Source organism: Paenibacillus artemisiicola, from assembly GCF_017652985.1.
In the GTDB taxonomy this organism is placed as follows: Bacteria; Bacillota; Bacilli; order Paenibacillales; family Paenibacillaceae; genus Paenibacillus_Z; species Paenibacillus_Z artemisiicola.
On sequence record NZ_JAGGDJ010000010.1, the window covers coordinates 115343 to 156671 of the forward strand.

Genomic DNA, 41329 nt, shown 5'->3' on the forward strand with positions numbered 1-41329 from the left:
ATCGCGGCGATCATCGTCGCGGATCCGGTCATCGTCGAAACCGCGCAGCGCGTGGCGCCGAAGCTCGAAGTGCATCTGAGCACGCAGCAGTCGACGATGAATTGGCAGGCCGTGCAGTTTTGGAAGGAAGAGGGGCTGCCGCGCGTCGTGCTTGCCCGCGAAGCGAGCCTCGAAGAAATCGAGCAAATCAAAGCGAATGTCGACATCGAAATCGAAGCGTTCATTCACGGCGCCATGTGTTCGTCGTATTCCGGACGCTGCGTGCTGTCGAACCATTTCACGGACCGCGACTCCAATCGCGGCGGCTGCTGCCAATCATGCCGGTGGAAATACGACATCTACGAGGACGATCTGCCGATGGTCGGCATGGACGCCGATAAATTCACGATGGGCTCCAAAGACCTCGGCATGCTGGAGCATATTCCGGATTTGATCGACGTGGGCGTCGACAGCTTCAAAATCGAAGGCCGGATGAAGAGCCTGCATTACGTTGCGACCGTCGTGAATGCCTATCGTCAAGCCATCGATTCGTATATGGCGGATCCGGAAGGTTACGAGCTGAAGCAGGAGTGGCTCGACGATATCCGGAAAGCCGCCAACCGTCCGCTCAATACCGGGTTCTTCTATGATACGCCGGGCGCGGAGGACCATATCTACGAGCCGGAAGAAAAAGCCGCGCCGTACGATTTCGCCGGGGTCGTCGTCTCGTACGACGATGCGACGGGAACGGCCGTCGTGCAGCAGCGCAACCATTTCAAGCCGGGCCAGGAAGTGGAGTTTTTCGGCCCGAACGGCACGTTCTTCAAGCAAACGGTCGGCGAGATCGCCGATACGGAAGGCCATCCGCTGGATGCTGCCAGACACCCGCTGCAGCATATCGTCATGCGCACCGATTCGCCGGTGAAGCCGATGGACATGATGCGCAAGCGAATTCGTTGAATGCCAATAGACCTACCTAACATCCTTGCCGCTTGCGGCAGGATGTTTTTTTTGTGAACGAATTTCCATTTCGGCTAACAAAACGAATTCCCCGGACCGATAAATTGGGTATTGCAACATCTTGCGAGAACGGTTTCTGCCAATCGGCACGGGAGTTTCGATCTAGATCGGCCCGCCGGCGACGCCAGCCCGCAAACGTACGCAACCAACTCGAATCGGAAATCTATCACTAGACCAGGCGGTGTCAAGCAATGGGGATCAAATGGAAGAGGGACAAGCAGGCAAAGGAAGCGGCCGATAACGGCTTGAACGGCAGCGTGAAATCGATGTACGCGTCTTCCGTCAACGGACTGAAGAACGTCAAGTTTTCGAATCCGATTAAATCCGTCGGCCTGATGCTGTTCATGATTATTTTTAGCGCGATCGTGGTATGCGTGCTCGTCGTCGGGCTATTCTCCTATTCCACGTCCAAATCGATCATCAAGGAGAAAGTCGCGGAATCCAGCTCCGTCGCGATCGCGCAATCGAACGGCAAGCTAGACCTGATGTTCAAGAACTACGAAGCGCTGTCCATGCAAATTCTGCTCGACAAGAACGTCCAGGATTACCTGACGCAGTACAAGCAGGCGACGGACGACTACGATAAATTCGATCTGATGAAAAAGCTGAGCGATACCGTCCAATCGTATATCCTCGGCAATCAGTCGATCATCGGCGCGGCGATCGTCCCGATGTCCGGCGACTCGTCCTCCGTCACGATGGGCGGCACGAATATTACGACGGCGGACGCGCAGAAGTCCGACTGGATGAAGAGCGTGACGGAAGGCGCGGGCCGCCTGGTATGGCTGCCGACCAAGGTGAAGGGCTACAGCTCATCGGCGGCGACCGATCCGACGTTCGCGATGGGCCGCGTCATGAAGAACACGATCAGCAACGAGGGCAGCTTCGTGCTGCTGATCGAGATCCGCCTAAAGGAAGTCGGCGATCAACTGAAAGACTTGAAGCTCGGAAGCGGCAGCGAAGTACTGATCCAAGACGGCAAAGGCAAGATCGTGTACAGCGCCGACGAAGCTCAGCTGGAGCAGGCCTCCCCGGTCGCGGTGCCGTCCGACGGCAAAACGGCGGAAGAGGGCTCGAGGACGACGACCGATTCCGACGGCGATCAAGTGCTGGCCATGTACAATAAGTTCGAAAGCACGGGCTGGGAGCTCGTCGGCACGGTACCGGTATCCGAGCTCTTCAAGGACGCGAAGCAGATCCGCAACGCGACGTATATCATTGCGGGCATCGCCGCGCTGCTCGCCATCGGGATCGGGCTCCTCGTCATTCGCATGGTCGCGATGCCGCTCGTCAGCCTGCGCAACCTGATGAACGAAGGCGAGCGCGGCAACCTGACGGTGCGCTCCACGATCAGCAAGAAGGACGAGATCGGCCAGCTGGCGCAAAGCTTCAACCAAATGATGACGCAAATCACGGTACTCGTGAACCAGACCAACCAGTCGGCGCAGGACGTCTTGGCGACCGCGGGCGAACTATCCGACGCGTCCAAGAAAACCGCCATCTCCGCCAAGGAAATCGCCGTCGCGACGGAAGAAATCGCGAACGGGGCGACAAGCCTCGCCGTCGAAGCGGAGAAGGGCAGCGATCTGACGAGCGACATCGGCGGACAGATGGCGAAGGTTACGGACGCGAACCAGGAGATGGGCGCAGCCGCGGCCGAAGTCGAGAAGGCGAGCCGTCAAGGCACCGCGTACATGAATACGCTGATCGAAAAAACCGGCATGACCGAAGAAATGACGCGCTCCATGGTGGAGAAGGTCGACCGTCTGAAGGAATCGACGCGTTCGATCCGCAAAATTTTGGATGTTCTGAACAACATGACGAAGCAAACGAATATTTTGTCGTTGAACGCGACCATCGAAGCGGCTCGCGCGGGTACCGCCGGCAAAGGCTTCATGGTCGTCGCGGACGAAATCCGCAAGCTGGCCGACCAATCCCGTCAGTCGATCGACGTCGTCGGCCAAATCACGGAGACGATTCAGCGGGAGATCGACGAGACGGTCAGCGTGCTTTCCGATGCGTATCCGATCTTCCAAGAGCAGATTCAGGCCGTCAAGGAAGCGAATCAAATCTTCTTGACCGTTCAGGGGCAGATGGGCGATTTCGTCGGCAGGCTCGGCACGGTGACGGATGCCATCGGCATGCTCGAAAGCTCGCAGGTCGTGCTGTCCGAGGCGATGAGCAACGTCAGCGCCGTGGCCGAAGAATCGTCGGCGACCTCCGAAGAAGTCGCTTCGCTCAGCAGCGAGCAGACGAACATCAGCGAGGGGCTCGTCCGGCTGTCGGATCAGCTGGAAACCGTCTCGACCGGCTTGAAGGAAACGTTGAGCCGTTTCCGGACGTAACACGCGCAAGTCAATTGAGGACCGGCACCGTAACGGGTTGCCGGTCCTTTCTTTGTGCATCCCGCCCCGAGACGCGGGAAACGGCTGCGCGACGAACGACAAAAAAAGGCGGGCAGCTGGGCTGCCCGCCTTTGGCTTTTGACGTTGCGAATTAATCGCGTTCCTGATTGAAGATCATGATGTACTTGATCAGCTCGAGGAGCGAGATCAACGCCGCGGCTACGTAAGTGAGTGCCGCCGCATTCAGGACTTTCCCGACGCCGCGTTCTTCTTCATTGGTGATGAAGCCCTCGGCGACCATGATGTCGCGCGCACGGTTGCTGGCGTTGAATTCGACCGGCAGCGTGACGAGCTGGAAGGCGACCGCGCAGGAGAAGAAAATGATGCCAAGCCCGATCAGCCCCGTTGCGTGGAACAGGAAGCCCGCGATGAGAAGCAGGGGCGCGAATCCGGAAGCGAAATTAACGACCGGAAAGATGCGGTGGCGCAGCGCGAGCATCGGATAGTGTACTTTATGCTGGATTGCGTGTCCGACCTCATGGCAGGCCACGGAGACGGCCGAAATCGAGTTTTCGTAGTACACGTGCTCCGACAGGCGCACGACGCGGTGAATCGGGTCGTAGTGGTCGGAGAGCGTGCCCGGAACCGGTTCGACCGGGATGTCATGGAGGCCGTTCCGGTCAAGCATCATCCGAGCGGCTTGATAACCCGTCAGCCCGCTGGCCGTCGGTACTTCCGCCCAACGGTTAAACGTGCCGCGAACGCGAAATTGCGCCCAAACCGACAAAATGAAGGCAATGATGATCAGAAAGTCCATGGGATGAAAAAACATGACTGATTCCCTCCGTTTTCATGAGATGCTACATGAATCCGCCTTTGTTCAGCAGCAGCATCAATGCCTCGACGCAAGCGGCCGTCTGGGGAATAAGCCGTTTGAATACCTGTTTCGCCTGTCCGGGCTTCAATTGGCTGATGACGGGTTCGATCGCCATGACCTCGCGCTGCAGCTGCTCCAGATGAATCTCCAGCTCGATCAGCTGGCCGGAGACTTCCTCTTTCGAGGATAGCTTGCCCCAGCCGGACAGACTTGCCTTGATTTCATCCAGCGAATATTTATCTTTCTTCATCTCTACGATACGTTTCAGTCGCGCTAAGGTTTCATCGCTGTACAATCGATAATTTTTGGCCGAGCGGCGTTCCGGCTCGATCAGTCCCGAAGAAGTATAGAAATCGATCGTGCGCGGGCTGACGCCGGCGAGCTTGGCTAATTCGCCGATCCGGTACAACATAGGTTCGGTCATCGAAATCACCTCTTTCATTATAAAGCGGGTATGTACAAAAAGATCCTCTGTCACTATGATACAAAGCCTTAACCATACAGTCAAACGTAATGCTTTGACAATTGTTGCTTGAATAAAACCTGACATGGAAATTCGAATCACGGGGAAAAGGATGGACGAGAGCAGGCGATTTCCCGGATCCGGCTTGGAGGCGGCTGGAAAAACGCGAAGGATAGAAGGCGGAAAAGGCCGATTTCTCAGCCTAACTGTGAAAAAACTTAACATTCCGTTATTAAACGAATACGAATGTTAGATTTTTTTCGGCATTTTGAAAAATCCATATTGTCAAAACAGGCACTTCTGACTATAATGACATTAAGTCTTTCCTACCGTGTTATGAAACATTACATTAGGGAGTGGTCATTGTGGTCAAAAAACTGATTGTCTCATTAGGCGCTTTATCGCTGTTATTCCCGGCAATGGCTTTCGCGGACGACCCGTCCGCGGCAACGCTGAACATGGGATTGAACTCGATTTGGGTGCTCGTCGCGGCCATTCTGGTCATCCTCATGCAGGGCGGCTTCATTCTGCTGGAGTCGGGCTCGACCCGGATGAAGAACGCCGGCCATATTGCCGGCAAGACGATCTTCACGCTGGGTCTTTGTACCCTCATCTACTGGGCGATCGGCTACGCGTTCGCGTTTGGCGCCGACAATACCGGCACCGCGATCAGCAACTTGATCGGTTCGGGCGATTTCTTCTTCTCGCCGGACAAAGCGGCGGGCGACGGCGTAGGCCTTCCTCCGGCGATTTTCTTCACCTTCCAATTGGCGTTCGCGGCCGTATCGCTCTCCATCGCTTGGGGCGGCTTCGCGGAACGCGCCAAGCTTTCCGCTTACCTGGTCTTTACGGTGCTCTTCACGGCGCTGATTTATCCGGTCATCGCGCACTGGATCTGGAGCGCGGACGGCTGGCTGTTCACCAAAGGCGCGCAGGACTATGCAGGTTCGACGGTCGTTCACTTGACGGGCGCCATCGCGGCGTTCGCGGCTACGGTGCTCTTGAAGCCGCGGATCGGACGCTTCAATAAGGATGGCTCCGCCAACGAAATTCTCGGTCACAACCAAGTGTTCGGCGCCCTGTCCGTTCTCATTTTGTGGGTCGGCTGGTTCGGCTTCAACGCGGGCAGCGCGCTCGGCGTAGGCGACGGCTTCTTCGGTTACGTCGCGTTCAACACCCAGCTCGGCGCGGCGGGCGGCGCGGTGGCGGCGCTTCTGATCTCCTGGCTCATGAACGGCAAAGCCGACATCACGACCACCCTGAACGGCGCTCTTGCGGGTCTCGTCGCCATCACCGCGACTTGCGCGTTCGTCGAGCCTTGGGCGGCGGTCGTCATCGGGTTGCTCGCTGGTGTTCTCGTCTACTTCAGCGCGAAATTCTTCGAAAAAATCAAAGTCGACGATCCGATCTTCGCGCTCTCCGTGCACGGCGCGGCGGGCATCTGGGGCACGCTCGCGAACGGCATTTTCGCCACCGACGCGCTGGCCAAGAAACTGAACGTAGGCCAAGGCGGCCTTATCGACACGGGCAGCTGGCATCAGCTGTGGGTACAGCTGGAATCCGTCGTCGTCTGCGGCGCGTACGTTCTGATCGTTTCCTTCCTGCTGCTCGGCATCATGAAAGTGGTCATGGGCCTGCGCGTCACGGAAGAACAAGAAATCATCGGTCTCGATCTGTCCGAGCACGGCACGTTCGGCTATCCGGAACAAATGAAAAAAGCGCAGCAAACGATGTAAAATAGAAGCATCGCACGTTCGCACCGCCGACGACAGCCGGCGGTGCGCGCGTTATTCCGGATATCCACAAATCGAGGTGAACGCAGCATGAACGACCCGGTCCGTGCGAAGCTGCTCGCGCGCATCGAGGCGACGAACGAAGCGGCGGCGCTGCGCAGCTTGCGGGATCAGATCCACGCGCATATGGAGAAGCTGCTGTCCGAGCAACCGATCGAAACCTTCAACGCGGAGCTGAACGAGGTTCACGACGCCTTCATTCGGCGCGCGGTCGCGCTCTCGGAAGCGCGGATGGTCCGGAAGGGGCACGGTCCTCCTCCCGTGCCATACGCTTATTTATTATTCGGCAGCGGAGGCAGAGGGGAACAAACGTTGACGAGCGATCAGGACAGCGGGCTCGTTTACGAGGATCCGCCCGACGAATCGCGGTTGGAGGCAGCGGCGGACTATTTCGGCGAATTAGCCCGGTCGGTCGTCGCGATGCTGCAGGAGCTGGGATACCCGCCCTGCGAAGGCGAGGTTGTCAGCGCTAATCCGCTATGGTGTCAGTCCTTGTCGGCTTGGAAGGCCAAACTGGATCTCTGGATCGGGGAACCGGACTGGGAGCGCGTGCGCTATTTGCTCATTGTCGCCGACAGCCGGATCGTTGCCGGCGCGGCGGGACCGGGGGAGGCGCTGAAGGCCCATTTCTACGCGAACAAGGCGCTTCATCCCGAAATCGTCGAACGCATGCTGAACAACACGATGCGGCATAAAGCGCTCGTCGGCGTCTTCGGGCAGCTGTTCAAGGAGCATTACGGGGAAGATGCGGGCAGTCTGGACCTGAAATACGGCGCGTATATACCGATGGTGAACGCCGTTCGGCTGCTCGCGATTCAGGCCGACGTGGAGCGCGCGTCGACGCTGGCCCGCATCGGCGAGCTGACGCGCGCCGGCGTGTTCTCGGACGAAGACGGCGGCGCGTACGCCGAGGCGTTCCGCTTGTTTTTGCGCCTGCGGCTCATGACGACGTCCAAGCTCGAGGGCGGCTTCTATACGAATAACGGCAAGCTTTCCGGCGCGCTTCTGACCAAAGAACTCATCGAGGAACTGAAGACGGGGCTTCGCGTCGTCAAGAAGCTGCAGAAATACGTGCGGAGGCGGGCGTCCGGCAGGTTCTGAGCATTCCGGAGGGGAGTAGCATGAAGGAGCAAAAAGGCGTAGGCCGAATGTGGCATCTGTACAAAATGGGCGGACTCACGCCGGCATTGGCTTCGATGATGGGCGCGCAAAACGCGCAGCAGATGGCGTTTATCCGCTCCATGTCCAAGGAGCAACGGAAGGATTCCATCATGGATCAGCTCCTGGACGAGATGGAGGTCGTGGTGTTCGACTTGGAGACGACCGGATTTTACCCGACGAACGGGGACGAGATCCTATCGTTCGGCGCGGTGCTGCTGCGGGGAAATCGGATCGTGGAGGAGCAGTCGTTTTACAGCCTGGTCAATCCGAAGCGGAGAGTGCCGAAGCATATCACGGAATTGACCGGCATTACGAACGACATGGCGTCGGACGCCCCCGACCTGATGCAGGTGCTGCACGATTTCATGGAATTCGTCGGCAAACGGCTGCTCATCGCGCACGCGAGCGGGCATGACAAACAGTTTTTGAACAGCGCGCTCTGGCGGACGTCCAAGGTGAATCTGACGCATCGGGTGCTCGATACGATTATGGTCGCGAAATGGCTGGAGCCCGAGCTTGCCGGCTACGGCCTGGACGACCTGCTGGAGCAGAACGGCATCGAAATCACGCGCCGTCATCACGCGCTCGAGGATTCCCGCATGACGGCCCAACTCTGGCTGCATTATTTGCGCCGGATGCTGGACCGGAACGTCGCGACGCTAGGGGACTTATACGCGTATTTGAGCAAGCATTAAGGGCAGGAACGATTCGCCGCGCACCCAATACGTCCGGATGGCCAGCGTCCGGCCGAGCGCGTCCGGCGACAGAATCCAATACGACGTTCCGCTCCCGTGTTCGACGGCGGCGAACGGAAATCCGGCATGATCGGCCTTGCTGGGCACGGGCGGGGAACCGGGATGGGAATGAAAGAAACCGACAAGCGATTGTCGGTTTTTTTGCATGTCGTAGACCGCGCGGACCCAGTCATGCGGATCGAACGCGAATTGCGTCTCCGGGCGAGCGGCCGCGTTCTTGACGGGCAGGACGCCGGTGACGCGAAGAACGTCCGCCGCAGCCTGCGCGGGAGCGGGACTGCCGATCTCGGCCAAGCGATGTCCGGCCAGTCCATGTCCAGGCTGTCGATGCCCGGTTAGTACGCCGCAAGCTTCATGGGGCAGCGCGTCCATGGTCAGCGCGAATAAGGCCTGATAGGCTTCAGACGTCAATTCCGCCTTCAACGGTATGTCATTCATGTTTGTTCTCCTTCTGCGCTTCTAGTCCGCAGGCATGTCGAATGCCATCAGTATAGCGCAGAAAGCGGGAAACGACCATCGACGTTGTTAGGAACAAGCGGACAGATGCCGTGTCGCCGTGTCCGGCAAGCGCCGTCTCCGATTGGGCGGAAGGAGCGTTTACTTGGCCGTCGCCGCGTCTCCGGCCTGCTTCGGCGGATGGACGAGGAAGACGATGAGCAGCAGCGCGCAGACGGATAAGCCCGCGACGATGCCGTACAGCAGCGCGTCCGAATAGCCGGCGATCCAGCCGAACAAGGGCGGCCCGAAGGCGACGCCGAGGAAGCGGAGGCTGCTGTAAAGCGACGTGACCATGCCGCGGTGCTGCCGGTCGACGGCGCCGGTAATGAGCGTGTTCAGGCACGGCAGCAGCAGGCCGGTTCCCAAGCTGCTGAGCGAGGCGAACCCGATCAGCAGGTAAATATTGCGATGCCACAGCGCGGCGGCCGCGAGGGACGCGCTCATGACGGCCAAGCCGATGAGCATAAGGGCGCGCATCAGCTTGCCGTTGTTCTTGATCTTGCGTCCCGTTACGTAGGCGGTGATGACCAGGAACAGGAGCGGGATCGCCAGCACGCCGCCTTTGGCGACGCCGTCGACGCGATAAGGCGCCTTCTCGAGCAGGTCGGAGAGGCGGAAGAGCACGCCGAACAGGATGAACAGGCCGAGGGAGCCCGAGACGAAGGCGCCGATCAGCCAGCGGCCCTTCTCCTTGAAGAGCTTGCCGATGTCCTTGACGTATTGCCCGAGCGGCAGCGGTTCGGACTTTCCGTCCTTCGGCGCTTCCTGAATGAGGAACATCATGGCGAAGAACGAACCGGCGCAGAAGACCGGGAACGCGAACAGCGGCATATACCACATAATCAAGGCGAGCAGCGATCCGATGATCGGACTGACGACCTTGCCGGCGCCGTTGGAGGCTTCGATCAGCCCGAGCGCCTCGCTCTCCGCGCCGTCCTTGTATTTGTCGCCGACGAGCGCCATCGCGATCGGCGACGTGCCGGCGGCTCCGATGCCTTGAAGCGCCCGGGCGGCGATCAGGAAGCCGTATGAATTCATGACCGCGGCGATGCCCGCCCCGATTCCCGCGATGCCGTACACGGCCAGCGATATCAGAATGACGGCTTTGCGCGAGTAGCGGTCGGACAAGTAACCGGAAAGCGGTATAATGAGACCGGCGGCGACGGAAAATAACGTAATGACGAGGCTGGCCTGAAACGTCGAGATGTGCATGTGCTTCTCCATGTCGGGCAAAATCGGCACGAGCATGGAATTGCCAAGCACGAGCACGAGCGGTACCGTGGCGAGCGCGGCGTATTCCAGCCATTTGCCGCCGCCTTTGCCCTTGCTTTGACCTTTCGCGGACGAAGCCGAGCCGCTGTCCGAAGACGCCGTGCGCAGTTTGCCGGGCTTGCTTCCCGCCCCGCGCGATTTCGTTGAACCGTTCATGCGATGAATGCCTCCAAGCGCTAGAGGATGACCTTGCGGTCTCGACGGTTAATGTGCCCCCGAACTTGAGCTTCCATTCCTGAACATGGTAACATGGAGGGAGCGTGCCCAGGCATCGCAATCGACAAATTTGGTGAAAGAAGGCGCATCATGAAACGATCGATCGTATTGCTCGTCATCGTGCTGGTTTTGGCAGGTGCCGCAGTCTATCAAAATAAAGGCAAGCACGACGACGCGCTTGCCGCTTCGTCCGACATGCTTCCGAAGCCGGGGTACACGGCGCCGACGCTCAGCCTCCCCGACCTGAAGGAGGAGCCGGTCGCCATCGGCGGGAAGAAGGAGCAGCTGACGCTCGTCAATTTCTGGGCGTCCTGGTGCTATCCGTGCGAGATGGAAGCGCCCGATCTGCAGGCGTTGTCGAAGAAATACGCGGGCAAGCTGCAAATTCTCGGCATTAACGCCACGAGCGTCGACAAGGAACGCCAAGCCCGCGAATTCGTCGACCAGCAGAAGCTGTCCTTCCCGATCCTGATGGACCGCGACGGCGACGCCCAGAAGCTGTATAAAGTCAATTCCTTCCCGATCAGCCTGCTGATCGACAGCAACGGCATCGTCCGGGAGCGGGTCGAAGGCGTCATTACGAAGGCGAAGTGGCAGGGCTTCATCGACAAATGGCTGGATGCCGAAAGCGGGCAGAAAGCCGGTTCGAGCACGTGACCAGACCGGGACATAAAAAAGCCGGAGCCCAAGGGCTCCGGCTTTTTGCGTCCGGTGCGGTTAATGATTAATGAGCCCGAGCTCTTCCCGGGGTTCGTCTAGCATTTCGATTTTGTTCTTGGTGAGCAAGGCGTAACGGATGCTGTCCACGAGCGCTTCCCAGCTCGCTTCGATGACGTTGCTCGAGACGCCGACCGTGCTCCACGTGCTCTTGAAATCGGTCGTCTCCATCAGCACGCGAACCTTGGCGGCCGTCGCGTCCTTCTCGTCGATCACGCGGACCTTATAATCGGACAAGTGGAAATCGTTGATGCTCGGGTAGAATTGCTCCAACGCCTTGCGCAGGGCGTTGTTAAGCGCGTTGACCGGACCGTTGCCTTCGGCCGCCATGTAGACGGGTTGTCCGTCGACGTTCACTTTGACGATGGCTTCGGCGTTCATCGCGTGGCCGTTCGTCTTCTCGACGAGCATCTTGAGCGATTCCAGCTTGAAGATTTCCTTCATTTCGCCGAACGCGTCGCGAAGCAGCAGCTCGAGGGACGCATCGGCGCCTTCGAATTGATAGCCTTGATGCTCGAGATCCTTGATCCGCTCCATGATGCGCTTCGTCTTCTCGTTGTTCGCGTTGATGTCGAGGCCGAGCTCCTGCGCCTTGGAGATGATGTTGCTTTGTCCCGCGAGCTCGGAGACGAGCACCCGCTGCTTGTTGCCGACCAGCTCCGGCCGGATATGCTCGTACGTCTTGGAATCCTTCAAGATCGCGGACACGTGAATGCCGCCCTTGTGGGCGAACGCGGCGTTCCCGACGTACGGCTGGGCGACCGGCATGTGCACGTTCGCGATTTCGCTGATGTACCGCGCCGTCTGGGTCAGCGAATGAAGCTGCTCGTCGCTGACGCAGCGGTAATCCATCTTTAATTGAAGCGTCGGGATGATCGAGCAGAGATTGGCGTTGCCGCACCGTTCGCCGTAGCCATTGATCGTGCCCTGCACCTGCCGCGCGCCCGCTTGCACGGCGGCCAGCGTGTTGGCGACGGCGAGCTCGCAGTCGTTATGGGTATGGATGCCGATCGGAGAGCCGATCTCCGCCGCGACGCGGGAGACGATCGCATGAACCTCCGAAGGCAGCGTGCCGCCGTTCGTATCGCACAGGACGATCCAGTCGGCGCCGGCTTCATGGGCTTTGCGCAGCACGGCCAGCGCGTAGTCCGGATTGTGCTTGTACCCGTCGAAGAAATGCTCCGCGTCGAAGATCGCTTCCACGCCCTTCTGCTTCAGGTACGCGAAAGAGTCGTAGATCATCGCCAGGTTCTCTTCGAGCGTCGTCTGCAGCGCCGTATGTACGTGAAAGTCCCACGACTTGCCGACGAGCGTGGCGGCCGGAACGCCGGATTCCACGATGCGCACCAGGCTGCTGTCCTGTTCGGCGGTGCTGTTCTTGCGCCGCGTGCTGCCGAAGGCGGTCAGCTTGGCGTTCAGCCGCAAGCCTTTCGCCCGCTGGAAGAATTCGATGTCCTTGCTGTTGCTGCCCGGATTTCCGCCTTCAATATAATGAACGCCTAACAAATCGAGCTTTTGGGCGATTTTGATTTTATCTTCTGCGGAAAGACTGATGCCCTCTCCCTGCGTACCGTCACGAAGCGTCGTGTCGAATATGGAGATCGTGTTTCCCATGAATGTAGAAGCCCCCTTCCTTTATCCCTTTAAAGCAATCATAATTTTATTATTATACCATTAGAAGAAGGGCGCGTAAACGTTCGCAGGAGAGGCTTGCGGGCAGGCAGGTTGACGTTCCGGCGGGACGATTGGTATGCTGGACGTACGATCATATGATCGCCTTATTCCAACCGGGAAGGATGAATGCCGCGATGACGAAGGAGCGGGAAACGGCGCCTCCCAAACGCCGGGTCATTCTTCATTTGGACATGAACGCCTTCTATTGCTCCGTCCATGAAGCGGAGGAGCCGCACTTATATAAAGGAAAGGCGACGGCGGTCGCCGGCAGCGTGGAGCAGCGGCGGGGAATCATCGTGACGTCGTCGTACGCGGCGCGCGCGCAAGGCGTCAAGACGGGCATGACGGTGCGCGAAGGACAGCGGCGCTGCCCGGATCTGATCCTGATCAAGCCCGATTTCAACCTGTACCGGACGTACTCCCGCGGCTTCATGTCGATCGCGAGGCAGTACACGCCGCTCGTGGAGGCCGTGTCGATCGACGAATGCTACCTCGATATTACGGGCTCGTCGGCCTTCGGCGAGCCGCTGCAGATCGCGCGGGACATTCAGCAGCGAATCCGAACGGAATGGAACTTGCCCTGTTCGATCGGCGTCGCCCCGAACAAGCTGCTGGCCAAGATGGCGTCCGACATGCAGAAGCCGAACGGCTTCACCGTGCTGCGCATCCGCGACGTGCCGGAGCTGCTCTGGAGCAAGCCGTGCGACACGCTCTTCGGCATCGGGCGCAAGACGGCGGACAAGCTGACGAAGCTGAACATCCGCACGATCGGGCAGCTCGCCGCGGCCGAAGAGGCGATGCTCGTCAAGCATTTCGGCGTCGTCGGCTCCTGGATGAAGGCGGCGTCGCACGGCTACGATTACGCGCCGGTCAACGCGGAGCGCGAGCGGAACAAGTCGATCGGCCATACGACGACGCTGCCGAGGGACGTGACGGATCCCGACGAGGCCCACCGCATCCTGCTCAATCTGGCGGACCAAACCGGCCGGCGGATGCGCCAACAGAAAATGATGGCGTCGACCATTCAAATCGTCATCCGGCGGCCGGACATGACGACGATCAACCGCTCGGTCACGCTGACGGCCCCGACGGACGCCGCTTCCGACATCCACCGCGAGGCGTGCAAGCTGTTCGATAAGCATTGGAAGCGCGGAGAGCCGGCGCGCCTGCTCGGCATCACGCTTCAGAATCTATCGCTGCAAGCGGAAACGGCCGTGCAGCTGGACTTGTTCAGCTATGGGGAACAGCCGAAGAAGGAGGCGCTGACGCGCGCGATGGACAAGCTGCGGGACAAATTCGGAGAGGATGCGGTGCTCACCGCGGGCATGCTCGGAGACGATCCGTCCGCGTTAATTCGCAATAAACGAATTCGCGGGACATCCTTGCAAAGGGACGAGCATATGTTATATAGTGATGATTGAAGGTTGTATACTTGGGAAATGAAAGCACTTCCGTAAGTTTTTGAAACTTACCATTAATAGGAGGGAACCACGATGTCGAAGTTTACTTGGGTTGAGAAAGATACGTGCATTGCTTGCGGAGCATGCGGGGCAACGGCACCGGACATTTACGACTACGACGACGAAGGCTTGGCAGAGGTTATTTTCGGCAACGACGGTAACCACGGCAATACCGAAATTCCGGAAGACTTGTACGACGATCTGCAAGATGCGGCGGACGGTTGCCCGACGGACTCCATCAAAATCGCAGACACGGCTTTCAATAACTAATAGAGCATGAACCGCATAGAGCGGCCGGAGATCCCGTTTCCTGTTACGACAGGGGATGGGATCTTTCTCGTTTGAGGGGGGAGATCGTTCTACTGATGTGATATTGGCATTTACCGATTCTTGTGCAGCTCCGCTAGAATAAGCGGGAGTTTTCAATGCGCGAGGAATGGGGGGTCATATGCGAAGGCGGTTGCGCTCGGCGTCGTGCCGGCGGAGCCGGGCCGGCGAGATGGAGACGGAATCCGACGCGCACAAGGCGCCTATTTCGGTGGAAAGAACCGTGCGGATATTATCCGGGCGGCTCTTTTGCCGATATAGAAGCTGATGAACCCCAAGCAGGAGGGCCGCGAATGGATATCCACGACGATATGAATTACCTGAAGCGCTACGTGCAAAACCATCCAAATAACCGCATGGCCTGGTATTTGCTGGGCAAGCAGTACATGCAAGAGGGCAAGGAAGCGAAGGCGAACTACTGCTTCCTGCAGTCCGGCAGCATCTACGACGCGTACGAGCGCAAGCAGCATCCGCTCGCGAACGAGCCGAAACAAATGATCGCCGCCTGGAACCGCAAGCGCGGCCGCCGCTTCCTGGCGCTGCGGACGGGCGGGGCGGCCGCGATTCTGCTGGCGCTGATGCTGGCCATCTCGCCGGGCGGCCCGAAGGACGAGGCCGATCCCGCGGACGTGGCCGCGGAAGCGGGGACGCTCGCCGCGGGATCGGCGCCGGGGCCGGGTCAAGCCGCCGCTCCGGCCGGCCCGGAGGTCGTCGTCGTCAAGCCGGCCGCCGGCGAGGGCGGCTTGCTCGGCCAGGCGCTCGGCGCGCTGCTCGGCGGAGCCGCGCCGCGGGAGGGCTTGGGCGTCGCGCTTGAGCCGGCCGGCGCTTGGCGCCTGTGGACGGGGAAGACGCGCCTGCTGGCGCAGACGGCGCGGCAGAGCCGCGGCGACGCAGAGGTCGCGATGCTCGACGCGAAAGCGTGCGCCTGCGAGCCGGCTGACGCTTCGGCCGCGCGGGCGATCTACGCGCGGTGGAGCGCGCGGCAGGAATTGACCTGGACGCTCGCGAGCGCGATCTCGCATTACCGGGAGCGAACGAAGCGTTGGCCGGCATCGCTCGCCGACCTGGTCCAGCCGTATCCGGACAATACGCTGTCGGGGACTACGAAGGAAATGCAAGCCATGTTCGCGCCGCTGATTCGGGCAATGAAGGAGGAAGCCGCGGCGAGCGCGGACCCGGCTAACGGGGAGGCGAACGCCGCTTCAGACGCGCCTGAAGGCGGCGACGCCGCGAAGAGCGCAGCCCCCGCCGCCGGCGCGGCGCCGTCTCCGGCGCCGCTGCCGGCCGGACCGCTCGCGATCATCGTCGACAAGGACGCGCACCGGCTCGCCGTCGTCAGCGGCGACGTCATCGTCCGCAGCTATCCCGTCGGGCTCGGCGGGGCGAAGACGCCGGAAGGCGGTTTCGTCATTAGCGAGAAGGTGCGCAGTCCGAGAGGGCGGACCCCCGGCGAGTTCGGCACCCGCGGCATGGCGCTGTCGGATACGGCATACGCGATTCACGGCACGAACGACGGGGACAGCATCGGCAAGGACGAGTCGCACGGCTGCATCCGGATGGCGCGGCAGGATATCGAGGAATTGTACGACCTCGTGCCCTTGGGGACGAGGGTCGCGATAAAAAGCGGCGTACTTCCCGCTGCCTCCGCGCCGGCCGCGGGGCGTTTCCGCCTGCGGCCGGCCGAGGACGAGACGAACCCCGCCGTCGTGTACGTATGGCTTGATTAACCGGACCGCTTACTGGTCCACAATAAGAAGAACGGCCATGACGGCGACGGTGACGACGAAGACCGATCCGATCCAGATGAGCGCTTTCTTGTTGACCTCTTCCTTTTGTTTCGTTTTCATGACGGGCGGTTTCTTTCTGGCGTGGCTCATGCGGATCAACCTTTCTCGGGAAATAGGAATATGCCCTTATTGTAATCGTTTTCCGGCGCCGAAACAACCGCTTCGCGCGGCGCGAAAGGCGCGGCGGCAGGGCGCAAAGCGGGCGTTACTCTTTCTTTTTCGCCCCCGACTTGATAAACTGTTCGATAGAGCTTAAGACGCAGAACGGAGTGACTTCGACTTGTTGTACACGAAAATTGCCAAGCCTTATTTCTTCCGCATGGACGCCGAGAAAGCCCATCACATGGTGATCGACGGGCTGCATACGGCGCGGCGGGTGCCCGGCGTTCCCGCGGTGATGCGCGCGATGTACGGGGTAGCCGAAGCGAAGGAGCTGGAGACGAGCCTGTTCGGGCTGCGCTTCCCGCATCCGGTCGGCCTCGCGGCGGGACTGGACAAGAACGCGAAGGCCGTCGACATGTTCGCCAACATCGGCTTCGGGTTCGCGGAGGTCGGCACGGTGACCCCGAAGGGACAAGCTGGCAACGAGCAGCCGCGGCTGTTCCGCCTGCCGAGCGACGAAGCGCTCGTCAACCGGATGGGCTTCAACAACGACGGCGCCGCCGCGATGGCGGAGCGGCTCGGCCGGTTGGGCCGGCACCGCATTCCGATCGCCGTCAATATCGGCAAGAACAAAACGACGCCGAACGAGCTCGCCCACGAGGATTACCGGGCCTGCTTGAGGCAGCTTTATACATACGGCGACTTTTTCGTCGTCAACATCAGCTCGCCGAACACGCCGGACCTGCGAGCGCTCCAGCACGGGGACGAGCTCAAGCTGCTCTTGTCGGCGGTCATGGAGGAGAGCGGCGCGCAGGCGGCGAAGAGCGGGGCGGCCCGCAAGCCGGTGCTGGTCAAGATCGCGCCGGACATGAGCGCGGATCAGCTCGGGTATACCGCGGAGACGATCGTCGCGAGCGGCGTGGACGGCATCATCGCCACCAACACGACGATCGGCCGCGACGGTCTCCGCCATCCGAACGCCAAAGAAACCGGCGGCCTGAGCGGCAAGCCGCTTCGCGAGCGTTCGACGGAAATCGTGCGCGAGGTGTACCGGCTGACGGGCGGACGGCTGCCCATTATTGGCTCCGGCGGCATCTTTACGGCATCGGATGCATACGATAAAATTCGCGCGGGTGCAAGTCTTGTAGAAATTTATACGGCGCTCATCTACAGAGGGCCGGAGCTGCTCCGCGAACTGACGGAAGGACTCAAGGCTTTATTGAAGAAAGACGGTTATACATCGATCGTGGAGGCCATTGGAGCAGATCATCGGTCTTAGACAGGAGGCGGCCGGATGGACGGAAGAGACTGGGGACTATTTTTGCAGCCATATGAACAGGCAGTGGAAGAATTGAAGGTCAAATTGAAGACGCTCCGGACCGAACTGAAGAATCGGGAAGCGTACGCGCCGATCGAGTTCGTCACGGGGCGGGTCAAGAAAATTTCGAGTATTTTGGAGAAGGCCAAGCGGCTGTCGGTGCCGATGGAAAAGATCGATACCGGCATCGAGGATATCGCGGGCATCCGCATCATGTGCCAATTCGTCGACGACATTCACCGGGTCGCGGCGCTCATTCGTTCGCGCAAGGATCTGAAGCTGGTTTATGAGAAAGACTATATTACGAATTTCAAGGACAGCGGGTACCGCAGCTATCATATGATCGTCGAATATCCCGTTCAGACGGCCATCGGGCTCAAAAACGTGCTGGCGGAAATCCAAATCCGGACGCTGGCGATGAATTTTTGGGCGACGATCGAGCACTCGCTGAACTATAAGTATAAAGAAAGCCTGCCGGAGGACGTGCGCGACCGGCTGAAGAAAGCGGCGGAGGCGGCTTCGCAGCTCGATACCGAGATGTCGAGCATCCGCAACGAGATCTTGGACGCGCAGCGGGATTTCGAAGAGAAATCCAACATGTACTCGAGCGTGCTGAGCGACATTCAGGAGCTGTACTTCTTCCGGCGCGTCCGCGAGGCGGTTCAGTTCCAGCTGAAGTTCAACGAAGTGTGGGAGAAGGAAGACGCGTTCGCGATCCGCATGCTGTCCGACGAGATCAAGTCGGCGATCCAGCGCGCGAAGAAGGGCGGGTCGAACTGAATGGCTTCGGCGCCTCCGTACGACGAGAAATTCGTCCGCTTCGTCGTGCTGTTCAACGTCGACGAGGATTATTTCGAATGCCACGAAGTCATGGAAGAGCTGTGGCTGGAGGAAGGCCGGAGCACGCTGTACCAAGGGCTGCTGCAAGCCGCGGTGGGTCTCCATCATTGGCGCAACGACAACTTCTCCGGCGCGGCGAAGCTGTTCGCCCAGGCGGAGAACAAGCTCGCGGCTTATCCGGACGAGACGTCGGGCCTCGACCTGGGGCGGCTGCGCGCCGACATCGCGGACAGCCTGGCGAGGCTGAGGCCGTACGTGGAAGGCGCCGGTAGTTCCGCGGCGCCGGCGCCGGCATTCCGGCCGTTCCGCCTGCGCGTGACGGACGGGTCGCTTCGGACGCTGGCGGACGCGCTCGCCGCGCTGCCGCCTTCGGAACGGCTCGGCCGCGACGAGTAGCGGACAGCCGCCTGGCCCGGGCGGGACCGCGACGGCCGCCGATGGATTCGGAACCCCGCGACGGGACCGGATGCGTCGGCGGTTTTTTGTCATCGCGGACGCGCTTGAGGTTCTCGCCGCAGAGGCCCGCAGGGTTGGTCTGGCCGCGGCTTTAAGGTACAATGAACGAGGGAGTTGAACGACGGATGGCGAAACGGATGCGGCTGGACAAGCTGCTGGCGAATATGGGCTTCGGCACGCGCAGCGAAGTGAAGCGCGCGGTGAAGCAAGGCCGCGTGACGGTGGACGGCAAGACGGCGAAGGACTTCGGCATGACGCTGGATCCGGAGGCGGCGGACGTTAAGTTCGACGGCGAGGCGGTCGTGTACCGCGAGACGATCTACGTCATGCTGAACAAGCCGCAGGGGGTCGTCTCGGCGACGGAAGACGCGCGGGACCGCACGGTGATCGATTTGCTCGATCCCGATGACCGGATCCTGGAGCCGTTCCCGGTCGGCCGGCTCGACAAGGACACGGAGGGGCTGCTGCTGCTGACGAACGACGGCAAGCTGGCGCACGAACTGCTGTCGCCGCGCAAGCATGTCCCGAAGACGTACGAGGCGGTCGTGCGCGGCGACGTGGATGCCGACGATCAAGCGGCGTTCAAGCGAGGCGTGACGCTCGACGACGGCTACGAGACGATGCCCGCCGAATTGACGATCGGGGACAAGGAATCGCGGCCGGACGGAATTCACAGCCGGATCCGGCTCACGATCCGCGAAGGCAAGTTTCATCAAGTGAAACGGATGTTCGAAGCGGTCGGCAAGCAGGTCGTCTACTTGAAGCGGGTCTCCATGGGACCGCTCCGGTTGGACGAGTCCCTGAAGCTCGGCGACTACCGCCCGCTTACGGAGGCGGAGCTGGACGAACTCTTGACCGCGCACGCCGGAGCCGGCCGCAACGCGCAACCTACATAGATAACCATCAGAGAGACAGAGACAGAGACCAACCAGGAGACGGGAGAGACCTACTGCCATGGGAAACATCAACTTTGATTTGATCGCGCTCGACATCGACGGGACGCTGCTCAACGACAGCCACATCCTGACCGCGGCCGTGCGGGACGCCGTGCGCGAAGCGCATCGGCGCGGGGCCGAAATCGTGCTCTGCACGGGAAGAGGGCCGGTCAACGCGATGCCCGTTCTGGAGGAGCTGGGCCTCGCGGGCACGATGATCACGCATAACGGCGCCGCCACGGTCGACTCGGCCAGCCGCCGCGTGCTGCACCAATTCAGCATCGATCCCGCGGAGGTGGCGCGTTTCCGGGATTACTGCCTGCAGGGCAAGCTGCATTTCGATCTGAACACGCCGTTCGAAATGTGGATCGAGGACTTGACGCCGGACGCGGAGAAAATGTACGGCCTCTACGGCGCCCGTCCCGTCCTGCGCGATCCGAACGCGCCGCTGCCGGAAGGGCTCGTCAAGTTTACGCTGTTCGGCGCCATCGCGCAGCTCGATGCCGTCGAGGCGGAGTGGAACGCGTGGACGCACGGGCTGCAGCATATCCGCAGCGGCGATTATTTCATCGACGTGCAGCATAAGGACGCGAGCAAGGGCCACGCCTTGCGGCAGCTTGCGAGCTTGAGAGGGATCGACCAGAGCCGCGTCATGGCGATCGGCAACTATTTCAACGATGTGGGCATGCTGACGTTCGCGGGCATGGGCGTGGCGGTCGCCAACTCGCCGGAAGCGGTCAAGGCGGCGGCGAACGCGCTGACCCGTTCGAACGAAGAAGACGGCGTCGCGCACGCGCTGCGCGAATTCGCGCTCGCTTGAGACCGCGGGACGCGCATCCCGCGGGTCGCCGCGCGCGGAATCTCGGTCCGGTTGCCGGGCCGCGGCAACATGAAAAACCGTCGAAGGAAACCCTCGACGGTTTTATCATTATCGGCTAGAGGATCGTGTGAGTTAGACCAGAACTCCGCGGGATACGATGACCAGCAGAATGAACAGTACCAGAATCACGCCTACGAAACTTCCTCCGAATCCCAATGCACCGGACATGCGAATGCCTCCCTTGAAAGGTATTTCCGGCGCCGGCTTCATATATGTCGTGTTGTTCTCGGCACCCGGTATACTGTATTGTATGAAAAAAGGTAAAAGCGGATTGGACATCCGCCCGCGTCGCGGAGATTTGGGCATTCGCTACCGGGGAAACGACCCGGGAACGGGATGTCCGTACGCGAGGCAAGCATGGGGGAAATCCGGCCCGGCGGCGCATGCCCGCGCAACGGCCGAGAAGCGGGGATTGGATAGATGATAATCGCAGCGAAAGGCATGCTGATCGGCTTATCGATCGCGGCCCCCGTAGGGCCGATCGGCCTCTTATGCATGAAGCGCGCCTTGAACCAGGGCCGGCGTTACGGGCTGGCGTCCGGACTGGGCGCGGCGACGGCCGACGGACTTTACGGGCTCGCTGCCGCGTTCGGCTTCGACGCGGCGACGGCATGGCTGCTGGCCGCGCAGGACGCCGTGTCGGCCGCCGGCGGCTTGTTTCTTTGTTACCTCGGCTGGCGAACGTTCCGCTCCGGCGCGGACGGCGCCGGGGCAGCGGGAAGGAGCGGCAGTCTGGCCGGCGCCTATTGGACGACGTTCGCGCTGACGATCGCGAACCCGGCGACGATCCTGTCGTTTTTGGGCATTTTCGCCGGGCTCAACGTCGTGGATGCTTCCGCCTTCCGGCTGCTGACGCTCGTGGGCGGCATCTTCGCGGGTTCGGCGTGCTGGTGGCTCGGGCTCAGCCTGACCGTCGGTGCCTTGCGCCGGACGCTCAAGCCCGCCGCCATGCGGCAGATTAACCGGCTGTCGGGGCTGCTGCTCGCCGGCTTCGGGCTATACGCGCTATCGCGCTTGCTGTAACGCGGCATCCGCCGCGATCGGAGAAGCGCGAACTTACAAACGAACGGAGAACGAACCATGATGCCAATCCATGAAATGCATCGTCTGAAGCTGCGGACGAAGCGCCTCGTCATGCAAGTCGTCGACGAATCGTATGCCGCGCGGGTACTGGCGTTCGTGAAACGCAACCGGGAAGCGCTGGCCGAATGGGAGCCCGACCGCGACGAGACGTATTACACGCAGGAGACGCAGCGGCAGCTGATCCGGCAGGAACTGCAGAGCATGGACGGCGGGCACAGCGTACGGTTTTGGCTGACGACCGCCGAAGACCCGGACGGGGACATCGTCGGCACGGTGTCGCTCTCCAATATCGTGCGCGGGGCCTTCCAGTCCTGCCATCTCGGGTACCGGATGGATTTGCTGCACCGCAACAAGGGCTATATGACCGAGGCCGTCTCGCATGCCGCGGCGTTCGCGTTCGAGCGGCTCAACCTGCACCGGATCGAAGCCAACGTCATGCCCCGGAACGCGGCTTCCTTGAAGGTGGTCGAACGGCTCGGCTTTCGCAGCGAGGGCGTGGCGAGCGAGTATCTGCGCATCCACGGCGCGTGGGAGGATCACGTCCATATGGTGCTGCTGAATCCGTCCTGGTCGGAGCGGTAGCCGGCGCCGCGGCGAACATTAACCTTTTCTCAGGCATTTATGCGGGTTCGGGTTTCATGGTAAGATAAAAGGCGTAAAATAGAAGGCGTAAAAGGCGTAAAGTAAAAGACGCACCTTTGGATCCGGCATTCGAAAGGAAGCGTGCAGCCATGGAGCTATCCTTCAGACGCGCGTCGCGCGGGCTGATCGCGGCGGAGCTGGCGATTTTGAACGCCAATCCGTATTTTAACCGCTTGTCCAAGGATAAAGAGCGGCTGACGGCCGCGGACGTTGAAGCGGAACATCGGGATGCCGAGGCCGCCGGCGCGGAGCGGTACGTCCTTTTCGCGGACGGAGAGCCCGTCGGCGTCCTTGAATTTCTGATGATCAATCCGAACGATGCCTGCGCGTGGATCGGACTGCTCGTGATCCGGTCGCAAAGCCACGGCAGGGGATACGGGAAACGGGCGCTGGCCTGGTTCGACGCTTTGATGCGCGACCGCGGCGTGACCGTCCACCGGCTCGGCGTGCTGGCGGGCAACGCGCCCGCGCACGCGTTTTGGCGCAGTCAAGGCGCCGCGGAGGTCAAACCCGCCGTCCTGCCCGACGGCAAACCGATCGTCATCTACGAACGGTTCGTCCGGGGCGGGGACGGATGCATTTCATAAAGACGGGAGATTAAGCGAATGTACAGAATAGCGATGCTCGGCGTGCTGCTATGTCTGGCCGTGCTGCTGAACGCCTGTTCGGCGAGCGAGGATACCCCACCGCAGGATCCCGTCTCGGGCGAACAGATTGATTATAGAGATTCGACGGGCGCTACCGACGTCATGAACGCCTACGAAGAATCGATGGTCGAAGCGATCAACAAGAACCGCTTCTCGCTGGTGGCGGGGTTGCTCGACCCGGAAGGACCGCTGTACAAGGAGCAGGATAACCTCGTCCGCCATCTCAGCGGCTTGAACATCAAGGAGAAGCTGATCCGCTTCCAGATCATGAACATCCAAAAAATCAACGGCGAATACAAGTTTTACATCGTCGAGAAGATCGGCATTTATTATCCCGAGGGCAAATCGACGGTCAACGAATACCAATGGATCTACACCGTCACGCAGCATCCCGCCACGAACGCGTTCAAGGTATTCAGCATCGAACGCTGGGAATAGCCGCGCAGGCGCGCGTTCAAGCCGAACCAAGCGACGGGCAGGCAGAGCCGCAGGGCGGCCGTCTGCCCGTTTTGCCAATCCTAGGAGCCAAGAGGTGCAGCAATGTCGAACAGAACGGCGTTTGTGCCGTACGAAGAACGGTATTTGGAGCAGGTGCGCGGAACGTATAATCATTTTGTCGCCCATACGACCGTATCGTTCGATTTACATCCCTACACGCCGGAGCAAATGAAAGCGCTGATCGAGCCGTTGTCCGACATCTACCGGTCGTACGTCGTCCTCCATGAAGGGGAATACGCGGGCTATATCATGCTGACGCAGCACAAGAAGCGTCCCGCGTTCAACGTCACCGGGGAAATGACGATCTATCTCGAGCCGGCGTTCACCGGCAAAGGAATCGGCCGGGAAGCGATGGCGTTCCTTGAAGAAACGGCGCGGGAGCTCGGCTTCCATTCGCTTATCGCGACCATCTGCACGGAGAACGAAAGCAGCGTCGCGCTCTTCACGAAGCTCGGCTACAAGCAGGTGTCGCATTACGTGGAAATCGCCTACAAATTCGACCGTTGGCTGGATTTGGTCTGCCTGCAGAAAATATTGAACTGAATCTTGCCTTCATTCGCGCGATTGCTTCGCCGTCTGGCATGAAACGCCGGCGCGCGGAATAGCCATAGTTGGAAGAGGGACGGGCGTATTTGCCGCGCAAGCGCGCCTAGTCTCACGGAAGCGATCTATCACTCGCGCCTCGTTCATGGGCCGCGGGGATCGGAGGGGCTGACGGGAACCATGAAAAAAGCGATTGCGCTCATTACGGCGGCTTACGCCTTGCTGCTCTTCTATTGGATGTTCATCGGCTTCGGACGGACGAATCCGCAGCTGCCCGGTTATAACTACAATGTCATGCCGCTGCATACGATCCGGCTGTACTTCGTTCATGCGGACAGCTTCCGGCCTGCGTATTGGGCCGTGAACATCGTCGGCAACGTCGCGGTGTTCGCGCCGTTCGGCCTGTCGCTTCCGTACTTGTTCCGGCTGCGGCTGTTCTCGTTCACGGCGTTCTTCGTCTGCGTGCTGTTCCTGCTCGAGACCTTCCAGCTGCTGCTGCAGCGCGGCAGCTTCGATATCGACGATATTTTGCTGAATACGCTGGGCGCGCTGCTCGGGTACGCGACGCTGCAGCTCATACGAAAGCGGGTGTCCGCATGAAGGCCTACAAGGCGATCTTGTTCGACCTCGACAATACGCTGCTCGATTACGACGCCAGCGAACGGGAATCGATGCAAGGCGCGATTCGCCGCTTCGGGCTGCCGGATCGCGAAGGGTTCCTCTGGGAAGCGTTCCGGGCGGCGTTCGCTCCGATCAATTGGACGTATTGGAGCGAACGGATGGCGCGGAACCTGCATATCTCGCAGGTGCTGGAATATTCGTTCCGCGATACGCTGGCGCAGCTGGGGCACGACGGCGTGCCGGCCGCGGAGCTCGCGGCGGCGTACTGGGAGCTGTTTTGTTCGTCCTGCCGTTTCATGGACGGCACGCCGGAGCTGCTCCCGCGGCTTCACGGCGCCTATGCGCTCGGCATCGTGTCGAACGGAATCGGGGAAGCGCAGCGCAAGCGGCTGGCGACCGGGGGCATCCTGCATTATTTTCCTCATGTGTTCGTATCGGACGAGGTCGGCGCCGCGAAGCCGGACAGGCTGATCTTCGACCGGGCCGTAGCTTCGCTCGGCGTGCCGCGGGCGGACATTCTGTTCGTCGGCGACAACCTGAAGGACGATTACGAAGGCGCCCGCGCGGCGGGAATCGACTTCTGCCATTACAATCCCGGCCGCAAGCCCGCGGACGCCGCCATTGCGCCCGACTATACGATCCATGCGCTCTTCGAGCTGGACGCCATCATTTCAAGGGAAGAGGAACAGCGATGAAATTCAGGCCATGCATTGACCTGCACAACGGCAAAGTCAAACAAATCGTGGGCGAAACGCTCGGCGACAGCAAGAAGCAAGTGGTGGAGAACTTCGTCTCCGCGCACGATTCCGCCTATTATTCGGAGATGTTCCGGCGAGACGGGCTGAAGGGCGGCCATGTCATCATGCTCGGCCCCGGCAATGAAGAGGCCGCGCTGGCGGCGCTTCGGGCCTACCCGGGCGGCCTGCAGATCGGCGGCGGCATCCGCGCGGACAACGCCGCGCGGTATCTTGAGGCGGGCGCGTCGCATGTCATCGTCACCTCGTACATCTTCCGCGACGGCGAGCTCGACATGGACAACCTGCGGCGGATCGTTGCCGAGGTCGGCAAGGAGCGGCTCGTCATCGACCTCAGCTGCAAGCAGCTGGACGGCGAATGGCGCGTCGTGACGAACCAATGGAAGACGTTCAGCCGATTCGTCGTGAACAAGGAGCATCTGCGCGAGCTGGAGGCGTACTGCGACGAATACCTCGTGCACGCCGTCGACGTCGAGGGCAAGCGGACCGGGATACTCGGCAGTCTCGTCGAGCAGCTGGCGGAGGGCGTCACAATTCCGACGACGTACGCGGGCGGCGCGCGCTCGTTCGCGGATCTGGAGCAGTTCCGCGCGTTATCCCGGGGCAAGCTGGACATTACGGTCGGCAGCGCGCTCGATATTTTCGGCGGCGAGCTCCCTTATGCGGACGTCGTCGCGTACTGCAACCGATAACGGGTCAAGCGGAATCGAAACCGCCGGCTGCGCGGATCGCGCGGCCGGTTTTTTGTGGTCTCCTCTTGTCCGATTCGCGTCGTTAGAGGTATAATCTTCCAAATTGGGAGGGGATACCGATGAAATTCGTGCTGGTGTTCGGACCGCAAGCCGTCGGCAAAATGACGGTCGGCCAAGAGCTCGAGAAAATCACGGGCTTGAAGTTGTTTCATAATCACATGGCGATCGAGCTCGTCTACCCTTACTTTGGTTTCAGCGCGGAGGCTTGGCGGCTGACGAACCTGATTCGGATGGAAATCTTCCAAGCGGCGGCGGCCAGCGACATGGAGGGGATGATCTTCACGTACGTCTGGGCGTTCAACGAACAGGAGGATTGGGACTACGTGGACCGGATTTGCCGCATCGTCGAAGAGGCCGGCGGAGAGATGTTCTTCGTCGAGCTGGAAGCGGCGCTCGAATCGAGGCTGGATCGTAACCGGACGCCGAACCGGTTGGCGCACAAGCCGACGAAGCGGGACGTCGCGAAGTCGGAGCAGGAGCTGCTCGGGAGCCTGGACCTGTACCGGCTGAACTCGAATCCCGGCGAAATTGCCCGTCCGAATTACGTGCGGATCGACAACACCGGGCTCAGCCCCGAAGAGACCGCGCTTGCCATCCGGTCGCGTTTCGGCCTGTAACGCGCCCGCGGTTGGCGTATCCGGCCCAAATCATGGATAGCTTTTCCCCTTGCAAGCGATTACAATGAAGAAGTGACTGCTTGTCCTCATCTAATCCATGATTAAGGGAGTGGCTGATCCTATGGCAGGAAATCGTGCGGTAGTCTATGTGGAGCCCGGCAAGGTCGAGGTGCGCGACATTTCGTACCCGGAGCTGATCTTGCGCGACGGTCCGGGCGTGAATCCGCTCAACGTCGGTAGAAAATGCGAACATGGCGTCATTCTGAAAGTCATTACGACGAACATTTGCGGCAGCGACCAGCACATGGTACGCGGCCGTACGACCGCGCCGAGCGGATTGGTGCTCGGGCACGAGATCACGGGCGAGGTCATCGAAGTCGGCCGCGACGTGGAATTCATCAAGAAGGGCGATCTCGTCTCCGTGCCGTTCAACATCGCGTGCGGCCGGTGCCGGAACTGCAAGGAACGCAACACGAACGTATGCGAGAACGTCAATCCGGACCGTCCCGGCTCCGCCTACGGCTACGTGGACATGGGCGGCTGGGTCGGCGGCCAATCCGAATACGTCATGGTGCCATACGCGGACTTCCAGCTGCTGAAATTCCCGGATAAAGACCGGGCGTTGGAAAAAATTCTCGATCTCACGATGCTGTCGGACATCTTCCCGACCGGCTATCACGGCGCGGTCAGCGCGGGCGTGAAGCCAGGCTCGACGGTATACATAGCGGGCGCGGGCCCGGTCGGCCTGGCCGCCGCGCATTCCGCGCAGCTGCTGGGCGCCTCGGTCGTCATCGTCGGCGATCTGAACGCCGAGCGGCTGGCGCAGGCGAGAAGCTTCGGCTGCGAGACCGTCAACCTGCGCGAGCATCCGAACCTGGGAGAGCAGATCGAACAGATTCTCGGCGTGCCCGAGGTGGACTGCGCCGTCGACTGCGTCGGCTTCGAAGCGCACGGCCATGGCAAGGGGCACGGGGAGGCGCCGGCGACGGTGCTGAACTCCATCATGGAAGTGACGCGCGCAGGCGGCCGGCTCGGCATTCCGGGCCTGTACGTGACGGGCGACCCCGGTGCCGTCGACGCGGACGCGAAGATCGGCACGCTGAAGATCCGCTTCGGCCTCGGCTGGGCGAAGTCCCATACGTTCGTGACCGGCCAGACGCCGGTCATGCAGTACAACCGCGAGCTGATGAGCGCGATTCTGAGCGGCCGGGCCCAAATCGCCAAGGCGGTCAACGCCACGCTCATATCGCTGGACGAAGCGCCGGCCGCATACGGGGCGTTCGACCAAGGCGTCTCGAAGAAGTTCGTCATCGATCCGCACGGCTCGATCAGACGGTAATCCGTTGCCGGTCCGCAAGCCGCGCCGCCCCGCGAAGGGCGGCGCGGCTTTTGCGTGCCGCGGCTCCGCGAAATCCGGCGGCTTCGCAATAAATCCATTCCAACGGATGGAAAGACATGGTACACTGATATCGGGTCAACCTTTTAGCAGCGAAATTGTTTGCGGGAGGTCATTCGCGATGAATAATTGCTCCACGATTACCAAGCCGGCGATGAATATGGTCGGCATCAGTTATTGCGGTCCGTATTCCACGTTTCCGGACGAAGCCATTCATCTGCAGAGTGAGTTTCTCTCCAGAAAACACGAAATCGAAGGCGACGTGAAGACGACCGTCCTGTACAGCCCGTATTTCGGCAACGAAGTATTCGCGACGTATTGGGCATGCTTCGAGGTCCCCCATTTGGAGCAGGTGCCTCCGGGCATGGTGCAATTCACGATTCCGCAGCGGACGTACGCCATGTCCGTCTGCACGAACAAACGGATCGGCGAAGGCTACGAGCAGCTGACGGCCTGGATGAACGAAGAGAAGCTGGCGAAGCGGGAGAACGCCGTTTCCCTCGAAATCTTTTATATTGACGAGCATTTGGAAGAGGAGCAGGTCGAACTGCTGATTCCGATTGACGAACCATAACGGCAAGCGGTAAGGAACGGAAGAACGGAAACCGAGAAGAATGCGGTCCTTATCAAACACCTCGCCCGTCGGCTGACGAAGCCGACGGGCGAGGTGTTTTTTCTATGTGCCCGCAACCGCAGGGCTGCGGACCGTTGAACAGTGGATTCAAGAGTACTTTGTATTAAATATACATACAAAATGTATACAATAAAATCGCCCTTATTTTAAGGTCCTTATCGACCATTCCTGCGGGAGAAGATTGTCATTTCCTAAGTGAAAATATTTATCGTATATAAATTGTATACCAATTGTATATGCAAATGGATTGGTGTATGATAATCCCGATCGATTCGAGAGGGAGGGTGAAGATGCGGAAGAAGCGGCGGATGTCGTTATGACAGCGCTGTCAATCGAGGGCGGCGGAATCGGTTTCGCCTGATCGTCATTATTTTCAATCGGGGGAAGGGGCAATGGCCATGCGCAGGAAACAAGCGGTTATGTCGCTGCTGGCAGCGGCGCTCATGATCGGCACGGCGGCGTGCAGCGGGGGGAACGACGGCGGGAACAACGCCGGGGACAACGGAAACGGGGCGAACCAGACCGGCAACGCGGGCGCGGACAGCGGCACGATCGACGTTCAATTCGGCAGCGGGGCGGATCCGAACGCCGAGTTTATGGCGAAGCTGCAGAAGAAGACCGGCGAGACCTGGGAGGACAACCGGTGGACGCGCTTGTACAAAGAGAAGCTCGGGGTCGTGACGCATTACAAAATGATGTACCCGTACGCGGACTACAACACGCAGCTGAAGCTGGCAATAACGTCGGGCGACCTGCCCGATATTTTTCCCGTCAACGACAAGGCGGACTTGAAGCAGCTGGCCGAAGGCGGAGCGATTGCCGACATGGGGCCGGTCTACGACAAATACGCGTCGCCGCTCTTGAAGAGCATCATTGAAGCCGAGACGAAGAGCATCTTCGATCCGGTCACGTTCGGCGGCAAAATCTACGGCATCCCCCAGAAGATGCCGTCCACCAACGGGTACAGCCATCTGTGGATCCGGGAAGATTGGCTGAAGAAGCTGAACCTGGAGCGGCCGAAGACGATGGACGACGTGTACGCGGTCGCGCAGGCGTTCGCGAAGCAGGATCCGGACGGCAACGGCAAAGCGGACACGATCGGACTCGGCCTCAACAAGGACGTGCTGTATTCCACGAGAGGCTTGTTCTGGGGCTTCGGCGCGTATCCCGACTTCTGGCTGCAGGACGCCGGCGGCAAGGCGCAGTACGGAACGGTGCTTCCGGAGATGAAGCAGCCGCTGGAGCTGCTGGCGCGCATGTACAAGGAAGGCCTGCTCGACAAGGAGTTCGGCACGAAGGACGAAAGCAAGGAGATGGAAAGCGCGGTCGCGGGCAAAATGGGCATGTTCTACGGTCCGCACTGGCTGGCCTACAGCGTCGAGAAGACGTCCGAGAACGACAAGAACGCCAAGTGGATCGCGATCCCGCTCCCCGGCGAGGGCGGCAATCCCGTCCATATTCCGCTGGACAACGCGACGGACGGGTATCTCATCGCGAACAAGAACTTCCCGCATCCCGAGCTGATCGTCGAGATGCTCAATCTGTACGTCGACACGATGTTCGGCGAGACGAACCGGTTCGAGGAGTTTTGGTCGGACGGCGACATCGATTCGCTCTGGAACATGGGTCCCGTCCATGCCCTCATGCCGTCGCTCGATCTCGTCGGGCATCAAGACATCAAGCAAGCGGTGGCCGACAACGCGACGGATCAGCTGAGGGGCGTGGCGAAAGGCTTCTACAAGTCGATGCAGGACGGAGTCGTCGGCATGTCCATGATGTTCGGCCCGACGGATACGCCGTTCGCTTTCGTGGATCAATCGTATCCGGACGACGTGATTTGGAGCGCGTACAGCGGCGCGCCGACGCCGACGATGGTCGGCAGCTGGAGCTCGATGGGCGAGCTGGAAGCGACGGCGATGACGGCCATGATTCAAGGCAAGGAGGACGTGGCGTCCGGCTTCGACAAGTTCGTGGACAGCTGGAACAAGCTTGGCGGCAAGCAGGTCGTCGAAGAAGTGAATGCGCCGCAATAATCCGGCCGCGGCGCGAACCTCCGCGGGGAAAGGAGAATTCCGGATGTTCAAACGTTACGGCGCCCGCCGCGAGCTTCCGCTTCATCTCATGCTGGTGCCGGGTCTCGTACTGCTGCTGATCTTCGCCTACGTGCCGATGACGGGCGTCATCATCGCGTTTCAGCAATTCAATCCGGTAAAAGGGTTGTTCGGGGACCAGCGCTGGGTCGGGCTCGATAATTTCCGCACGATCTTCGCCATGCCGAACATTTGGCGGGTCATCGGCAATACGGTCTTCATCGCCCTGATGAAGATCGTCCTGGGCATGCTCGTGCCGATCGTCTTCGCCCTGCTGTTGAACGAGGTGAAGCGGGCGCTGTTCAAGCGGATCACGCAGACGATCATTTATTTTCCGTATTTTCTCTCGTGGATCATTTTGAGCGGCATCATGATCGACGTCCTGTCCCCGTCGACGGGACTCGCGAACGTCGCGCTCTCTTGGTTCGGACTCGGACCCGTTTATTTCCTGGGCGAGAACGGGTGGTTTCCGTACACGATGGTCGTCTCCGACGTCTGGAAAAATTTCGGGTTCAACAGCGTCATTTATTTGGCGGCGATCACGAGCATCGATCTGACGCTCTACGAGGCCGCGGCCGTGGACGGCGCGGGCCGCTGGCGGCAAACGTGGCACGTGACGCTTCCGGGCATGCGCATGATCATCGTGTTGTTAATGGTGCTGAGCCTGGGCGGCATCTTCGACGCCGGCTTCGATCAGATTTTCAATCTGTACAGCCCGCAGGTATACGAATCCGGCGACATCATCGACACGATGATCTACCGCCTCGGTCTTCTGCAATCTCAGTACAGCATCTCCGCGGGCGTCGGATTGCTCAAGTCGGGCGTCTCGTTCGTGCTCATCACCGTATCGTATTATTTGGCGTATAAGCTGTTCAAATATCGATTCTTCTAAGGAAGGAGGCGCGAGCCATGCATGCGAAAGCGTCCCCCGGTACACGCGTCTTCCACGTCTTCAATCTGTTCGCGCTCACGCTGACCTCCGTCGTCTGCCTGATCCCGTTCGTGCATATCGTATCGCTGTCCTTCAGCGACAAAGCCGCCGTCATGGGCGGGCTCGTCAAGCTGTGGCCGGTGCATTTCACGCTCGACCCGTACAGGTACGTGCTGCAGCGAGAAGCGTTCTGGCAGGCGTTCGGCACGACGCTCGGACGGGTCGCGATCGGGGCGACGCTTAACGTGCTGCTGGTGATCCTGCTCGCGTACCCGCTGTCCAAGACGGAGGGCAAGCTGCGGATGCGAACCGTATACGTATGGATTTTCTTCTTCACGATGCTGTTCAACGGCGGCCTCATTCCGAATTACATTTTGGTCAAGGAGCTGCACTTGCTGGATACGCTTGGGGCCTTGGTGCTCCCGGGCGCGGTCGGCGTATTCAACATCGTGCTGCTGCTGAACTTCTTCCGGGAGGTGCCGGCCGAGCTCGAGGACGCGGCGTTCATCGACGGGGCGGGCCACTGGCGGACGCTGTGGCGGATCTACGTGCCCGTCTCGCTGCCGGCCATCGCGACGGTCGCGCTCTTCTGCATCGTCGGGCATTGGAATGCCTGGTTCGACGGCATGATCTATATGAAGGTCAACCACTATCCGCTGCAGACGTATTTGCAGTCGATCGTCATCAAGTTCGACTTCAACACGATGTCGCCGGAAGAAGCGAAGCGGCTGGCAAAGCTGAACGACCGGTCGATCAAGTCCGCGCAGATGATCGTGGCGGTCATTCCCGTGCTGCTGGTGTACCCGTATTTGCAAAAATATTTCGTGACGGGCATTCGGTTAGGCAGCGTCAAAGGGTAAGCGGGATGGGCGGATAACGCGGCGATTCGCGCGATCGGGCCGCGGCGCGAAAAATAGAAACAGCAAATCGAAACAGCTAACGAAACAGCAAATCGAAATCTCAAATCGAAAAAGCAAATCGAAACAGCAAATCGAAACAGCCGAAGACCTTCCGGCAGCCGGAAGGTCTTTGGCTGTTAGCCTTTGAGCCCGGCAGGTAGGCAATCGGGGAGCCTTCCTGTACACTAGGAAGAAAGCGGGGTTGCGGTTAATTCCCGGCCAGCGCCCGAGGAGGAGAAAACAATGACGATTTCGATCGCGATCATCGATGCGTTCGCGTCCGCGCCGTTTCGCGGCAATCCGGCGGCGGTATGCCTGCTGGAGGAGAAGCGGGACGCCGAATGGATGCAGCGGGTCGCCGCGGAAATGAATTTGCCGGAGACGGCGTTCCTGCTGCGCGACGGGGCGGACAGCTACGGACTGCGGTGGTTTACGCCGACGCAGGAGGTGGAGCTGTGCGGACACGCCACGCTGGCGAGCGCGCACTACCTGTGGACGAACGGCTTGCTCGCGCCGGGGCGGCAGGCGCGGTTTCATACGCTGAGCGGCATCTTGACGGCGGACCGAACGGCGGACGGGATCACGCTCGATTTCCCGGCCGAGCCCGCATTGCCCGCGACGGCGCCGGAGGAACTGATTCAAGGGCTGGGTCTCATTCCGCGCTACACGGGCCGCAACCGCATGGATTACCTGGTCGAGGTCGACAGCGAAGAGACGGTCCGCGCGCTCCGGCCGGATTTCGCCCTGCTCGCGCGGGTAAACGCCCGGGGCGTCATCGTGACGAGCCGCGGGTCGGACGAAGCGGAGCCGCGCTACGACTTCGTCTCGCGCGCCTTCTATCCGGGCGCCGGCATCGACGAAGATCCCGTGACCGGCTCCGCCCACTGCGCTTTGGCGCCTTATTGGCAGCGACGGCTGCGGAAGGACGAGCTTCGCGCCTACCAGGCGTCGGCGAAAGGCGGGGAGCTTCGCGTGACCATCCGGGAGGAGCGCGTGCGCTTGACGGGACAAGCCGTCACGGTGCTGAACGGCCGGCTCGAGGTTTGACCGGCGACCGACAGGCTAGATTAGCAAGCCTCCTTGTGCTATAATCGAAACTTGCAGTCGTACTACGAGGAAGGTGTAAAACGTGACTTACGAGATTCCGAAGCGCATCCAGCAGCTCGGTACCGATATTGAGGAGCGGCAGCTTCGGTATCATAACCGAAGGGTGCTCGTTTCCAAAGAGTTTACTTTCGACAGCGCGCATCATCTGCATCTGTACGAAGGCAAGTGCAAGAGCCTCCACGGCCATACGTATAAGCTTCAGACGATCCTGTCCGGAACGACCGACAGGCGCGGACTGACGATCGATTTCGCCGATATGAAACGGATCGCCAAAGAGCGGGTGCTCGACGTGCTCGACCATCGCTACCTGAACGAGGTGCTCCCGCCGATGAACACGACGGCGGAGAACATGGTCGTCTGGATGTACGAGCAGATTCACGCGGCGCTGGTCGAGGAAGGCCACTATCCGAATGTCCGCATCGAGGAAATCCGGCTCTGGGAGACGCCGACGAGCTATGCCGCGGTCACGAGGACATTCATGGAGGCGGACGATCATGCAGGTTGAACCGATCGGGAAGCAGCCGCGCGCGATCCGGCTGCCGATGGTGGAAATTTTCGAAACGGTCGAAGGCGAAGGCACGCGTGCCGGGTTCCCGACCGTTTTTGTGCGTCTGTTCGGCTGTAACCTGCGCTGCGTCTGGTGCGATACCAAATACAGCTATCCGCCGGCCGAGGCGGAATTCACGATGACGGTCGAAGAGATCGCCTCGAAGGCGGAGCGGGACTATAAGGCGGAGCACATCTGCATGACGGGCGGCGAGCCGCTGCTGTACGGCGGCCGGTCCGCGGCGCTGCTCGAAGCGCTCTGCGCGATCGAGCGCATCAAGGACGTCCACGTCGAGACGAACGGCGCGATCGATCTGGCGCCGTTCCTGCGGGACATTCGTTCGCCGAAGGCGCGGTACATCATGGACTACAAGCTGCCGGATTCCGGCGAGAACGCGGCGATGCTGCACGGCAACTTCGCCCTGCTTCGCCCGCAGGACGAAGTGAAGTTCGTCATTGCGAGCGACGCGGACTTCGACTTCGCGGTGCGGGTGCTGGCCGATTATCCGACCGAGGCGCTGGCGCTGTTCAGCCCGGTTTGGGAGAGCATGCCGCCGGCCAGATTGGTCGAGAAGATGCTCGCCGCGGGCTTGACCGGCGTCAAGCTGAACATGCAGCTGCACAAAATCATTTGGGATCCGGCCAAAAGGGGTGTTTGAGTTGACGAAAAAAGCAGTCATCATTTTAAGCGGCGGGCTCGACAGCACGACGTGCATGGGCTACGCGAAAGAAGCGGGCTACGAGCTCTATCCGATTTCCTTCGATTACGGCCAGCGCCATATCATCGAGCTGGAGAATGCCCGCGCCGTGGCCGAACATTACGGCACGCTCGACCGGTACAAGGTCGTGCAGCTCGGGTTTCTGCGCGAGTTCGGCGGCAGCGCCCTGACCGACGACAGCATCGACGTGCCGAAGACGGGCACGGAGCCGGTACCGGACGAACCGGGCGAAATTCCGGTTACCTACGTGCCGGGACGCAATCTGCTGTTCCTGTCGATCGCGACGTCGTACGCGGAGACGGTCGGCGCGGAAGCGATTTACATCGGCGTGAACGCGCTCGATTACAGCGGCTACCCGGACTGCCGCCCCGAGTTCATCGCGAAGGTGCAGGACGTGATCGCGCTCGCGACGAAGGTCGGGGTGGAAGGCAAGCCGATCTCCATCGAGACGCCGCTCATTCATCTGACGAAGGCGGGCATCGTGGCGGAAGGGCTGCGCATGGGCGTGCCGTACCGCCTGACGACGTCCTGCTACAACGGGGAGAAGGAAGCGTGCGGCGAATGCGACAGCTGCCGGCTGCGGCTGAAGGGCTTCGCCGAAGCGGGCACGACCGATCCGATTCCGTACAAGCAGCGTTAATATGGCCGCGGGAAACGAAAAAGACAGCGCCGACGGGCTTTGCCCGAACGGAGCTGTCTTTTTTTGCATGGCGCGGATAAACGGACGCGACCGACGCGGGAAGTCAGGCTTTCGCGTTCTGCTTCGCCGCCGAATCCGTCTGGCGCGATTTGGACGCGCGCACGGAAGCGTGCAGCGTTACTTTGTTCTTGCCCGTCGTCTTGGATTGATACATGGCCTCGTCGGCCTGCCGGACGGTCTCGGCGACGGAGGAACCGTCGCGGGTCAGGCTGACGCCGACGCTGATCGTCACCATCGTCTCCTTCTCCACCCGGCTGCGGATCGTTTCGGCGACCGCTTCCGGCTTCGCCCCGGGAGCGGCCACGAGCCCGAGCAGCTCCTCGCCGCCGTAACGGCCGGCCGTGCCGATGCCCGCGGTTTCTTCCCGCAGAATGTCCGCGACCTGCTTCAGGACGCCGTCCGCCTTATGATGGCCCTGCGTGTCGTTCAGCTTCTTGAAGTTGTCGATATCGCAAAAGATGATCGCGACCCGCTTGTTCGCCCGAAGCAGCTGTTCGGCCTTCTTCGTGAAATGGCGGCGGTTGTACAGGCTGGTCAGGCCGTCGGTGATGGACGATTGGAACGTCAGCAGCAGCCGCTCCAGGACCCATTCGAACAAGAGCAGGAACAAGAGCGTATAATAGATGACAGGCAGCAGCCGGATGAGGATGACGAGCATCGGCGCGTCCCCGTGGAACACATAGTTGTCGGCCAGCCCGGCGATCTGGCGCATGAAGTAGACGATCAGGCTCGCCGAATAACTGAAGCGGTGGTCGATGCCGCGCACGTTGAGCAGGACGACGAGGGTCAGCGCCAGCCCGTAAAAATCGACCGCCAGCGCCTGCAGGCCATCCGCGCCCGCCGCGGGATCCGCGATCGAAGGCGTGAACGCGACCTGGCCCGCGGTGACGAGCGCGAGGCCGACGAACATGAGCAGGAACGGAAAACCTCGCAATCGCGCCGCCGGGCCGGTATATAATTTCATGAACACAAAGTTTATAATAATAAACGTAAGCAAATCCAAAAACGTCCGGGCGAGCTGCCAGTACGGCGCGACCGTCCAGGCGGAGCAGGCGATGCCGAGCGCGGCGGCGTTCTGAAGCAGCGCGACCCCGAGGATGACGACGAGCAGGAGATAGGTCCGGTTTCTCCGGTAGCTCTTGTACAGCTTGACCGCCATGAAGAGCATCAGCACGAGAATGGTCATCGCGCAGGCGGAAGCGAAAATCTGGCCGGATAAGCCGGCAAGCCAATGAATGAACGTCATGTTTGAACCACCTAGAATGAGAGTACGCGCAAGGTTGATATCGGCCGGAAGAGCGCTTTCCGTGAGCTTTACAGAAACATATGTTCTAGTATATCATGTTTTTTACGAGTCGAGAAGCAAAGGCAAGGATTGGGAGGGCTTGACATGAACATTTTGCAGGCACTGTTTTTCCCCCCGGAACAGCCGGGCGGCGTGTCCTCCATGGTTCCTTACATTCAAGATCGGTTCAGCAAACTCGGCTGGCCGATGGAATTGTTCTCGCTGCCGAAGCGGGTCCGGGGCAAAGGGCAGGAGCCCGTGTCCTTCGAGACGTTCGAGCTGACGAATTACGAGGGCAACGCCATCGTCGATAAATACGTGCAGACCTACCGCGACTACGTCTGGTGGACGAAGCTGCGGATCAAGAAAAGCTACGACATCATCCACGCGCATCATCCGATTTCCGCCCTCGTCATGAAGCAGCTGTTTCCGGACACGCCGCTCGTCATGACGATCCATTCCAGCTTCGAGCGCGAGCTCATTCTGAACGGCAGAATCGTCGAAGGCGAAACGGAGCACCGCTTCCTGACGTCGATCTACCGGGAGCTGGAATCGAAGGCCGACCGGATACTGACGCCGTCGGCTTCGTTCAGGGAATATCTGCGCCCGTACATGAACGACGCGGACCGGATCCAAGTCATCCCGAACGGCTTCGACGAGAAGCGCTTCAAGCCGATCTCCCACGAAAACGCGGTCGTCCAGCTCATCACCGTGTGCCGCCTGGTGCCCGCGAAGGGCTTGGACGTGCTGCTCCGGGCATGCGCGCTGCTGAAAGCCAAGGGCCATCCCTTCGTCCTGCACGTCATCGGCGACGGACCGAGCCGCGAGGAGCTCGAGCAGCTGGCGCAGAAGCTGAACTTGTACGACGACATCATCTTCTACGGGTACATGCTGCATCCGGAGGAATTCATGCCGTTCTTCGACGTATTCGTGCTCCCGTCGCGGGCGGAAGCGTTCGGCTCCGTGTTCGCCGAGGCCGCGCTGTGCTGGCTCGCGCTCATCGGCACGAACGTCGGCGGCATCGCCGAACAGATCGACGACGGCGTGAACGGCCTGCTCGTCGAGCCCGAGAATCCGGCGGCGCTCTGCAACGCGCTCGAGAAAGTCGTGTCGGACCCGGACTATCGTTACAACATGGCCCGCGCGGCTTGGAGCAAGGCGAAGAAGGCGTATTCGCTGCAGCGCGTCATCGCGCAGCTGAAGCAGGTCTACGCGGAGCTGAACCCGGCCGCGGACGCGGCGGAGCGGAGAGAGTAGCATGGGCGTGCCCTTTCGGTTCATACACGCGGCCGACCTGCACGTCGACAGCCCGTTCCGCGGCTTGACGGACGCGCCGCCCGAGGTGCGCGAGGCGCTCCGGGAATCGACGTTCCGTGCGGCGCGCCGGCTCGCGGACGCGGCGATCGAAGAAGCGGCCGATTTCGTCGTGATCGCGGGCGACCTGTACGACGCCGCGGACCGCTCGCTGCACGCGCAGCTAGCGCTGCAGAAGGAATGGCAACGGCTGCATGCCCACGGCGTGCAGCTCTTTATTATTCACGGGAACCACGACCCGCTGTCGGGCAGGCAGGCGATGCTGCGCTGGCCGGAATCCGCGCGGTTCTTCGGGGCGGAGCGCGCCGAACAATTTCCGGCTTATACCCGGCGCGGCGAATTGGCCGCCTACGTAACGGGCATCTCGTACGCGTCGCGTTCGGTGACGGCCAATTTGGCGGCGCGTTACGAAGCGCGGCGGGACGGCACGTACGAGATCGCGCTGCTGCACGGCAACGTCGACGGGGACGCGAGCCACGATCCGTACGCGCCGTGCCGGTTGGACGAGCTGACCGGGGCGGGCTTTCATTATTGGGCGCTCGGCCATATTCATCAGCGGGCGGTGCTGCATGCCTATCCGCATGTCGTTTATGCGGGCAATACGCAGGGCAGGCACGCGAGGGAAACGGGCGCGAAAGGCTGCTACGTCGTCGACGTGGCGGCGAACCGCGAGACGAAGCTGCGGTTCGTGCCGCTCGATACGGTTCGCTGGGCGAATCTGGACGCGCCGATCGACGGCTTGACGTCGGAGCAGGCGCTGCTGGACGCCATGGAGCGGCGCGCGCTCGAAGCCGCCGCCGCGAACGAAGGGCGTTCGCTGATGGCGCGCCTGAAGCTGACCGGCAGAGGGCCGATGCACGGCCTGCTGGGCGACGCGGAGCGGCTTGACGAGCTGCTTGCGGGGCTTCGGGACCGCATGGCCGAAAGCGATTACGGGACCGGCGCCGCCGGGGCCGAAGCCGGGGAAACGCCTTGGTGCTGGATCGCGTCGCTGGAATCGGCGGCCGGCGCCGATGCCGATCCGGCCGCGCTGGCGGAGGAAGACAGCTTCGCCGGGGAACTGGTGCGGGGCAGCCGGCGGATCGAGCGCGGCGAGGAGCCGCTCGAGGATGTGTTGGAAGAAGCGCTTCAGCCGTTGCTCGGCCATCCCAAGCTGCGCCGGGCGGTCCGCGAAGCGATGAAGGGCCGGGGCCCGGATTGGCTGGTACGGGCCCGAGAGCTGGCCGCGGGCCTGCTGGCCGGCGAGACGGAATCGCCGAAGCCGGATACGACGGCGCAAGGAGGGAAAGCGCGATGAGGCTGCGGGAACTGCATGTGGACGGGTTCGGCAAGCTGAGCGGTTTGGCATGCGACGTGGACGCGCCGGTGACGATCGTCTACGGGCCGAACGAGGCCGGCAAGAGCACGATGCTCGGCTTTGTGCGCGCCATGCTGTTCGGTTTCGCTAACCGGGGCAGTCTGACGGAACGCCAGGAGCCGGTGAACGGCGGCCGGCATGGCGGCCGGCTGACGTTCGAAGACGGCGCGGGCCGGACGTACGTCGCCGAGCGGCACGCGAGCGCGCCGGGCAAGGTGCAGGTGCGCGAACCGGAAACGGACGTCGCCGGCTTTGCCGAAACGCTGACGCAGGCGCAGTGGGAGCGGCGGTACTTGGGCGGCGTCGGCGAACGGATCTTCCGCGAGCTGTTCGCCATCACGCTCACGGAGCTGCAGGCGATCGGGATGCTGGAAGGCGACGAGCTCGGCAGGCAGCTGTACCATGCCGGCTGGAGCGGAGGCGGCGCGATCGCGGGCGCGGAGAAGCGGCTGCAGGGCGAGCTGGACGAGCTGTTCCGGCCGCGCGGCAGCAACCAGCGCATGAACAAGCTGTTGAAGTCGCTGGAGGAGAAGGAGGACGAGCTGCGCCGGCTGGAGGACGGAATCGACGCCTTCAACGCGGCGACGGCCGACATCGCGGCGGCCGAGGTCGCGCTTGCCGAAGCGGAGCGGGGACTCGGCCCGCTGCGGGAACGGAGCGAGCTGCTCGCGCGCGCCGCGGAGCTCCGGGAGAGCTGGCTGGCGCGTTCGGCGCTGCTGCGCGAGCGGGAGAAGCTGGCGGACGCGCCGCGCTTCGCCGCCGACGCGCGAAGCCGCTGGGAAGCGCTGACGGCCGAAATGCGCCGCGCCGGCGAGGAAATCCGAGAAGCGGAGGAGCAGGCTGCCGTGCTCGAGGGCCGGCTGGAACGGCTGGGCTTCGACGCGGAGCTGCTGGCGCGGAAGGCGGACATCGAGTCGCTGCTGCTGTCCGCCGAGCAAATCGCGGCCGCCCGGCAATCCGCTTCCGAGCTGCAAGCGGAAGCGGCCGAGCATGGCGAAGCGGCGAAGGGGCTGCTGCGCCGGATTTCGCCGGCGTGGACGGAGGCGGCGCTGCACGGCTTCCAGGCGGGCGTAGCCGAGCGCGAAGCCGTCCGCGTCCACCGGGCGGCGCTCCAGGACGCGGAGAAGGCGCTCGGCCTGGCCGACGCCGAGCACCGCGCGGCGTCGGAACGGGAGCGGGAGGCGGCCGCCCAGCTGGACGAGCCGCGGCGCGAGGCCGCCGGCCCGGTCGGCAGCGGGCCGGCCGAAGCCGGCGGCGCATGGTCCGCGGAAGCGGGCGGCGAAGCGCTCGCGGCGATCTTCCGGCTGCAGCCGCAGAC

Annotated in this window: 41 protein-coding genes (1 of these 41 only partly in view); 35 read left to right on the forward strand and 6 right to left on the reverse strand. The window is 61.2% G+C overall.

Going from position 1 to position 41329, the window contains the following annotated elements:
- A protein-coding gene (locus tag I8J29_RS15150; protein ID WP_208848384.1) for a peptidase U32 family protein crosses the window boundary here: on the forward strand, window positions 1–939 show its 3' portion. Its footprint begins 318 nt before the window's first position; only the last 939 of its 1257 coding nucleotides appear in the window; its start codon lies off the left edge, out of view; the stop codon is at window positions 937–939.
- A gap of 251 nt (window positions 940–1190) precedes the next feature.
- Window positions 1191–3344, forward strand: coding sequence for a methyl-accepting chemotaxis protein (locus I8J29_RS15155; RefSeq protein ID WP_240546212.1), 2154 nt, complete (start codon window positions 1191–1193; stop codon window positions 3342–3344).
- 151 nt (window positions 3345–3495) lie between these two features.
- On the opposite strand, the gene I8J29_RS15160 is transcribed toward I8J29_RS15155, so the two are convergent.
- Both I8J29_RS15160 and I8J29_RS15165 read right to left on the reverse strand, forming a co-directional pair.
- Window positions 3496–4176, reverse strand: a complete 681-nt coding sequence (locus tag I8J29_RS15160) for a zinc metallopeptidase (RefSeq protein WP_208848385.1) — start codon at window positions 4174–4176, stop codon at window positions 3496–3498.
- 28 nt (window positions 4177–4204) lie between these two features.
- Window positions 4205–4645: a MerR family transcriptional regulator gene (locus I8J29_RS15165; protein WP_240546213.1), complete on the reverse strand. Its 441-nt coding sequence runs from the start codon at window positions 4643–4645 to the stop codon at window positions 4205–4207.
- Between the two features lie 458 nt (window positions 4646–5103).
- On the opposite strand from I8J29_RS15165, the gene I8J29_RS15170 reads away from it, so the two are divergent.
- The 3 genes from I8J29_RS15170 (at window position 5104) to I8J29_RS15180 (ending at window position 8333) form a co-directional block, all read left to right on the forward strand.
- Complete coding sequence (locus tag I8J29_RS15170; RefSeq protein WP_208848429.1) at window positions 5104–6420, forward strand: ammonium transporter; 1317 nt, start codon at window positions 5104–5106, stop codon at window positions 6418–6420.
- 87 nt (window positions 6421–6507) lie between these two features.
- The gene (locus I8J29_RS15175; protein WP_208848386.1) at window positions 6508–7578 is read left to right on the forward strand and encodes a DUF294 nucleotidyltransferase-like domain-containing protein; all 1071 of its coding nucleotides are present in this window, start codon (window positions 6508–6510) and stop codon (window positions 7576–7578) included.
- A gap of 20 nt (window positions 7579–7598) precedes the next feature.
- A complete protein-coding gene (locus I8J29_RS15180) occupies window positions 7599–8333 on the forward strand; it encodes an exonuclease domain-containing protein (protein ID WP_208848387.1) in 735 nt (244 codons plus the stop codon).
- On the opposite strand, the gene I8J29_RS15185 is transcribed toward I8J29_RS15180, so the two are convergent.
- Window positions 8307–8831 (reverse strand): M67 family metallopeptidase, encoded by a 525-nt coding sequence (locus tag I8J29_RS15185; protein ID WP_208848388.1) that lies wholly within the window; start codon window positions 8829–8831, stop codon window positions 8307–8309. The genes I8J29_RS15180 and I8J29_RS15185 overlap by 27 nt on opposite strands.
- 159 nt (window positions 8832–8990) lie before the next feature.
- Complete coding sequence (locus I8J29_RS15190) at window positions 8991–10319, reverse strand: MFS transporter (RefSeq protein ID WP_208848389.1); 1329 nt, start codon at window positions 10317–10319, stop codon at window positions 8991–8993.
- Window positions 10320–10469: 150 nt separating this feature from the next.
- Here I8J29_RS15190 and I8J29_RS15195 point away from each other — a divergent pair, with 150 nt between their 5' ends.
- Window positions 10470–11036, forward strand: a complete 567-nt coding sequence (locus tag I8J29_RS15195) for a TlpA family protein disulfide reductase (protein WP_208848390.1) — start codon at window positions 10470–10472, stop codon at window positions 11034–11036.
- A 60-nt stretch (window positions 11037–11096) separates the two neighbouring features.
- Here the strand turns inward: I8J29_RS15195 and cimA are convergent, their stop codons facing one another.
- Complete coding sequence (cimA, locus tag I8J29_RS15200; RefSeq protein ID WP_208848391.1) at window positions 11097–12710, reverse strand: citramalate synthase; 1614 nt, start codon at window positions 12708–12710, stop codon at window positions 11097–11099.
- Window positions 12711–12904: 194 nt separating this feature from the next.
- Between cimA and I8J29_RS15205 the strand changes: the two genes are divergently transcribed.
- The 26 genes from I8J29_RS15205 to queC all read left to right on the forward strand — a co-directional run bounded on the left by I8J29_RS15205 (window position 12905) and on the right by queC (window position 35995).
- Entirely contained in the window at window positions 12905–14191 is a 1287-nt protein-coding gene (locus tag I8J29_RS15205) for a DNA polymerase IV (RefSeq protein ID WP_208848392.1), read from the forward strand.
- 72 nt (window positions 14192–14263) lie between these two features.
- Window positions 14264–14500, forward strand: a complete 237-nt coding sequence (locus I8J29_RS15210; RefSeq protein ID WP_090635496.1) for a ferredoxin — start codon at window positions 14264–14266, stop codon at window positions 14498–14500.
- 350 nt (window positions 14501–14850) lie between these two features.
- Window positions 14851–16284 (forward strand): L,D-transpeptidase, encoded by a 1434-nt coding sequence (locus I8J29_RS15215; protein ID WP_208848393.1) that lies wholly within the window; start codon window positions 14851–14853, stop codon window positions 16282–16284.
- 340 nt (window positions 16285–16624) lie between these two features.
- On the forward strand, window positions 16625–17725 hold the full coding sequence (locus tag I8J29_RS15220; protein ID WP_208848394.1) for a quinone-dependent dihydroorotate dehydrogenase: 1101 nt from the start codon (window positions 16625–16627) through the stop codon (window positions 17723–17725).
- A gap of 15 nt (window positions 17726–17740) precedes the next feature.
- The gene (gene yjbM, locus I8J29_RS15225; RefSeq protein WP_090635501.1) at window positions 17741–18544 is read left to right on the forward strand and encodes a GTP diphosphokinase; all 804 of its coding nucleotides are present in this window, start codon (window positions 17741–17743) and stop codon (window positions 18542–18544) included.
- Window positions 18545–19000, forward strand: coding sequence for a DUF309 domain-containing protein (locus I8J29_RS15230; protein WP_208848395.1), 456 nt, complete (start codon window positions 18545–18547; stop codon window positions 18998–19000). It abuts the gene before it with no gap.
- A 185-nt stretch (window positions 19001–19185) separates the two neighbouring features.
- The gene (locus tag I8J29_RS15235) at window positions 19186–19956 is read left to right on the forward strand and encodes a pseudouridine synthase (RefSeq protein ID WP_208848396.1); all 771 of its coding nucleotides are present in this window, start codon (window positions 19186–19188) and stop codon (window positions 19954–19956) included.
- Between the two features lie 58 nt (window positions 19957–20014).
- Window positions 20015–20815 (forward strand): Cof-type HAD-IIB family hydrolase, encoded by an 801-nt coding sequence (locus I8J29_RS15240; protein WP_240546214.1) that lies wholly within the window; start codon window positions 20015–20017, stop codon window positions 20813–20815.
- Between the two features lie 480 nt (window positions 20816–21295).
- The gene (locus tag I8J29_RS15245; RefSeq protein WP_208848397.1) at window positions 21296–21898 is read left to right on the forward strand and encodes a LysE family translocator; all 603 of its coding nucleotides are present in this window, start codon (window positions 21296–21298) and stop codon (window positions 21896–21898) included.
- Between the two features lie 57 nt (window positions 21899–21955).
- Window positions 21956–22540, forward strand: coding sequence for a GNAT family N-acetyltransferase (locus tag I8J29_RS15250; protein ID WP_240546215.1), 585 nt, complete (start codon window positions 21956–21958; stop codon window positions 22538–22540).
- Between the two features lie 149 nt (window positions 22541–22689).
- Window positions 22690–23187 (forward strand): GNAT family N-acetyltransferase, encoded by a 498-nt coding sequence (locus tag I8J29_RS15255; RefSeq protein WP_208848398.1) that lies wholly within the window; start codon window positions 22690–22692, stop codon window positions 23185–23187.
- An 18-nt stretch (window positions 23188–23205) separates the two neighbouring features.
- Entirely contained in the window at window positions 23206–23685 is a 480-nt protein-coding gene (locus I8J29_RS15260; RefSeq protein WP_090635511.1) for a TcaA NTF2-like domain-containing protein, read from the forward strand.
- 102 nt (window positions 23686–23787) lie between these two features.
- The gene (locus tag I8J29_RS15265; RefSeq protein WP_208848399.1) at window positions 23788–24288 is read left to right on the forward strand and encodes a GNAT family N-acetyltransferase; all 501 of its coding nucleotides are present in this window, start codon (window positions 23788–23790) and stop codon (window positions 24286–24288) included.
- A gap of 180 nt (window positions 24289–24468) precedes the next feature.
- Window positions 24469–24888, forward strand: a complete 420-nt coding sequence (locus I8J29_RS15270; RefSeq protein ID WP_208848400.1) for a VanZ family protein — start codon at window positions 24469–24471, stop codon at window positions 24886–24888.
- Entirely contained in the window at window positions 24885–25604 is a 720-nt protein-coding gene (locus tag I8J29_RS15275) for an HAD family hydrolase (RefSeq protein WP_208848401.1), read from the forward strand. The genes I8J29_RS15270 and I8J29_RS15275 overlap by 4 nt, the downstream gene beginning before the upstream one ends.
- The gene (hisA, locus tag I8J29_RS15280; protein ID WP_208848402.1) at window positions 25601–26356 is read left to right on the forward strand and encodes a phosphoribosylformimino-5-aminoimidazole carboxamide ribotide isomerase; all 756 of its coding nucleotides are present in this window, start codon (window positions 25601–25603) and stop codon (window positions 26354–26356) included. The genes I8J29_RS15275 and hisA overlap by 4 nt, the downstream gene beginning before the upstream one ends.
- A 119-nt stretch (window positions 26357–26475) precedes the next feature.
- Complete coding sequence (locus I8J29_RS15285) at window positions 26476–27033, forward strand: AAA family ATPase (RefSeq protein WP_208848403.1); 558 nt, start codon at window positions 26476–26478, stop codon at window positions 27031–27033.
- Between the two features lie 121 nt (window positions 27034–27154).
- Window positions 27155–28372 (forward strand): formaldehyde dehydrogenase, glutathione-independent, encoded by a 1218-nt coding sequence (fdhA, locus tag I8J29_RS15290; protein ID WP_208848404.1) that lies wholly within the window; start codon window positions 27155–27157, stop codon window positions 28370–28372.
- A gap of 178 nt (window positions 28373–28550) precedes the next feature.
- On the forward strand, window positions 28551–29003 hold the full coding sequence (locus I8J29_RS15295) for a GyrI-like domain-containing protein (protein ID WP_090635523.1): 453 nt from the start codon (window positions 28551–28553) through the stop codon (window positions 29001–29003).
- 458 nt (window positions 29004–29461) lie between these two features.
- The gene (locus tag I8J29_RS15300; RefSeq protein WP_208848405.1) at window positions 29462–31096 is read left to right on the forward strand and encodes an extracellular solute-binding protein; all 1635 of its coding nucleotides are present in this window, start codon (window positions 29462–29464) and stop codon (window positions 31094–31096) included.
- A gap of 43 nt (window positions 31097–31139) precedes the next feature.
- Entirely contained in the window at window positions 31140–32045 is a 906-nt protein-coding gene (locus I8J29_RS15305; protein WP_208848406.1) for an ABC transporter permease, read from the forward strand.
- Between the two features lie 17 nt (window positions 32046–32062).
- On the forward strand, window positions 32063–32944 hold the full coding sequence (locus I8J29_RS15310) for a carbohydrate ABC transporter permease (protein ID WP_208848407.1): 882 nt from the start codon (window positions 32063–32065) through the stop codon (window positions 32942–32944).
- 282 nt (window positions 32945–33226) lie between these two features.
- Complete coding sequence (locus tag I8J29_RS15315; RefSeq protein ID WP_208848408.1) at window positions 33227–34030, forward strand: PhzF family phenazine biosynthesis protein; 804 nt, start codon at window positions 33227–33229, stop codon at window positions 34028–34030.
- Window positions 34031–34112: 82 nt separating this feature from the next.
- On the forward strand, window positions 34113–34595 hold the full coding sequence (gene queD / locus I8J29_RS15320; protein WP_208848409.1) for a 6-carboxytetrahydropterin synthase QueD: 483 nt from the start codon (window positions 34113–34115) through the stop codon (window positions 34593–34595).
- Window positions 34585–35295, forward strand: coding sequence for a 7-carboxy-7-deazaguanine synthase QueE (locus tag I8J29_RS15325; protein ID WP_208848410.1), 711 nt, complete (start codon window positions 34585–34587; stop codon window positions 35293–35295). The genes queD and I8J29_RS15325 overlap by 11 nt, the downstream gene beginning before the upstream one ends.
- Before the next feature lies 1 nt (window position 35296).
- Window positions 35297–35995, forward strand: coding sequence for a 7-cyano-7-deazaguanine synthase QueC (gene queC, locus I8J29_RS15330; protein WP_208848411.1), 699 nt, complete (start codon window positions 35297–35299; stop codon window positions 35993–35995).
- Window positions 35996–36098: 103 nt separating this feature from the next.
- Here queC and I8J29_RS15335 read toward each other — a convergent pair whose 3' ends face one another.
- Window positions 36099–37301 (reverse strand): GGDEF domain-containing protein, encoded by a 1203-nt coding sequence (locus I8J29_RS15335; RefSeq protein ID WP_208848412.1) that lies wholly within the window; start codon window positions 37299–37301, stop codon window positions 36099–36101.
- Window positions 37302–37445: 144 nt separating this feature from the next.
- On the opposite strand from I8J29_RS15335, the gene I8J29_RS15340 reads away from it, so the two are divergent.
- From I8J29_RS15340 to I8J29_RS15350, 3 genes are all read left to right on the forward strand, one after another.
- On the forward strand, window positions 37446–38597 hold the full coding sequence (locus I8J29_RS15340; protein ID WP_208848413.1) for a glycosyltransferase family 4 protein: 1152 nt from the start codon (window positions 37446–37448) through the stop codon (window positions 38595–38597).
- A 1-nt stretch (window position 38598) separates the two neighbouring features.
- A complete protein-coding gene (locus tag I8J29_RS15345; protein WP_208848414.1) occupies window positions 38599–39951 on the forward strand; it encodes a metallophosphoesterase family protein in 1353 nt (450 codons plus the stop codon).
- Window positions 39948–41329: AAA family ATPase (locus I8J29_RS15350; protein WP_208848415.1), on the forward strand; the 1382-nt coding region annotated here is incomplete at its 3' end. The genes I8J29_RS15345 and I8J29_RS15350, both read left to right, overlap by 4 nt.

Excerpts from the sequence above, each read along its gene's own strand:
- I8J29_RS15240 (WP_240546214.1), top strand. The coding sequence starts at position 20,015 with ATGGGAAACATCAACTTTGATTTGATCGCGCTCGACATCGACGGGACG.
- I8J29_RS15165 (WP_240546213.1), bottom strand. The coding sequence starts at position 4,645 with ATGACCGAACCTATGTTGTACCGGATCGGCGAATTAGCCAAGCTCGCC.
- I8J29_RS15175 (WP_208848386.1), top strand. The coding sequence starts at position 6,508 with ATGAACGACCCGGTCCGTGCGAAGCTGCTCGCGCGCATCGAGGCGACG.
- I8J29_RS15315 (WP_208848408.1), top strand. The coding sequence starts at position 33,227 with ATGACGATTTCGATCGCGATCATCGATGCGTTCGCGTCCGCGCCGTTT.
- I8J29_RS15190 (WP_208848389.1), bottom strand. The coding sequence starts at position 10,319 with ATGAACGGTTCAACGAAATCGCGCGGGGCGGGAAGCAAGCCCGGCAAA.
- I8J29_RS15345 (WP_208848414.1), top strand. The coding sequence starts at position 38,599 with ATGGGCGTGCCCTTTCGGTTCATACACGCGGCCGACCTGCACGTCGAC.
- I8J29_RS15210 (WP_090635496.1), top strand. The coding sequence starts at position 14,264 with ATGTCGAAGTTTACTTGGGTTGAGAAAGATACGTGCATTGCTTGCGGA.
- I8J29_RS15325 (WP_208848410.1), top strand. The coding sequence starts at position 34,585 with ATGCAGGTTGAACCGATCGGGAAGCAGCCGCGCGCGATCCGGCTGCCG.
- I8J29_RS15260 (WP_090635511.1), top strand. The coding sequence starts at position 23,206 with ATGTACAGAATAGCGATGCTCGGCGTGCTGCTATGTCTGGCCGTGCTG.
- fdhA (WP_208848404.1), top strand. The coding sequence starts at position 27,155 with ATGGCAGGAAATCGTGCGGTAGTCTATGTGGAGCCCGGCAAGGTCGAG.
- I8J29_RS15285 (WP_208848403.1), top strand. The coding sequence starts at position 26,476 with ATGAAATTCGTGCTGGTGTTCGGACCGCAAGCCGTCGGCAAAATGACG.
- I8J29_RS15270 (WP_208848400.1), top strand. The coding sequence starts at position 24,469 with ATGAAAAAAGCGATTGCGCTCATTACGGCGGCTTACGCCTTGCTGCTC.
- I8J29_RS15245 (WP_208848397.1), top strand. The coding sequence starts at position 21,296 with ATGATAATCGCAGCGAAAGGCATGCTGATCGGCTTATCGATCGCGGCC.
- I8J29_RS15235 (WP_208848396.1), top strand. The coding sequence starts at position 19,186 with ATGGCGAAACGGATGCGGCTGGACAAGCTGCTGGCGAATATGGGCTTC.
- cimA (WP_208848391.1), bottom strand. The coding sequence starts at position 12,710 with ATGGGAAACACGATCTCCATATTCGACACGACGCTTCGTGACGGTACG.
- I8J29_RS15215 (WP_208848393.1), top strand. The coding sequence starts at position 14,851 with ATGGATATCCACGACGATATGAATTACCTGAAGCGCTACGTGCAAAAC.
- I8J29_RS15305 (WP_208848406.1), top strand. The coding sequence starts at position 31,140 with ATGTTCAAACGTTACGGCGCCCGCCGCGAGCTTCCGCTTCATCTCATG.
- I8J29_RS15295 (WP_090635523.1), top strand. The coding sequence starts at position 28,551 with ATGAATAATTGCTCCACGATTACCAAGCCGGCGATGAATATGGTCGGC.
- I8J29_RS15250 (WP_240546215.1), top strand. The coding sequence starts at position 21,956 with ATGATGCCAATCCATGAAATGCATCGTCTGAAGCTGCGGACGAAGCGC.
- I8J29_RS15185 (WP_208848388.1), bottom strand. The coding sequence starts at position 8,831 with ATGAATGACATACCGTTGAAGGCGGAATTGACGTCTGAAGCCTATCAG.
- yjbM (WP_090635501.1), top strand. The coding sequence starts at position 17,741 with ATGGACGGAAGAGACTGGGGACTATTTTTGCAGCCATATGAACAGGCA.
- I8J29_RS15155 (WP_240546212.1), top strand. The coding sequence starts at position 1,191 with ATGGGGATCAAATGGAAGAGGGACAAGCAGGCAAAGGAAGCGGCCGAT.
- hisA (WP_208848402.1), top strand. The coding sequence starts at position 25,601 with ATGAAATTCAGGCCATGCATTGACCTGCACAACGGCAAAGTCAAACAA.
- I8J29_RS15205 (WP_208848392.1), top strand. The coding sequence starts at position 12,905 with ATGACGAAGGAGCGGGAAACGGCGCCTCCCAAACGCCGGGTCATTCTT.
- I8J29_RS15160 (WP_208848385.1), bottom strand. The coding sequence starts at position 4,176 with ATGTTTTTTCATCCCATGGACTTTCTGATCATCATTGCCTTCATTTTG.
- I8J29_RS15340 (WP_208848413.1), top strand. The coding sequence starts at position 37,446 with ATGAACATTTTGCAGGCACTGTTTTTCCCCCCGGAACAGCCGGGCGGC.
- I8J29_RS15275 (WP_208848401.1), top strand. The coding sequence starts at position 24,885 with ATGAAGGCCTACAAGGCGATCTTGTTCGACCTCGACAATACGCTGCTC.
- I8J29_RS15180 (WP_208848387.1), top strand. The coding sequence starts at position 7,599 with ATGAAGGAGCAAAAAGGCGTAGGCCGAATGTGGCATCTGTACAAAATG.
- I8J29_RS15310 (WP_208848407.1), top strand. The coding sequence starts at position 32,063 with ATGCATGCGAAAGCGTCCCCCGGTACACGCGTCTTCCACGTCTTCAAT.
- I8J29_RS15300 (WP_208848405.1), top strand. The coding sequence starts at position 29,462 with ATGCGCAGGAAACAAGCGGTTATGTCGCTGCTGGCAGCGGCGCTCATG.
- I8J29_RS15230 (WP_208848395.1), top strand. The coding sequence starts at position 18,545 with ATGGCTTCGGCGCCTCCGTACGACGAGAAATTCGTCCGCTTCGTCGTG.
- I8J29_RS15170 (WP_208848429.1), top strand. The coding sequence starts at position 5,104 with ATGGCTTTCGCGGACGACCCGTCCGCGGCAACGCTGAACATGGGATTG.
- I8J29_RS15265 (WP_208848399.1), top strand. The coding sequence starts at position 23,788 with ATGTCGAACAGAACGGCGTTTGTGCCGTACGAAGAACGGTATTTGGAG.
- I8J29_RS15335 (WP_208848412.1), bottom strand. The coding sequence starts at position 37,301 with ATGACGTTCATTCATTGGCTTGCCGGCTTATCCGGCCAGATTTTCGCT.
- I8J29_RS15255 (WP_208848398.1), top strand. The coding sequence starts at position 22,690 with ATGGAGCTATCCTTCAGACGCGCGTCGCGCGGGCTGATCGCGGCGGAG.
- I8J29_RS15195 (WP_208848390.1), top strand. The coding sequence starts at position 10,470 with ATGAAACGATCGATCGTATTGCTCGTCATCGTGCTGGTTTTGGCAGGT.